General features: G+C 70.7%; 48 protein-coding genes and 1 pseudogene (1 of these 49 only partly in view). 29 read left to right on the plus strand and 20 right to left on the minus strand.

The annotated features are described in order from the left end of the window. Positions 1 to 35 precede the first annotated feature (35 nt). Entirely contained in the window at positions 36 to 1565 is a 1530-nt protein-coding gene (locus tag ACFWXC_RS45150) for an MFS transporter (RefSeq protein WP_384488717.1), read from the minus strand. Positions 1566 to 1663: 98 nt separating this feature from the next. Here ACFWXC_RS45150 and ACFWXC_RS45155 point away from each other — a divergent pair, with 98 nt between their 5' ends. Further along, complete coding sequence (locus ACFWXC_RS45155) at positions 1664 to 2239, plus strand: TetR/AcrR family transcriptional regulator (RefSeq protein ID WP_384488719.1); 576 nt, start codon at positions 1664 to 1666, stop codon at positions 2237 to 2239. 7 nt (positions 2240 to 2246) lie between these two features. Here the strand turns inward: ACFWXC_RS45155 and ACFWXC_RS45160 are convergent, their stop codons facing one another. Then, on the minus strand, positions 2247 to 2762 hold the full coding sequence (locus tag ACFWXC_RS45160) for a hypothetical protein (protein WP_384488721.1): 516 nt from the start codon (positions 2760 to 2762) through the stop codon (positions 2247 to 2249). 134 nt (positions 2763 to 2896) lie between these two features. On the opposite strand from ACFWXC_RS45160, the gene ACFWXC_RS45165 reads away from it, so the two are divergent. After that, positions 2897 to 4084, plus strand: a complete 1188-nt coding sequence (locus ACFWXC_RS45165; RefSeq protein ID WP_384488723.1) for a hypothetical protein — start codon at positions 2897 to 2899, stop codon at positions 4082 to 4084. An 8-nt stretch (positions 4085 to 4092) separates the two neighbouring features. Here ACFWXC_RS45165 and ACFWXC_RS45170 read toward each other — a convergent pair whose 3' ends face one another. Next, positions 4093 to 5358: a PucR family transcriptional regulator gene (locus tag ACFWXC_RS45170; protein ID WP_384488725.1), complete on the minus strand. Its 1266-nt coding sequence runs from the start codon at positions 5356 to 5358 to the stop codon at positions 4093 to 4095. Positions 5359 to 5539: 181 nt separating this feature from the next. On the opposite strand from ACFWXC_RS45170, the gene ACFWXC_RS45175 reads away from it, so the two are divergent. After that, positions 5540 to 6466, plus strand: a complete 927-nt coding sequence (locus ACFWXC_RS45175) for a proline dehydrogenase family protein (protein WP_384488727.1) — start codon at positions 5540 to 5542, stop codon at positions 6464 to 6466. A 63-nt stretch (positions 6467 to 6529) separates the two neighbouring features. Further along, on the plus strand, positions 6530 to 8161 hold the full coding sequence (gene pruA / locus ACFWXC_RS45180; protein ID WP_384488729.1) for an L-glutamate gamma-semialdehyde dehydrogenase: 1632 nt from the start codon (positions 6530 to 6532) through the stop codon (positions 8159 to 8161). Positions 8162 to 8276: 115 nt separating this feature from the next. Here the strand turns inward: pruA and ACFWXC_RS45185 are convergent, their stop codons facing one another. Continuing rightward, positions 8277 to 9161, minus strand: a complete 885-nt coding sequence (locus tag ACFWXC_RS45185; protein WP_384488731.1) for a helix-turn-helix transcriptional regulator — start codon at positions 9159 to 9161, stop codon at positions 8277 to 8279. Between the two features lie 86 nt (positions 9162 to 9247). On the opposite strand from ACFWXC_RS45185, the gene ACFWXC_RS45190 reads away from it, so the two are divergent. From ACFWXC_RS45190 to ACFWXC_RS45200, 3 genes are all read left to right on the plus strand, one after another. Further along, positions 9248 to 9943 carry an SDR family NAD(P)-dependent oxidoreductase gene (locus tag ACFWXC_RS45190; RefSeq protein WP_384488733.1) on the plus strand — a complete coding sequence of 232 codons (696 nt, stop codon included), beginning with the start codon at positions 9248 to 9250 and terminating at the stop codon, positions 9941 to 9943. Positions 9944 to 9963: 20 nt separating this feature from the next. After that, complete coding sequence (locus tag ACFWXC_RS45195) at positions 9964 to 10503, plus strand: GNAT family N-acetyltransferase (RefSeq protein WP_384488735.1); 540 nt, start codon at positions 9964 to 9966, stop codon at positions 10501 to 10503. A gap of 303 nt (positions 10504 to 10806) precedes the next feature. Next, positions 10807 to 10938 carry a hypothetical protein gene (locus tag ACFWXC_RS45200; protein WP_089098576.1) on the plus strand — a complete coding sequence of 44 codons (132 nt, stop codon included), beginning with the start codon at positions 10807 to 10809 and terminating at the stop codon, positions 10936 to 10938. A 100-nt stretch (positions 10939 to 11038) separates the two neighbouring features. Here the strand turns inward: ACFWXC_RS45200 and ACFWXC_RS45205 are convergent, their stop codons facing one another. Continuing rightward, on the minus strand, positions 11039 to 12640 hold the full coding sequence (locus tag ACFWXC_RS45205; RefSeq protein ID WP_384488737.1) for a purple acid phosphatase family protein: 1602 nt from the start codon (positions 12638 to 12640) through the stop codon (positions 11039 to 11041). 131 nt (positions 12641 to 12771) lie between these two features. On the opposite strand from ACFWXC_RS45205, the pseudogene ACFWXC_RS45210 reads away from it, so the two are divergent. From ACFWXC_RS45210 to ACFWXC_RS45225, 4 genes and pseudogenes are all read left to right on the plus strand, one after another. Next, a pseudogene (locus ACFWXC_RS45210) lies at positions 12772 to 13812 on the plus strand (3-isopropylmalate dehydrogenase); the annotation flags it as partial. A gap of 254 nt (positions 13813 to 14066) precedes the next feature. Next, entirely contained in the window at positions 14067 to 15155 is a 1089-nt protein-coding gene (locus tag ACFWXC_RS45215; RefSeq protein ID WP_384488739.1) for a branched-chain amino acid aminotransferase, read from the plus strand. A gap of 81 nt (positions 15156 to 15236) precedes the next feature. Beyond that, complete coding sequence (locus tag ACFWXC_RS45220) at positions 15237 to 16310, plus strand: hypothetical protein (protein ID WP_384488741.1); 1074 nt, start codon at positions 15237 to 15239, stop codon at positions 16308 to 16310. A 15-nt stretch (positions 16311 to 16325) separates the two neighbouring features. Further along, the gene (locus ACFWXC_RS45225) at positions 16326 to 17627 is read left to right on the plus strand and encodes a KamA family radical SAM protein (protein ID WP_384488743.1); all 1302 of its coding nucleotides are present in this window, start codon (positions 16326 to 16328) and stop codon (positions 17625 to 17627) included. Here the strand turns inward: ACFWXC_RS45225 and ACFWXC_RS45230 are convergent. Further along, positions 17575 to 19017, minus strand: a complete 1443-nt coding sequence (locus ACFWXC_RS45230) for a cytosine permease (protein WP_384488745.1) — start codon at positions 19015 to 19017, stop codon at positions 17575 to 17577. The genes ACFWXC_RS45225 and ACFWXC_RS45230 overlap by 53 nt on opposite strands. A 156-nt stretch (positions 19018 to 19173) precedes the next feature. Here ACFWXC_RS45230 and ureA point away from each other — a divergent pair, with 156 nt between their 5' ends. From ureA to cimA, 8 genes are all read left to right on the plus strand, one after another. Further along, on the plus strand, positions 19174 to 19881 hold the full coding sequence (gene ureA, locus ACFWXC_RS45235; protein ID WP_384488747.1) for an urease subunit gamma: 708 nt from the start codon (positions 19174 to 19176) through the stop codon (positions 19879 to 19881). Then, positions 19878 to 21590, plus strand: a complete 1713-nt coding sequence (locus ACFWXC_RS45240; protein WP_384488750.1) for an urease subunit alpha — start codon at positions 19878 to 19880, stop codon at positions 21588 to 21590. Before ureA ends, ACFWXC_RS45240 begins: the two co-directional genes overlap by 4 nt. A gap of 24 nt (positions 21591 to 21614) precedes the next feature. Beyond that, positions 21615 to 22649, plus strand: coding sequence for an agmatine/peptidylarginine deiminase (locus ACFWXC_RS45245; protein ID WP_384488752.1), 1035 nt, complete (start codon positions 21615 to 21617; stop codon positions 22647 to 22649). 26 nt (positions 22650 to 22675) lie between these two features. Then, complete coding sequence (locus ACFWXC_RS45250) at positions 22676 to 23275, plus strand: TetR/AcrR family transcriptional regulator (RefSeq protein ID WP_384488754.1); 600 nt, start codon at positions 22676 to 22678, stop codon at positions 23273 to 23275. A 122-nt stretch (positions 23276 to 23397) separates the two neighbouring features. After that, positions 23398 to 24687 (plus strand): TolB family protein, encoded by a 1290-nt coding sequence (locus ACFWXC_RS45255; RefSeq protein WP_384488756.1) that lies wholly within the window; start codon positions 23398 to 23400, stop codon positions 24685 to 24687. Positions 24688 to 24799: 112 nt separating this feature from the next. Continuing rightward, a complete protein-coding gene (locus ACFWXC_RS45260) occupies positions 24800 to 25930 on the plus strand; it encodes a TolB family protein (RefSeq protein ID WP_384488758.1) in 1131 nt (376 codons plus the stop codon). A gap of 37 nt (positions 25931 to 25967) precedes the next feature. Then, on the plus strand, positions 25968 to 27269 hold the full coding sequence (locus tag ACFWXC_RS45265; protein ID WP_384488760.1) for an MFS transporter: 1302 nt from the start codon (positions 25968 to 25970) through the stop codon (positions 27267 to 27269). Positions 27270 to 27552: 283 nt separating this feature from the next. Then, positions 27553 to 29163 (plus strand): citramalate synthase, encoded by a 1611-nt coding sequence (gene cimA, locus ACFWXC_RS45270; protein WP_384488762.1) that lies wholly within the window; start codon positions 27553 to 27555, stop codon positions 29161 to 29163. Positions 29164 to 29244: 81 nt separating this feature from the next. On the opposite strand, the gene ACFWXC_RS45275 is transcribed toward cimA, so the two are convergent. Beyond that, positions 29245 to 31110, minus strand: coding sequence for a ricin-type beta-trefoil lectin domain protein (locus ACFWXC_RS45275; RefSeq protein WP_384488764.1), 1866 nt, complete (start codon positions 31108 to 31110; stop codon positions 29245 to 29247). Positions 31111 to 31236: 126 nt separating this feature from the next. Between ACFWXC_RS45275 and ACFWXC_RS45280 the strand changes: the two genes are divergently transcribed. Both ACFWXC_RS45280 and ACFWXC_RS45285 read left to right on the plus strand, forming a co-directional pair. Then, positions 31237 to 34251, plus strand: a complete 3015-nt coding sequence (locus ACFWXC_RS45280) for a glycoside hydrolase family 3 N-terminal domain-containing protein (RefSeq protein WP_384488766.1) — start codon at positions 31237 to 31239, stop codon at positions 34249 to 34251. 41 nt (positions 34252 to 34292) lie between these two features. Beyond that, positions 34293 to 35654 (plus strand): hypothetical protein, encoded by a 1362-nt coding sequence (locus ACFWXC_RS45285; protein WP_384488768.1) that lies wholly within the window; start codon positions 34293 to 34295, stop codon positions 35652 to 35654. Positions 35655 to 35759: 105 nt separating this feature from the next. Here ACFWXC_RS45285 and ACFWXC_RS45290 read toward each other — a convergent pair whose 3' ends face one another. Next, on the minus strand, positions 35760 to 36542 hold the full coding sequence (locus ACFWXC_RS45290) for a serine protease (protein WP_384488802.1): 783 nt from the start codon (positions 36540 to 36542) through the stop codon (positions 35760 to 35762). Positions 36543 to 37052: 510 nt separating this feature from the next. Then, entirely contained in the window at positions 37053 to 37907 is an 855-nt protein-coding gene (locus ACFWXC_RS45295) for a helix-turn-helix domain-containing protein (protein ID WP_384488770.1), read from the minus strand. Positions 37908 to 37984: 77 nt separating this feature from the next. Between ACFWXC_RS45295 and ACFWXC_RS45300 the strand changes: the two genes are divergently transcribed. Together ACFWXC_RS45300 and ACFWXC_RS45305 are read left to right on the plus strand one after the other, a co-directional pair. Further along, a complete protein-coding gene (locus tag ACFWXC_RS45300; RefSeq protein WP_384488772.1) occupies positions 37985 to 38842 on the plus strand; it encodes an alpha/beta fold hydrolase in 858 nt (285 codons plus the stop codon). Positions 38843 to 38860: 18 nt separating this feature from the next. Next, positions 38861 to 39814, plus strand: a complete 954-nt coding sequence (locus ACFWXC_RS45305; RefSeq protein ID WP_384488774.1) for an FAD-dependent monooxygenase — start codon at positions 38861 to 38863, stop codon at positions 39812 to 39814. 183 nt (positions 39815 to 39997) lie between these two features. On the opposite strand, the gene ACFWXC_RS45310 is transcribed toward ACFWXC_RS45305, so the two are convergent. Next, a complete protein-coding gene (locus ACFWXC_RS45310; protein ID WP_384488776.1) occupies positions 39998 to 40738 on the minus strand; it encodes a TetR/AcrR family transcriptional regulator in 741 nt (246 codons plus the stop codon). On the opposite strand from ACFWXC_RS45310, the gene ACFWXC_RS45315 reads away from it, so the two are divergent. From ACFWXC_RS45315 to ACFWXC_RS45330, 4 genes are all read left to right on the plus strand, one after another. Next, complete coding sequence (locus ACFWXC_RS45315; protein ID WP_384488804.1) at positions 40728 to 41162, plus strand: ester cyclase; 435 nt, start codon at positions 40728 to 40730, stop codon at positions 41160 to 41162. The genes ACFWXC_RS45310 and ACFWXC_RS45315 overlap by 11 nt on opposite strands. Before the next feature lie 94 nt (positions 41163 to 41256). Continuing rightward, complete coding sequence (locus ACFWXC_RS45320; RefSeq protein WP_384488778.1) at positions 41257 to 41988, plus strand: SDR family NAD(P)-dependent oxidoreductase; 732 nt, start codon at positions 41257 to 41259, stop codon at positions 41986 to 41988. Between the two features lie 48 nt (positions 41989 to 42036). Beyond that, positions 42037 to 43056 carry an LLM class flavin-dependent oxidoreductase gene (locus tag ACFWXC_RS45325; RefSeq protein ID WP_384488780.1) on the plus strand — a complete coding sequence of 340 codons (1020 nt, stop codon included), beginning with the start codon at positions 42037 to 42039 and terminating at the stop codon, positions 43054 to 43056. A gap of 130 nt (positions 43057 to 43186) precedes the next feature. After that, positions 43187 to 43870: a DUF899 family protein gene (locus ACFWXC_RS45330; protein WP_384488782.1), complete on the plus strand. Its 684-nt coding sequence runs from the start codon at positions 43187 to 43189 to the stop codon at positions 43868 to 43870. A 104-nt stretch (positions 43871 to 43974) separates the two neighbouring features. Here the strand turns inward: ACFWXC_RS45330 and ACFWXC_RS45335 are convergent, their stop codons facing one another. After that, positions 43975 to 44574 carry a YceI family protein gene (locus ACFWXC_RS45335; RefSeq protein WP_384488784.1) on the minus strand — a complete coding sequence of 200 codons (600 nt, stop codon included), beginning with the start codon at positions 44572 to 44574 and terminating at the stop codon, positions 43975 to 43977. A gap of 493 nt (positions 44575 to 45067) precedes the next feature. Here ACFWXC_RS45335 and ACFWXC_RS45340 point away from each other — a divergent pair, with 493 nt between their 5' ends. Beyond that, positions 45068 to 46663 carry an acyl-CoA carboxylase subunit beta gene (locus ACFWXC_RS45340; RefSeq protein WP_384488786.1) on the plus strand — a complete coding sequence of 532 codons (1596 nt, stop codon included), beginning with the start codon at positions 45068 to 45070 and terminating at the stop codon, positions 46661 to 46663. A gap of 34 nt (positions 46664 to 46697) precedes the next feature. After that, positions 46698 to 46895 carry an acyl-CoA carboxylase subunit epsilon gene (locus tag ACFWXC_RS45345; RefSeq protein WP_089098553.1) on the plus strand — a complete coding sequence of 66 codons (198 nt, stop codon included), beginning with the start codon at positions 46698 to 46700 and terminating at the stop codon, positions 46893 to 46895. A 62-nt stretch (positions 46896 to 46957) separates the two neighbouring features. On the opposite strand, the gene ACFWXC_RS45350 is transcribed toward ACFWXC_RS45345, so the two are convergent. The 9 genes from ACFWXC_RS45350 to ACFWXC_RS45390 all read right to left on the minus strand — a co-directional run. After that, the gene (locus ACFWXC_RS45350) at positions 46958 to 49978 is read right to left on the minus strand and encodes an NACHT domain-containing protein (RefSeq protein ID WP_384488789.1); all 3021 of its coding nucleotides are present in this window, start codon (positions 49976 to 49978) and stop codon (positions 46958 to 46960) included. Positions 49979 to 50070: 92 nt separating this feature from the next. After that, positions 50071 to 50652 carry an ATP/GTP-binding protein gene (locus tag ACFWXC_RS45355; RefSeq protein WP_123973912.1) on the minus strand — a complete coding sequence of 194 codons (582 nt, stop codon included), beginning with the start codon at positions 50650 to 50652 and terminating at the stop codon, positions 50071 to 50073. Next, entirely contained in the window at positions 50633 to 51202 is a 570-nt protein-coding gene (locus ACFWXC_RS45360; protein ID WP_384488791.1) for a DUF742 domain-containing protein, read from the minus strand. Before ACFWXC_RS45360 ends, ACFWXC_RS45355 begins: the two co-directional genes overlap by 20 nt. A gap of 96 nt (positions 51203 to 51298) precedes the next feature. Further along, positions 51299 to 51712, minus strand: coding sequence for a roadblock/LC7 domain-containing protein (locus tag ACFWXC_RS45365; protein WP_217455051.1), 414 nt, complete (start codon positions 51710 to 51712; stop codon positions 51299 to 51301). 10 nt (positions 51713 to 51722) lie between these two features. Then, on the minus strand, positions 51723 to 55004 hold the full coding sequence (locus tag ACFWXC_RS45370; protein WP_384488793.1) for a nitrate- and nitrite sensing domain-containing protein: 3282 nt from the start codon (positions 55002 to 55004) through the stop codon (positions 51723 to 51725). Positions 55005 to 55385: 381 nt separating this feature from the next. Next, on the minus strand, positions 55386 to 55961 hold the full coding sequence (locus tag ACFWXC_RS45375) for an ATP/GTP-binding protein (protein WP_046729249.1): 576 nt from the start codon (positions 55959 to 55961) through the stop codon (positions 55386 to 55388). Then, a complete protein-coding gene (locus tag ACFWXC_RS45380; protein WP_019058642.1) occupies positions 55942 to 56340 on the minus strand; it encodes a DUF742 domain-containing protein in 399 nt (132 codons plus the stop codon). Before ACFWXC_RS45380 ends, ACFWXC_RS45375 begins: the two co-directional genes overlap by 20 nt. A gap of 110 nt (positions 56341 to 56450) precedes the next feature. Continuing rightward, on the minus strand, positions 56451 to 56864 hold the full coding sequence (locus ACFWXC_RS45385) for a roadblock/LC7 domain-containing protein (protein ID WP_005479910.1): 414 nt from the start codon (positions 56862 to 56864) through the stop codon (positions 56451 to 56453). Positions 56865 to 56873: 9 nt separating this feature from the next. Further along, on the minus strand, positions 56874 to 57267 hold the end of the coding sequence (locus tag ACFWXC_RS45390; protein WP_384488796.1) for a nitrate- and nitrite sensing domain-containing protein. 3677 nt of this gene lie beyond the right edge of the window; 394 of the gene's 4071 nt are visible here — the last part of the coding sequence; its start codon lies off the right edge, out of view; it ends in the stop codon at positions 56874 to 56876.

Consider the following 57267-nt stretch of genomic DNA (forward strand, 5'->3'; position numbering starts at 1 on the left):
GGCTGAGTTGGTCAGCCCGTCCGGCGTTTGCATGGTCACTTCCTCCGCAGCGTCACCCCCGCCCCCACCGCCGCCAGCACCAGCAGCACCGCCCCCGCGATCGCCGCCCCCTGCATCCCGCTGGTGAACGCCTCCCGTGCGGTCCGCAGCAGGGTCTCTCCCGCGGGCCCCGGCAGCCGGCTCGCCGTGGCCAGCGCGCCGCCCAGCGTCCCGCGGGCCTCCGCCGGGGCCGTGACCGGCATCTGGTGGCGGTAGACGGCCGTGCCGATCGACCCCAGGACGGCCATGCCGAGCGCCCCGCCGAACTCCGTGCCGGTCTCCAGCAGTGCGGAGGCGGTGCCCGCCCGTTCCACCGGTGCGCCGGTCATCGCGAGGTCGGTCAGCTGGGACATGATCGCGACCATCCCGCAGGCGAGGACACCGGCCCCGGCCAGCACCAGCCACTGCGAGTCGGTGCCGACGAGGGCGAGCAGGACGAACCCGCCCGCCATGGCCGTGAAGCCGCCGGCGACGACATGGCCCCGGCCGACGCCCCGCTGGACCAGCTGTGCCGTGAGCGGACCGGCGGCCCCGATGAAGACCGAGGGCAGCAGGCTCCACAGCGCGGCCTCCAGGGGGCTCTTGCCGAGCACCGCCTGCAGATACTGCGTGGTGAAGATCGCCGAGCCCATCATGGCGAGCGAGGCGACCAGGCTCAGGACCAGCGCCGGGGTGAAGCCGTGCCCCTTCAGCAGGGCCGGCGGGATCAGCGGCGAGGTGCTGGTGCGCTGGCGGCGGACGAAGAGCGCGGCGAAGAGCAGGCCGACGGTGATCGAGACGACGTACAGCGGGTGCCAGCCCTCGGAGGGGATCTCCTTCACGCCGTAGATCACGGGGAGCACGGCGGCCATCGACAGCGGGACGCTCAGCCAGTCGAAGCGGCCGGGGGAGGGGTTCCTGGACTCGGGGAGCAGGACCGGGCCGAGCACCAGCAGCATCACCATCGCGGGCAGGTTGACCAGGAAGACCGAGCCCCACCAGAAGTGCTCCACGAGGATCCCGCTCATCACCGAGCCGAGTGCGATGCCGCCGGTCATGACGCCGGACCACAGGCCGATCGCCTTCGCGCGCTGGCCGGGGTCGGTGAACATCGTGCGCAGCAGGGCCATCGTGGACGGCATCAGGGTCGCGCCGCCGATGCCGAGGATCGCGCGGGCGGCGATCAGGGTTCCGGCGCTGTCGGCGTACGCGGCGAGCAGCGAGGCGCCGCCGAAGGCCGCGGCGCCGATCAGCAGCAGCCGTCGGCGGCCGATGCGGTCGCCCAGCGCGCCCATCGTCATCAGCAGACCGGCCAGGACGAAGCCGTAGATGTCCAGGATCCACAGCTGCTGGGTGCCGCTCGGGCGGAGGTCGGCGCCGATCGCCGGGAGGGCGAAGTACAGGACCGAGACGTCCATGGAAACCAGGAGCAGCGGCAGCATCAGCACGCCGAGTGCGGTCCTCCCCCAGAGGGGGGACCCCCAGCGGCGCCCCGCACGGGAGTTGGTCTCGGGTGTGCTCGTGGTCGTGCTCGTCGGGTTCGTCATGCCAAGGAATGTACGGGCGTCTTAAACGCCTGTCTAGAACGTTTGTATATGACATGCGTGTAGGACGGTTGTATGGATCCCGGGGTAGGCTGGCCGGCATGGGACACCGTGAGGATCTGCTGGAAGGCGCCAAGCGCTGCCTGCTGGAGAAGGGGTTCGCGCGGACGACGGCGCGCGACATCGTCAAGGAGTCGGGGACCAACCTCGCCTCGATCGGCTACCACTACGGCTCCAAGGACGCGCTGCTCGCGCAGGCCTACATCGCGCTGGTGGAGGAGATGTCCTTCGAGGGCGGCGACGAGGGGCTGACTGGAGCGCCCGGCTCCCTTGAACGGTTCCGCGAGGTGTGGTCGAACATCGCCGACAGCATGCGCGAGCCCGGTTCGATGTGGCGCCTCGGCATGGAGATCATGGCGATGGGCGACCAACTGCCGGAAGTCCGCGACCAGTTGTCCCGCGCCCAGCGCGAGGGCGGCCGGGGTCTCATCGCGCTGCTCATGGGCGTACCGGAGGAGGGCGTCTCCGACGAGACCGCCGACACCCTCGGCCGCTTCTACATGACCCTGATGTCGGGCCTCATCGCGCAGTGGACCTTCGACCCGAAGACCGCACCCGACGGCGACGCCCTCGCCGAGGGCCTGCGCCAGATCGTCGAGGCCGTGACGCGGAGCTGACCGGGCGTCAGTCGAAGGTGTACGTGACCACCGCGCGGGCCGGGAAGCGGAGATGGTCGCCGAACAGCGGCGAGCGCTCGACGGTCACGCTGACGCCGTCGACGGGGCCGTAGTACCAGACGGGGGTCCGCAGGCCGGGACCGCACAGGCCGTCCGGAAGCCGGTACGGCTCGCCGGCGACGCCGACACTGCCGTGGCTCTTGTCGAACAGGTCCGTGCCCTCCGGCACGATGCCCGCGCTGTGCAGGTAGTCCGACAGGCGCCCGCTCCGGAAGGACACCCCGGCGCTGCCGTTCCGGGTGAAGTAGCGGACGTCGGAGGCATCGGAAGGGAGTGGCGTGCCCCGGACGCCGATCGTCTCCGGCAGTCGCTGGTCGCTGCCCGCACAGGCCCGGTCGTCGCCGAACGGATGAAACAGCTCGCCCCGCAGCAGCCAGACGGCCCCGCCGGCCGGCACCGCGAGGGCGAGCAGTACGGCTGCGAGGCAACCCAGCCGACGGCGTGATCCGGGACGTCCGCTCATCTCCGCCATGCCCTCCATGTTCGCCGCGCTGCCTGATCGGGCACCCCGTGCTGCCCTGCGGGATCTGGTGTCCGCCCGCGCCGACGGCTATCGACGTAAGGAGAACCGTTTCTGATCCCGGCGGAAGGTACCCCATGCACGCTCACGGCGACACCGGTGCGCGAGAGATCCGGAAGGAGCGCTCGCCGGTCCGGCCGTCCGTCCGTCAGGACCGGTCGCCGTCACCCGGCCTGATGGACTTTCGGCACACGGCGGGCAACGCCGCCGTCGTGGAGATGCTCCGCCGCACCGGGCGGTCTCCCGGCCAGGACGGGCCGTCCGTGCAGCGCCAGACGGACGGGAAGCAACTGGTCATCCAGGGCGACGACGGTGCCACGACCCTCCGCTCCGCCTCCGATCTGCTGGTGTGGCTGATGAGTCACCCGACGCGTCCGGCGCCGAAGAACTACGCCGAACCCGACATCCTGCGCCGGGTGCTGGCCCGGCTGGAGACGTCCGGAGGGGCCGTCGACCACGGCACGGTCTGGGCCGCGGTCCGCGCGGTCGTCGCACGGACCGCGACGACCGCCAGCAGTAGCAGCAGCGACAGCGACAGCGACGGCGAAGGCGGGTTCTTCCGCTCCGGCCCGACCCGGCGGGACAGCGACAGCGACAGCGACAGCAGTGACGAGGAGTCGGAGACGGCGTCCCAGACGGGCGAGGACTGGGACGCGGGGCACTGGGACACGGACGAGTACGGCATGGCGGAGCCCGCGGAGTTCCGGCGCGAGATGCCCGGGGACGACGTCGCCGAGCAGCAGCGGGCGCTGAGCCGGACGCTGTCCGGCTACCGGCTGGTGGGTTTCCACGGCACCAACGCGGAGAACGTCGGCGGCCTGATCATCGACGGCCCCGACGTGGCCCGGATCGCCACCGGCCACGGCATCGGCAAGGGCCGCGGCTTCTACGTCGCCCCGGTCGTCGGGCCGCCCGGCGGGAAGTCCCCCGGCACCTCCGGAGCGAAGAAGGAGGCCAGGATGTGGGGGAAGTTCCTGCTCGCGGTCTATGTCGCCGACGATGTCTCGGTCGGGGAGCACCACGACGAATCGGAGGACGGGTTCGCCTTCGAGGGCGGTGGCTCGGCCGGCGGCGAGGCGGTGATGACCTTCCACGGTTCCGACGAACTCGTGGTCCCCGAGGAGCTGTTCGGCAAGATCAAGCTGGTCCGCAACGTGGACGACGTGGCGATGCCGACGGCCCCCCGGCAGGCCGGGGCGGTCGCCTACGCGGACGGTGTCAGCGGCTACAGCAAGGCCCCGGGCAAGGGCAAGGGCCGCAAGTAGGCGGGCGGTTACAGCCGCGCCCCCTTCAGCGCCATGTGCAGCAGCAGCCGGTCCTCCCCGTCGTCCAGGTCGAGGCCGGTGAGCTGCTCCACGCGGGACAGGCGGTAGTACAGGGTCTGCCGGTGGATGCCGAGGGCCGCCGCCGTGCGGCCCGCCTGGCCCGCGCAGTCCAGGTACGCCTCGGCGGTACGGGCCAGTTCCCGGTGGGCCGGGGTGAACAGCACGGCCACCGCCGGGTCGTGGGAGGCCTCCGGCGGCAGCGCGGTCAGCAGCCGGTACGGGCCGATCCGCGCCCACTCGGCGACCGGCCCGAACCGCGGCTCGGCCAGCGCGGCGCGGGTGGCCGCGGCGGCCTCCTGCCAGACCGTGCCCAGTTCGGCGAGGCCGGCCCGGGCCTCGCCCACCCCCGCGGCGCAGCCCTGTGCCGCCGCGGCCGCGCCGGTGAACCCCGCGGCTACGGCGGCGGCCGTGCGCGCCCCGGCCCCGCGCGCCGACGCCGACCTGGCCGACCTGGCCTCCTCCGCCTCCTTGAGCAGCCGCGCGGCCGCCGTCAGGGCGGGGGTGGCCGTGTCCGTGCTGCGCAGCCGGACCAGGACGGCCAGGCTGTGGCCGCTGGTCCCCCACGGCAGCGTGCACAGCGCGGTGGCGTGCGGGACCGTGCGCGGGGACGGGGCGTCGTCCGGGTCGGCGGACGGCCAGGGGGCGACGCAGACCATCGTGTGCGGACCGTCCGCACGGGCGCCGAGAGCGGTGCGGAACTCGGCCACCGCCATGTCCCGCTGCCAGCCGCGCTCCGCCACCAGCACCGCCCGCAGCTCCCGGCCCAGCCCCGCCCCCGCCTGCGCCTCGTCCGCGAGCAGTGCGCCGATCCGCCCCGCCACGCTCATGGCGGCGGCCAGCTGGGCGTCCGTCGGACCCGGATCGTCGTCGAGGAGCCAGACGTAGCCGAGGACGACACCCCGATGGCGTACCGGCAGACAGATCCTTCCCCGGTACACCCCCGCCTCCGGGGTCGGCGGGATACGGACCGGTCCGGTGGCCCGGGTGATGCCGAAGCCCTCGAACCAGGTGCGGACCGCCGCCGTGGAGCGCCGGGTCAGGATCGAGCGGGTCCGGACCGGGTCCAGCGCCGACGGATCGAGGTCGCCCTCACTGTCGTACGCCCCGAAGGCGAGCAGCTCGAAGTCGCGGTTCTCCAGGGTCGCCGGGACGCCCAGCAGCTCGGAGATCTCGTCGACCAGCTCCTGGTAGTCACCCTTGAATTCCGACGTCACCCGGGCATTCTCCCGCAATTCACGGACGCCTTCATACATCTGTCTGAGATCTGCGGCACGGATGCGTGACAGCTGTCGATGGCTCACGATCGGAGAGATCCCTAACTTTCACGGTGGTTCTCCGTGCCGTATCCACACCGTCGGATCGCGGCCGTTCTGGCATGTGTTGTGGAGGTGCCCCGTGCTGGGTCCCGTGATTCTCGCCGCGTCGCGCAGCGACCGGATGCGACGCCTTATCTCGGCGGCCCCGGTGACGAAGCAGGTCGTCGACCGCTTCATCCCCGGTGAGTCGGTCGACGACATCGTCCCGATCGTCGAGGAGCTCACCGGCCGCGGCCTGGAGCTGACCATGGACGTCGTCGGCGAGGACATCACCACCCCGGAGCAGGCCACCGCCGCCCGGGACGCCTACCTGGCGCTCATCGACCGCCTGCGCGGGCTGGGCCTCGGCGAGCGCGTCGAGATGTCGGTCAAACTGTCCATGTTCGGACAGGCGCTGGACGGCGGTCACGAACTGGCCCTCGCCAACGTCCGCCCGGTCGTCGAGGCCGCCGCCGCCATCGGTACGACCGTCACCCTCGACGCCGAGGACCACACCACCCTCGACTCGATGTTCGCCATCCACGAGGAGCTGCGGAAGGACTTCCCGGCGACCGGCTGCGTCATCCAGGCCTACCTCTTCCGCACCGAGGCCGACGCCCGGCGCCTCGCCGAGGCCGGCAGCCGGGTCCGGCTGGTCAAGGGCGCCTACAAGGAGCCCGCAGAGGTCGCCTACCAGCAGAAGCACGAGATCGACAAGGCGTACGTGCGGGTCCTCAGGACTCTCATGGAGGGCGAGGGGTACCCGATGGTCGGCTCCCACGACCCGCGCCTCATCTCCATAGCCCAGGAGCTCGCCCGGCGCGCCGGGCGCAAGCCCGACGAGTACGAGTTCCAGATGCTGTACGGCATCCGGAGCGACGAGCACCTGCGCCTTGCCGCCGAGGGCCACCGGATGCGGGTCTACACGGCCTACGGCACCGACTGGTACGGCTACTTCATGCGCCGTCTCGCGGAGAAGCCGGCGAACCTGCGCTTCTTCGTCCGCTCCATGCTCAGCAAGGGCTGAAGCGTCATCCCTCCCGCCCGCCTCCCCGCACCACCCGCTCACGTACAAGGAGTTACGGATCCCATGGACGCTGTGACCCAGGTCCCCACCCCCGTCAACGAGCCGGTGCACGGCTACGCCCCCGGTTCGCCCGAGCGCGCCCGCCTGGAGGCCAGGCTCAAGGAGCTGGCCGACAACCCCATCGAGCTGCCGATGACCATCGGCGGCGAGAAGCGGCTCGGCGGCGGCGAGCCCTTCCAGGTCGTCCAGCCGCACCACCACAAGTCCGTCATCGGCACCGGCCGGCACGCCACCCAGCAGGACGCCAAGGACGCCGTCGACGCGGCCCTCGCCGCCGCGCCCGCCTGGCGCGCGATGTCCTTCGATGACCGCGCGGCCATCATCCTGCGCGCCGCCGAGCTGCTCTCCGGCCCCTGGCGCGAGACCATCGCCGCCTCCACCATGCTCGGCCAGTCCAAGACCGCCCAGCAGGCCGAGATCGACAGCCCCTGCGAACTGGTCGACTTCTGGCGGTTCAACGTCCACTACGCGCGGCAGATCCTCGCCGAGCAGCCCCCGGCCAACTCCCCGGGCGTCTGGAACCGGATGGACCACCGCCCGCTGGAGGGCTTCGTCTACGCGATCACGCCGTTCAACTTCAGCGCGATCGCGGCCAACCTGCCCACCGCGCCGGCGCTGATGGGCAACGTGGTCGTGTGGAAGCCGTCGCCGACCCAGACCCACGCGGCCGTCCTGCTGATGCAGCTGCTGGAGGAGGCGGGGCTCCCCAAGGGCGTCATCAACCTCGTCACCGGTGACGGCATCGAGGTCTCCAAGGTCGCCCTCGAGCACCGCGACCTCGCCGGCATCCACTTCACCGGCTCCACCAAGACCTTCCAGCACCTGTGGAAGACGGTCGGCAACAACATCGAGAAGTACCGCACCTACCCGCGTCTGGTCGGCGAGACCGGCGGCAAGGACTTCGTGGTCGCCCACCCGTCGGCCGACCGCGCGGTGCTCAAGACCGCGCTGACCCGCGGCGCCTTCGAGTACCAGGGCCAGAAGTGCTCGGCGACCTCCCGCGCCTACGTCCCGGCGTCCATCTGGAACTCCGGCTTCAAGGAGGAGTTCGCCGCCGAGGTCGACCACCTCACCATGGGTGACGTCACCGACCTGTCGAACTTCATCGGCGCCGTGATCGACGACCGCGCGTTCGCCAAGAACAAGGCCGCGATCGACCGCGCCAAGGAGGACCCGACCTGCACGATCGTCGCGGGCGGCAGCTACGACGACTCGGTCGGCTACTTCGTCCGCCCGACCGTCGTCGAGTGCGCCGACCCGGAGAACGAGGTCTTCCGCACCGAGTACTTCGGCCCGTTCCTCGCCGTGCACGTCTACGAGGACGACCGGTACGACGAGATGCTGACCCAGATGGAGTCGGTGTCCGAGTACGCGCTCACCGGCTCGGTCATCGCCGGCGACCGCGCGGCGGCGGCGTACACGATGGAGAAGCTGCGGTACGCGGCCGGCAACTTCTACATCAACGACAAGTCGACCGGCGCCGTCGTCGGCCAGCAGCCCTTCGGCGGCGGCCGTGCCTCCGGCACCAACGACAAGGCCGGCGCCCCGCAGAACCTGCTGCGCTGGACGCTGACCCGCGCGATCAAGGAGACCCTGGTCGCGCCGACCGACTACTCCTACCCGCACATGGGCTGACCCACGGCCCACCCGAGCACGGGCCGGGAAGCCTGACCCACGAGCAGGCTTCCCGGCCCGTTCCCATGAGCCGGCGGGAACCCGGGGAAAGCCCGGAGAAACCTCGGGGAAGCGGTCACTCCCGCGGCGCGCCGCGGCTTTCGAGTTCCTCCACCGTCAGGGCCTCCCGGAACCTGGCCCCGGCCTCGGTACCGGGCGCCGCCGACAGGATCACGATCTTCAGCTCCGAGTCGCCGTCCGTCAGGACGTCGCAGTCGATCTCCACCGGCCCCACCCGCGGATGCTCGACCGTCTTGCGGTCCTCGCGGTGGGCCGCCACCGTGCCGCTCGCCCACAGCCGGGCGAACCGCGGGCTGCCCTCGGTCAGTTCGCGGACCAGCTCGGCCAGGCGGGCGTCGTGCGGGAAGCGGCCGGTGGCGCGGCGCAGGTCGGATGCGATGGCGAGGTCGGAGTCGTCGTGGTTCGCCACGAGCACCGGCCAGGACGAGACGCGTGCTCCCCCGGAGCCGACCGGGAACCTCGATCGGGCGAGGTTGCGCAGCTTCGGCGGTGTGGCCGCGGGATCGCCGAGCAGCGCGGCCCAGCCGGGGTTCCACCAGAGCAGCTGCCAGTGCGCGGTGAACACGGCGACCGCCACGTCCCCGAGCCGGTTCAGCACGCGGTGCACACCCGGCGGGAGGTGGTCGGGGACCGGACCGTCGTCCGGGGGCGCGAGCCCGGCCATCCGGTGGAGGTGTTCGCGCTCGGTGCCGGTCAGCCGCAGGGCCCGGGCGAGGGCGGCGACCACCTGTCCGGACGGTGCCGTCGCCCGCCCCTGCTCCAGGCGCACCACGTAGTCGACGGACACCCCGGCGCGCTCGGCGAGCTCCTCGCGGCGCAGTCCGGCGGCCCGGCGGGTCCGGCCGACCGGCAGCCCCACGTCCGACGGTGACAGCCGTTCCCGCCAGACCCGGATGGTCGTACCCAGGTCGGTCGCCTCTTTCCCGGTCATGCTCTCCATCCTCCCCCCTCGGCGATCGTGGTACCGCCCTTCCTACGGTCGAAGCGTCTCTGGAAGCGGACCGGCGCCGGACGGACGATCGACCCATGACCATCACCTTCATCACCGGCGCGAACAAGGGCCTCGGCCGAGAGACCGCCCGCCGCCTCGTCGAACTCGGCCACACCGTGATCGTCGGCGCCCGCGACCCGGAGCAGGGCGCCTCGGTCGCCGAGGCGCTCGGCGCGCGGTTCGTGCGGATCGACGTCACCGACGACGCCTCCGTCACCGCCGCGGCCGCCGACGTCGCCGCCCACGAGAGCAGGATCGACGTACTGATCAACAACGCCGGAATCTCCGGCCCGCACGACGACCCCGCCGGGCTGACGGCGGCCGGCGCCCGGGCCGTCTTCGACGTCAACCTCTTCGGCGTCATCCGCACGACCACCGCGTTCCTGCCCCTGCTGCGCAGGTCGGCGGAGCCCGTCATCGTCAACGTCAGCAGCGGAATGGGGTCCTTTGCGGTCACCCACGATCCCGCGCGCGTCGAGTCCTCCGTCGTCTCGCCCCTCTACACCGCCTCCAAGGCCGCCCTGACCATGCTCACCACCCAGTACGCCAAGGCCCTGAAGGACATCCGCGTCAACGCCGCCGATCCCGGCTATACCGCCACCGACCTCAACGCCCACAGCGGCCCGCAGACCGTCACCGAGGGCACCGACGCGATCGTCCGCCTCGCCACCGAGCCGTCCGACGCGGGAACGGGCCGCTTCATCGACCGCCACGGCCCCGTCGACTGGTGATCCCGTACGACACTTGGGTCATGTCTCTCCGTGTCGCCCACACCGCCGATCTCGCTCCCGCCGACCTCCGGGCCGCCCGCGGCCTGCTCCACGAGGCGTTCGGCGGGGACTTCGCCGACAGCGACTGGGAGCACGGTCTGGGCGGTCTGCACGCCCTCGTCCACGACGACGAGGGGCTCGCCGCCCACGGCTCGGTCGTCATGCGCCGGGCCAGGCACCGCGGCCGCTGGCTGCGGGTCGGCTATGTCGAGGCCGTCGGCGTCCGGCCCGACGCCCGCCGCCGGGGTCTGGGCGGGCAGGTGCTGGCGGCCCTTGAGGGGATCGTCGAGCGGGCGTACGACTTCGGTGCGCTGTCCGCCAGCGAGGACGGTGCCCGGCTCTACACCGTCCGGGGCTGGGAGCGTTGGGCCGGTCAGGTCTGCGCCGCCTCCCCGGAGGAGGGGATCGTGCGCCTGGCGGACGAGGAGGGGGACGTGTACGTGTGGCCCGGCCTCGCCGGGGACGTCCTCGACCCCGCCCACGAGCTGGTCTTCGACTGGCGGGACGGCGATGTCATGTAACCCGTCTGCCTCCGGGGTGACGTCCGTCCCGGCGGTCCCATCCGCCCCACCTGTCAAAAGCCCAGCTCACAGCCGTCTGCCCCGGTGCGCCGTCTCAGATAGTAGGAAGCCCAAGTAATTGTGCAGACAGAAGCGAGCCGCTCCCTTACTTTTGTAGGAGCCGAACGTCTCGCTCGATCAAGCGAATGGCGGTCGTGAGCCGGGCCCCGTGCAGGCAACCCCTGCGGCACCGCTCTCCGCCCCTTCCGGCGTCTCGTAACCCCCCATTGCCGTACTCCATGTATGTCGAAGGAGTCGATTCCCATGGCCGAGACGACCGTCCGCCGCCGCGTCCGCCACGTGTCCCGGACCAGCGAGTCCGAGCGCAAGAACGCCGCCGCCGCCCTCCAGCGTGCCCTCGACCGCCGTGACAACGGCGGCGAGACCGGCCACTGAGCCGAGCCCACCTTGACCGGGAGCCGCACCCGCACGGAGTACGGCGCGGCCGGGACAGCCGCGCCGTACTCCGGGACGTGCTCCGGGATGTGCTCCCGCCTCAGCCGCCCCGCCGTATCTCGAAGTGGTCGATCCGCGCCCCGCTCTGCGCCAGCGCCGACACCCTCAGCCTCGGGGTGGTACCCGCCTCCGCCTCGACCTTGAGGAAGGAGAAGCCGGTGTACCGCACCCGCGACCACTCCACCGTCTCCGCCACGTTGTGCTGCCCCTTTGTCCAGTGGAAGCTGCGCACCGCCCCGTGCCGGGTGACGTGCCCCTCGTAACTGTCCTTGACCCCGGACGGGAACGAGTAGAGGTCCCGCCCGCCGCCGCCCGCCGTGACGTACACGATCCCGTCCCGGGTCGGGTCGGTCGAGCCGCCGACCGGGACCGCGCGGCCGACCCTGCCGCCCTTCACCGCGTCCGTGCGCTCGTAGACGTGGTTGTGCCCGTTGACGACCAGGTCCACCTGGTACCTGGTGAACAGCGGCAGCCAGGCCGCCCGGATCCCGCCGTCGGAGGCGTGCGCGGACGTCGAGTACGCGCAGTGATGGAAGAAGACGACCACGAAGTCCACGCCCGGCGCCGCCCGCAGCTCCTTCAGCTTCTTCTCCAGCCACGTCGTCTGCCGGCCGCCGCTGTAGCCGAGGTTGGCGGGGATCTCGTACGACACGTCGTTGGCGTCCAGTGCCACGAAGCCGACGTTGCCGTAGGTGAACGCGTACACGCCCGGCGCGCCGTGCGGGTCGAAGCCGTTGTCGGGGAGGGCGAAGCGGGCGTACTGGCCGCCGTAGCCGTCGGGGCCGTCGGGGGAGTACCAGGCCTCCATGTCGTGGTTGCCGGTCGTCACCATCCACGGGATCGAGCGCGCCACCGGGTCGTTCTGGCGCAGGAACCGGTCCCACTCCCGTGCGTCGTAGCCGTCCGAGGTGCGGCCGGAGCCGTTGCCGTCCGCGTAGCAGATGTCGCCGGCGTGCAGGTGGAAGGCCGGGTTCTGCTTGAGCAGCGCGTTGTCGCCGGCCTTGCCCGCCTGGCTGACGCCCTGGTCGCCGAAGGCCGTGAACACGAACTTCTCCGGACTCGCGGGCGCGGTGCGGAAGGAGGTGATGGTCGCGCGGTGGTTGGGGGCGGCCGGGTCCCAGCCGTCGTGCCCGACGCCGTAGTAGTACGTCGTCCCGGGGGTGAGGCCGTCCAGGGCCGCGTGCACGTAGTACTGCTCGACCACCGGGCGCACCCCCTGCACCCCGGGCGTGTGCAGGTGCCGGATCTCCGCGGCGACCCGCCGGCCCAGGTCGTCCGGGCGCGTCCCGACCCGCACGAACGGCTTCTTCACCGCGAACGGCACCTGCCAGGAGATCCGCATCCGCGTCCTCGGGTCGGCGCCGAAGGCGAGATGGCGGCCGAACGGCACCACGGCCGCGCCGCGGACCGCGGAGGTCGCCGGCGCCGGACTCGCCGACTTCTTCGCACAGCCGGCGACCAGGCCGCTGCCCGCCATCGCGCCCGCCATCGCGCCCGCCGTCACCAGGGTGCGGCGGCTCACCAGCCGGCCGCGCAGGTACTCGTACTGCTCGGCCATGCTCATCCGGGCGGCGAGCCGTGGTGGAATGCCGAAGTCGGGGACGGGGGGTCCGGGGGGTACCCCCCTGGAAGGCGCAGTCATGGGGGAAACGTGCCCAGCGCAGGCCAACAGCGGCCCCACGTACGGGTGAACGCCGGTTGACGGAACCATCCGTGCTGTCCGCATGGCGGACAACGCGTGTCATCCCATGGGACGAGGAGTAGGGTGCCGACATGTCTCGCAGCATCGATCTCGCAGTGATCCCCGGTGACGGCATCGGGCAGGAAGTCGTGGCCGAAGGCCTCAAGGTCCTCTCCGCCGTCCTCCCGGAGGACGTGAAGCTGGAGACCAAGGAGTACGACTTCGGCGCCCAGCGTTACCACGCCACCGGTGAGACCCTCACCGAGGCCGACCTCGACGCGCTGAAGAACCACGACGTCATCCTGCTGGGTGCGATCGGCGACCCCAGCGTCCCCTCCGGGGTCCTGGAGCGCGGCTTCCTGCTGAAGCTCCGCTTCGCCTTCGACCACCACGTCAACCTGCGTCCGTCGAAGCTCCTCCCGGGGGTCGCCACCCCGCTGGCCGGCGAGCCGCACATCGACTTCGTCGTGGTCCGCGAGGGCACCGAGGGCCCGTACACCGGCAACGGCGGCAGCATCCGCAAGGGCACCGAGCACGAGGTCGCCACCGAGGTGTCCGTCAACACGGCCTACGGCGTGGAGCGTGTCGTCCGGGACGCCTTCGCCCGCGCCCAGGCCCGCCCGCGCAAGAAGCTCACGCTGGTCCACAAGAACAACGTGCTGACCTTCGCCGGGCACCTGTGGACGAACGTCTTCAACCAGGTGGCCGAGGAGTTCCCCGAGGTCACCACGGACTACATCCACGTGGACGCGGCCACCATCTACCTGGTGACCGACCCCGGCCGGTTCGATGTCATCGTCACCGACAACCTCTTCGGTGACATCATCACCGACCTCGCCGCGGCCATCTCCGGAGGCATCGGCGTCGCGGCGAGCGGCAACATCAACCCCTCCCGTGACTTCCCCTCGATGTTCGAGCCGGTCCACGGTTCCGCGCCTGACATCGCCGGCCAGGGCAAGGCCGACCCCACCGCCACGGTCCTGTCCGTCGCCCTGCTCCTGCGCCACCTCGGCTACGAGGCGGAGGCCGCCCGGATCGAGGAGGCCGTCACCGCGGACCTCGCCGAGCGCCAGGGCAAGCCCGCCCGCTCCACCTCGACGCTCGGCGACGCCATCGCCGGCCGAGTCCCCGGCAGCCCCGCCGCCCACCCGATCGACTTCGAAGCCGCCGGGTCGCACACGCGCCCGGCGGCTTCCCCATGCCTGCCGCCGGGTGCCACCATCAACCCCGGGTCAGCATTCACCCCGATTCCGTTCATCCCGGCCCCCGCGCGATAATCGAACGCGGAGCCGCGCTATGAGGGAATGCTCGGACGTCCTACCAGGGGACACCGGCGTACGGGCGTGAGCGCGGCCCATCACTACAACCGGTGAAGGACTAACCACTCATGACGACGCCCACGATCGAGCTCAAGCCGTCCGCACACCCGCTCGCCGCCGCCGAGCGCGAGGCGATCCTGGCCAGCCCCGGATTCGGCCGCCACTTCACCGACCACATGGTGACGATCAAGTGGACCGAAGGCCGCGGCTGGCACGACGGCCAGCTCGTTCCGTACGCGCCGATCCCCCTCGACCCGGCGACCAACGTCCTGCACTACGCCCAGGAGATCTTCGAGGGCCTGAAGGCCTACCGCCGCCCCGACGGCTCGGTCGCCACCTTCCGCCCCGACCAGAACGCCAAGCGCTTCCAGCGCTCCGCCCGCCGGCTCGCCATGCCGGAGCTGCCGGTGGAGACCTTCATCGAGGCCTGTGACCTGCTCGTCCAGCAGGACAGGGACTGGGTCCCGGCCCACGGCGGCGAGGAATCCCTCTACCTGCGCCCCTTCATGATCGCCACCGAGGTCGGCCTGGGCGTCAAGCCGGCCAACGAGTACCTCTTCCTGGTCATCGCCTCCCCGGCCGGCGCCTACTTCCCCGGCGGGGTCAAGCCGGTCTCCATCTGGGCCTCCGAGGACCGGGTCCGCGCCGTCCCCGGCGGCATGGGCGACGCCAAGACCGGCGGCAACTACGCGGCCTCCCTGCTCGCCCAGGCCGAGGCCGCCGCCCAGGGCTGCGACCAGGTCTGCTACCTCGACGCGGTCGAGCACAAGTGGGTCGAGGAACTCGGCGGCATGAACCTGTACTTCGTGTACGGCGACAAGATCGTCACGCCGACCCTCAGCGGCTCGATCCTCGAAGGCGTCACGCGTGACTCCCTCCTCACCGTCGCCCGTGACCTCGGCTACGAGTCCGAGGAGGCCCGGGTCTCCATCGAGCAGTGGCAGCGCGACTCCGAGAACGGCACCCTCACCGAGGTCTTCGCCTGCGGCACGGCGGCCGTGATCACCCCGGTCGGCACGGTCAAGCGGACCGGCGCCGAGTGGCGGCAGTCGGACGGCGAGCCGGGCGAGGTGACCATGAAGCTCCGCGAGGCGCTCCTCGACATCCAGCGCGGCAAGGTCGCGGACAAGCACGGCTGGATGCACGAGCTCGGCTGACCGGTCTCCGGCCGTCCGTTCGACGCGTATCGCCTCCCCCGTACGGGTATCACCTCAGTCCACCCGGGGGAGGGAACACGCGTGAGCGGACGGTCGCCGATGCCACGGCTGCGCTGGCTGATGCGGACCCTACGGACACCCCGCCGCCCGCAGAGCCTCACCGTGCTCGGACTGCTCACCGCCGTCGCGGCCGTGCTGCTGTGGCGGGCCTCGACGATGGACAACTACGGGCAGAACTTCGCCCTCAACCTCGGCACCGACATCGTCGGCGTGGTCGTCACCGTGTTCGTCATCGGCCCGCTGATATCCCGGGCCCAGGAGGGCCGCGTCCGCGAGCACACCCGGCTCGACTACGAGTGGTTCGCCGCCCAGGTGTACGGCTCGACGTCCAACGTGAAGGTCCTCGACACCTTCTCCAACCTGTTCGGCCCGCAGTTCTCCGAGCGTCTCTTCCGCGGCGTCAGATCCGCCACCGCGAGCGGCGCCCGGGTGCAGATCCTGCTGCTCGACCCCGACTCCCTCGCCGTCATCCTGCGCGGCCGCGAACTGGGCGAGCAGAGCGCCGACATCCGCCGCGACATCATGCGCAACCTGCGCACCCTGGACGGGTTCGCCCGCCGCCTGGACACCGCCTCCCGGCATCTGCTGGAGGTACGGCTGTGCTCGACCTCCCCCGGTGTCACCCTCTACCGCTGGGACGAGCGCTGCCTGGTCTCCTTCCTGACCGTCGGCCGGCTCTCCGGCGAGGGCGTCCAGCTGGAGGTCGCGGTCCGCTCCCCGCTCGGCACCTTCGTGGAGCAGCGCTTCGACGAACTGTGGCAGCAGGGCAAGCCGATGGAACGGTTCACCCGGCTCCCCGTCACCCTGGTCGACGCCACCGACGGGAGACGGGAGTTCGTCTGCCGCTTCGTCTTCCTCGACGACCGCCTGTACGTCGCCGCGCCCGACCTCGTCACCTATCTGGCCCGCCGCCGGCTGGACCAGCTCAGCGCGTACAGCGAGGCGCTGACCGGGGCCGGGGCGCACGAGGTGATCGTCGTGGACGACGAGAGCGAGCTGCACCGGCGGCTCATCCACCACTTCGGGGAGAAGTACGATGCGCACGCGGCCGCCTTCGTGGAGTTGCGGCCGTCCACGGTCCTGGTCACGGAATAGAGGGCCCCGCCACACATGTGTTCAGCGCACCACCCCCGTTTCCGCGCCTTCACGCCCCGCGACCTGGACGGTCTGCTGCGGCGGGTCTCCCTGACGGACGATCAGCGGCTGGCGCTGCGGGCGGTCTCCTCGGTCCTGCCGTTCCGCACCAACGCCTATGTCGTCGACGAGCTGATCGACTGGTCGGCGGTGCCCGAGGACCCGGTCTTCCGGCTGACCTTCCCGCAGTCCGGGATGCTGCCCGGGGCCGACGTCCGCCGGATGGCCGGCCTGCTGGCCCGTGAGGCGCCCCGGGCCGAGGTCCAGCGTGCCGCCCACGAGATCCGGATGCGGCTCAACCCGCACCCCTCGGGCCAGCTCGACGCCAACGTCCCCGTGCACGAGGGCCGCCGCCTCACCGGCCTCCAGCACAAGTACCCGGAGACCGTGCTGGTCTTCCCGCGCCAGGGACAGACCTGCCACGCCTACTGCACCTACTGCTTCCGCTGGCCCCAGTTCGTCGGCGAGGCCGACCTGCGCATCGCCACCGACGACATCGGGGCCACGACCGCCTATCTGCGCGCCCACCCCGAGGTGAGCAGCGCCCTGATCACGGGCGGCGACCCCCTGGTCATGAGCACCGACGTGCTGCGCCGCTACGTCGAACCCCTGCTGGAGACCGACACGGTCCGCTCGGTGCGCATCGGCACCAAGTCGCTCGCCTTCTGGCCGTACCGCTTCACCACCGACCGCGACGCCGACGACCTGCTCCGCCTCTTCGAGCAGGTGGTGGCGAGCGGCCGGCACCTCGCGCTGATGGCCCACTTCACGCATCCGCAGGAGCTGCGCCCGACCGTCGTACGGGAGGCCATGCGCCGGGTCCGGGACACCGGCGCCGTGATCCGCTGCCAGGGGCCGCTGGTGGCCGGGATCAACGACAGCGCCGAGGCCTGGGCCGAGCTGTGGGAGGAGACGACCACGCTGGGCGCGGTCCCGTACTACCAGTTCGTGGAGCGGGACACCGGCCCCCAGGGCTACTTCGCCGTCCCCCTGGCCCGCGGCCACGCGGTCTTCCGGGACGCCTACGCCCGCGTCTCCGGTCTCGCCCGTACCGTCCGCGGCCCGGTCATGTCGGCGATGCCCGGCAAGGTCTGCGTGGACGGGGTCGCCGAGGTGGCCGGCGAGAAGGTCTTCGTCCTGCACCTGATCCAGGCCCGCGACCCCGCGCTGGTGAACCGGCCGTTCTTCGCCGCCTACGACGAGGGCGCCACCTGGTTCACCGACCTCAAACCGGCGTTCGGGGCGAGTGAGTTCCTGCCGGGGCTGGGGCCGGGCTGACCGGCACGACCGGCCGGCCGGGTGCGAGCGCCAGGTAGACCAGGCCGCCCACCAGGCCCGACAGCAGGAAGGAACAGTCCACCCCGCCCGTCAGCGACAGCAGCGGTCCCTCGTACGACGGGAGTGAGACCGCCAGCAGGCCCACTCCGGCGCCCAGGGTCCAGGAGACCACGGCCCGGATGTTCCAGCCGGCCCGGTACCAGTAGATCCCGCCGTGCGAGCGGCGGTTGAAGACCTGGAGGGCGTCCGCGTCGTACCTGCCCCGGCAGCGGACGAAGCCGATGAGCGTGATGACCGCCCAGGGGGTGCCGATCGCCGTCAGCAGGAGCACGAAGGACGTCATCGCGGACTGCGCGTTCCAGGTGTAGTGGCCGACGAAGACGCAGGCCGTGGCGACGATCGCGACCGTGTAGGTGGCGCGGGCGCGGGACGCGCGGGGCAGGATCGCGTCCAGGTCCAGGCCCATCGAGTACAGCATCAGGCCCGCGTTGCCGACCGAGCCAGCGGAGGCGGAGAGCAGCAGCGGGACCAGGTACCAGGCGGGGGAGGCCGACACCAGCGGGCCCGCGTAGTCCGTCGCCGCCCGCGCCGCGTACGCGGTGAACGTGCCGAACAGCTGCGGCACCAGCAGGCCCAGGATCAGGCCCAGCCAGGTCGCGTGCAGGACCCGGCGGGAGGAGTGGCGGGCGGGGGAGATGTAGCGCGTGTAGTCGCCGAGGAGGGTGATGAAGGCGACCGGGCCCGACAGCCCCGCCGCGACCGCCGCCAGACACCAGGTCGGCCAGAAGCCGCCCAGCAGATAGCCGCCCGCCGCCGGCAGGGGAGAGGTGGTGAAGTGCGGGGCGTAGGCGAAGATCCCGAGGACCAGCAGGGCGGTCATGCCGACGGCGAGCACCCGGGACATGGCGAGCAGGACGCGGTAGCCGTAGACCGCGCCCGCCACCGTCGCCGCCGCGAGCACCCCGTAGACCACGGCGTACGACACCCCGTCCGCGGGCAGTCCGAACAGCCGGTTCAGCACGCCCACCATCACGTCGCCGCCGATCCACACGGTCAGCGCGGTGTAGCCGAGGGCAAGGAGCAGGCCCACCACCGAGCCGACCAGCCGCCCGCGCACCCCGAACTGCGCGCCGGAGGAGGTGGAGAGGTTGGTGCCGGTGCGCAGCGAGACCAGGGCCAGCGGGGCCGTGAACACCGTGCCGACCAGCGTGCCCGCGACGATCGCGCTCACCGACGCCCACCAGCCGAGCCCGAAGGACGGCGGCAGCCAGCCGAAGATGATCACGCCGAGGCAGAGGTTGGAGCCGAGCAGGATCGAGACCAGGTCCTTGGGCCCGCTGGTGCGTTCCTCGTCCGGGATGGTGTCGACTCCGCGCTGTTCTATCGGCATGGCTGGTCCCCTTCGACGGCCATCTGAGACGTATGGCTGAGAGTTAGAGCGACGTTCAATGTGGGTGACCAGGCGGTTGATGTCAATGGTTCCCTTCTCGTAATCCGGCATTTAGAGTGGTGCTCTAAGTGCAGGAAGCGAAGGAGGTACCGGGACGTGCGACTGACCCCCACGGAACGTGACCGGCTGCTGCTCTTCGGAGCCGCCGAGCTGGCCCGCGCCCGCCGCGCCCGGGGCCTCAGGCTCAACGTGCCGGAGGCCACCGCACTGATCGCGGACACCGTCTGCGAGGCCGCCCGGGACGGCAGGCGGCTCGCCGAGGCCGTCGAGGCGGCCCGCTCCGTCCTCGGCCCGGCCGACGTGCTGCCCGGTGTCGCCGACATCGTCACCGAGGTGCATGTCGAGGCCGTCTTCGACGACGGCTCACGGCTCGCGGTGGTCACCGACCCGATCGGGGGCGGCGGGCTGGGCGAGAAGGGGCCGGGCGCGCTGCTGCCCGGACCCGAGCACGCCGACCCGGAGGCGGTCGTACGGCTGCCCGTGACCAACACCGCGACCGTCCCCGTCTCCGTCACCTCCCATTTCCACTTCTTCGAGGCCAACCCGCGCCTCGACTTCGACCGCGCCGCCGCCTACGGCCTGCGGCTCGCCGTGCCCGCCGGGTCCTCCGTGCGGTTCGGGCCGGGGGAGTCGCTCGAGGTCGGCCTGGTGCCGATCGGCGGCGCCCGGGTCGCCATCGGCTTCGCCGGCCTTGTCGACGGGCCGCTGGACGCGCCCGGGGCCCGCGAGGAGGCGCTGCGCCGCGCGGCCGCCTGCGGCTACCTGGGCGTTCACGACATCCGCGACCAGGAGGCAGACCGATGAGCCGTCCCGGAGGCCACCCGGCCGAGGCCCGCCGCCTCACCCCGTACGAGTACGCGGCCGCCCACGGCCCCCGGGCCGGCGACCGGGTCCGCCTCGGGGACTCGGGGCTGGTGATCCGCGTCGAGGACGACGCGCAGCGCTATGGCGACGAGTTCCTGGCCGGCTTCGGCAAGACCGCCCGCGACGGACTGCACCTGAAGGCCGCCGCCGTCCGGGACACCTGTGACGTCGTGATCAGCAACGTCGTCGTGATCGACGCGGTGCTGGGCATCCGGAAGGTGTCCATCGGCATCCGCGAGGGGCGGATCTGCGCGATCGGGCGGGCCGGGAACCCCGACACCCTGGACGGTGTCGACGTCGTGGTCGGCACCGGTACCTCGATCGTGTCCGGCGAGGGGCTGATCGCCACCGCCGGGGCCGTCGACACCCACGTGCATCTGCTGTCGCCGCGCATCATGGAGGCCTCGCTGGCCTCCGGCGTCACCACGATCATCGGGCAGGAGTTCGGCCCGGTGTGGGGCGTCGGCGTGAACTCGCCCTGGGCGCTCAAGCACGCGTTCAACGCCTTCGACGCCTGGCCGGTCAACATCGGCTTCCTCGGGCGCGGTTCGTCCTCGCACGCGGCTCCGCTCGTCGAGGCCCTCGCCGAGGGCGGCGCCTCCGGCTTCAAGGTGCACGAGGACATGGGCGCCCACACCCGGGCGCTGGACACGGCCCTGCGGGTCGCCGAGGAACACGACGTCCAGGTCGCCCTGCACAGCGACGGGCTGAACGAGTGCCTGTCGGTCGAGGACACCCTCAGGGTGCTGGAGGGCCGCACCATCCACGCCTTCCACATCGAGGGCTGCGGCGGCGGACACGTACCCAACGTCCTGAAGATGGCCGGTGTCCCCAACGTCATCGGCTCCTCCACCAACCCCACCCTGCCGTTCGGCCGGGACGCGGTCGCCGAGCACTACGGGATGATCGTCTCCGTCCACGACCTGAAGACCGACCTGCCCGGCGACGCGGCGATGGCCCGGGACCGCATCCGCGCCGGGACCATGGGCGCCGAGGACGTGCTGCACGACCTGGGCGCGATCGGCATCACCTCGTCCGACGCACAGGGCATGGGCCGGGCCGGGGAGACCGTCCGCCGTACCTTCGCCATGGCCGGCAAGATGAAGGCCGAGCTCGGCGCCCCGGACGACGGCCACGACAACGAGCGCGTGCTGCGGTACATGGCCAAGCTGACCATCAACCCGGCGATCGCCCACGGGCTCGCGCACGAGGTCGGCTCGATCGAGGTCGGCAAGCTGGCCGACATCGTGCTGTGGTCGCCCGAGTACTTCGGGGCCAAGCCGCAGCTCGTCCTCAAGTCCGGCTTCCCGGCGTACGGCGTGACCGGCGACCCGAACGCGGCCACCGACACCTGCGAACCCCTGGTCCTCGGACCGCAGTTCGGGGCGCACGGGGCGACTCCCGCCGACATCTCGGTGGCCTTCGTCGCCCAGGCCGCGCTGGACCAGGGCAACGACACGATGCCCACCCGGCGCCGCCGGGTGGCGGTCCGCGGCACTCGCGGCATCGGCCCCGCCGACCTGCGGCTCAACTCCCGTACCGGAGCGGTCGACGTGGATGGGCGAACCGGCCTGGTCACTCTCGACGGCGAGCCGCTGCGCTCGGAGCCCGCCGACTCCGTCTCCCTCAACCGCCTGTATTTCCTCTGAATGCCACAGCTGTAAGGATCACCGATGTCTGCTGCCTCCGACGGCTTCCGGATGCCCGCCGAGTGGACCCCGCACGAGCGCACCTGGATGGCGTGGCCGGGTCCCAACCCCACCTTCGACGACCCGGACGACCTCCTCGCCTCCCGGATGGCCTGGGCCTCGGTGGCCCGCGCGATCCTGCGCTTCGAACCGGTGACGGTGGTCTGCGGTCCCGGTCAGTCGGCGGACGCCCAGGCGCTGCTCGGCCCGGGCGTCGACACCGTCGAGCGCGAACTGGACGACGCCTGGATGCGGGACATCGGGCCCACGTTCCTCACCGACGGACGTGAACTGGCCGCCGTGGACTGGACGTTCAACGGCTGGGGCGCCCAGCACTGGGCCCGCTGGGAGCACGACGCGAAGGTCGCCGGGTATGTCGCGGACCTCGCGGGCGCGAAGACGTACGCCTCGAAGCTGGTGAACGAGGGCGGTGCGATCCACGTCGACGGTGAGGGGACCGTCCTACTGACCGAGACCGTGCAGCTCGGGCCCGAGCGCAACCCCGGGTGGAGCCGTGCGGAGGTCGAGGCGGAGATCCACGGGATGCTCGGCACCCGCAAGGCCGTCTGGCTGCCCCGCGGCCTCACCGGCGACTACCCTCCGTACGGATTCGGGACCCTCGGGCACGTCGACATCGTCGCCGCCTTCGCCCGCCCGGGAGTGGTGGTCGCGCACTCCCAGCCCGACCCCGCGCACCCGGACCACGAGGTGACCCGGGAGGTCATCGGCCTCCTGCGGTCCCAGACGGACGCGCGCGGCCGCACCCTGGAGGTCGTCGAGGTCCCGGCCCCGACCGTCCTGGAGGCCGACGGCCACTGGGCCGACTACTCCTACATCAACCACTACCTCTGCAACGGCGGGGTCGTGCTCTGCGGCTTCGACGACCCGCGCGACGAGACGGCCGCCGGGATCTTCCGCCGTCTCTTCCCCGAGCGGACGGTGACGCTGGTGGACGCCCGTACGATCTTCTCCGGCGGTGGCGGCATCCACTGCATCACGCAGCAGCAGCCGAAGATCTAGCGGTACGAGGATATGGGGAGCAGCACATGGCCGGTGGGCGCAGACAGGCCCCGCCCCGCGAGGACGTGCTCGCCGCCGCCATGGACATGATCGCCGACCGCGGTCTGGAGAAACTGACCATGGCCGCGCTCGGCCACGAGGTCGGCATGAGCAGCGGCCACCTCCTCTACTACTTCCGCTCCAAGGACGAACTGCTGCTGCGGACCCTGGAGTGGAGCGAGGGCCGGCTGGGCGCCGAGCGCGGCCGGCTGCTCACCCACCGCGGCACCGCCCGCGAGCGCCTCGACGCCTATGTCGACCTGTACGTCCCCGTCGGTCACCGTGACCCGCACTGGACGCTCTGGCTGGAGGTCTGGAACCGCTCGCAGAACGCCGACGAGGCGGCCCGCGACCGCCAGGCCGCCATCGAGGGCGCCTGGCACCGCGACCTGGTGGCCCTGCTCGCGGAGGGCATCTCGCAGGGCGAGTTCCGGCCCGTCGACGCCGACCGCTTCGCCGCGCGGCTGCGCGCCCTGCTCGACGGCTTCTCCATCCATGTGGCGATCGGACTGCGCGGCACGGACCGGGCACAGGTTCTCGGCCACGTACGCGAGTTCCTGGAAGCGGATCTTCTCGCGGACGCGTGACCTTCCGGCCCGGTTGTACGCCATATGGGCGATTGACCCGGGTTGTGTGGTGCGGTTGCATCCCGTTGAGCCCTCGGCACAGGGCCGGGGGCACGGGGAACGACACGATTCCGGGGGTAATCATGTCCACAGTCACACGCGGACACTTAGTCACCGCCACCGCGCTGGGCGGTGCCGCACTGCTCGTGCTCACGGGAGCCGCGGTCCCGACCGCCGCCGCGGCCGCCCACGCGCCGCGCACCGAACGGGTCAGCGAGGCCACCGACGGCACCCAGGCCGACGCCGCCTCCGCCGCACCCGCGCTCAGCGCCGACGGCCGCTACGTGGCCTTCGCCTCGGCCGCCGGCAACCTGGTCCGCGGCGACCGCAACGGCGTGGCCGACGTCTTCGTACGCGACCTGCGCACCGGCCGCACCGAGCGGATCGCGAAGGGCCCGGCGAGCGCCCCGGCCCTCAGCGGCGACGGCCGCTATGTCGTCTTCGCGACCTCGGCCGCGCTCGCCAAGGGCGACGACAACGGTGTCGCCGACATCTACCTCTACGACCGCCGCACCCACCGCACGGAACGCATCAGCAAGGGCCACCCCACCGACTGGCTGGCCAACTCCTACCCTGCGATCAGCGCGAACGGCCGGGTCGTCGCCTATGCCACCTCGGCCCCGGACGCCGCGCCCGGCGACACCAACGAACGCGCCGACGTGATCGTCCACGACCGCCGCACGGGCCGCAACCAGCTGGTGCAGTACACCACTTCGGGCGTGCTCGCCGACGCCGACGCGATCTTCCCGTCCCTCAGCGCCGACGGCCGCTACGTCACCTTCGACACCCCGGCCCAGCTGGACCCGACCCAGGTACAGACCTCCAAGACCAGGACGGTCTACGTCCGGGACCTGCGTACGCAGACCACCGAGCAGATCAGCCGCCCCACCCGGTACGCCTACAAGAACTACGCCGACGACTCCTCGATCAGCGGGAACGGCCGCCTGGTCGCCTTCGAGTCCAGCCTCTACTACCTGGTCCCCGAAGACACCAACAGGCAGCCCGACATCTTCGTCTACGACCGGACCCGGGAGGCCACCGTCCGCGTCAGCACCGCCGCCGACGGCACCGAGGCCAACGGCCCCAGCTGGGACCCGAGCCTGAGCGCCGACGGCCGCCACGTGGCGTTCACCTCGACCGCCACCAACCTGGTCCCTGGCGACACGAACGGCGTCGCCGACATCTTCGTCAAGGACCTGAGGACCGGCGCGATCACCCGCGTCAGCCTCGGCGCCGGACAGGCCGACGGCGCCTCGTCCGCCGCCGCCCTGAGCGCCGACGGCAAGGCGGCCGCCTACGCCTCGACGGCCACGAACCTCGTCCGGGGCGACACGAACGGTGTCGCCGACGTCTTCGTACGCAAGACGAGGTGACAGGACGGCGAGCCGGCGCCGGGCCGTGTCCGCCGGCCCCGCCGGCCCGTTCGTCCTGCCGAGGACAGCTCCTCGTCCACCACCGACCAGCACACCACGGGGGATCACTGCTTTGAACGTCCGTACCCGCACCGCCCTCGCCGCCGCCCTGGCCGCCGCCGTCCTGGCCGCGACCGGGGCGGCGGCCACCGCCGCACCTACCGCGGCCCCGCGCACCGAACCGGTCAGTGTCACGCCCTCCGGGGCGGCGGGCGACGGCCGGTCGACCGGTGCCGTGATCAGCCGGAACGGCCGCTACGTCGCCTTCTCCTCGACCGCCACCGACCTGCTCCCCGGCGCCCCGCACGGCGGGGTCTTCGTCCGTGACCTGACGACCGGCAGGCTCACGCACGCGGCCGACGGCACCGACCCGTCGCTCAGCGCCGACGGCCGCCGCCTCGCCTACACCACGGGCACCGGCCTGCGCCTCCTCGACCGCCGCACCGGCCGCACCGAGCGCCTGGACTCAGGCCTCCCGGCGGGCTTCGGCCCGGGCTCCCACGCCCGTCTGAGCGGCACCGCCCGCTATGCCGTCTTCACCGCCACCAGCGACGCCGACGGCCCGGTCGTCTTCCTTCGCGACCGCGACCAGCACACCACCGAGCGGATCAGCCCGCCGAAGCCGACCTGGGAGCCGCGCAGCGCCGGCGCCCCGGCCGTCAGCGACGACGGCCGCCGGATCGTGTACCAGTACACGTACTCCAACGGCCCGCGCGGCGACGACTGGAGCGACATCTGGCTCCACGACCGCGCCACCGGCAGGCGCACCCAGATCGACCGCTCCACCGACGGCTCGCCCACCACCCGGGAGTCCCTGAACCCGGCCCTCAGCGCGGACGGCCGTACCGTCGTCTTCGAATCGGCCGACACCCATCTGGTTCCGGCCGACACCGACAACAGCTGGAACGTGTTCGTCCACCACATCGCCACGGGCGTCAACGACCGTATCCAGGGCTACGGACGGGAAGCGGCGGTCAGCGCGGACGGCCGCTACGTCACCCTCACCACCCACGAGGGTTCCGCATACCCGCTGTATGTGAGCGACTTGAGGAACCACAGCCGCACCCTGGTCGCCCAGGAAGGGCAGGCGGGTCCCGGCGGGGTCACGGGCGGCCGGGTCGCCTTCACGTCCTACGACGGCGCCCTCAACCCGCACGGGGACACCAACAACGAACAGGACGTCTTCGTCCGGCATTTGCAGTAAAGGAATCTCATGTTCCCCCGCCGGGCAGGAACGGCCCATGGGACGACAACACTGGAAGAAGATCTGGGTCGGTTCGGCGGGCAACATGGTCGAGTGGTTCGACTGGTTCGTGTACGCGAGCTTCGCCACCTACTTCGCCGGGGCGTTCTTCCCGAGCGGAAATCCCACCGCGCAGCTGATGAACACCGCCGGCATCTTCGCCGTCGGGTTCTTCATGCGCCCGGTGGGCGGCTGGCTGCTCGGCCGGGTCGGTGACCGCAAGGGCCGCAAAGCCGCCCTGACCCTCACCGTCACCCTCATGTCGGTGTCCGCGCTCCTCATCGCCGTCGCCCCGACCTACGACGTGGCCGGCTACGGCGGAGCCTTCGTGCTGCTCGTCGCCCGCCTGCTGCAAGGGCTGTCGGTGGGCGGCGAGTACGCGGCCAGCGCCACCTACCTCACCGAGGCCTCCGACCCGCGCCGGCGCGGCTTCGCCTCCAGCTTCCAGTACGTGTCGATGACCGCGGGCCAGATCGCCGGCCTCGGCCTGCTGATCGTCCTCCAGCACACCCTCTCCGACACCGCGCTGCACGACTACGGCTGGCGCATCCCGTTCGTCGTCGGCGCGCTCGGTGCCGCCGTGGTCTTCTATCTGCGCCGGACGATGCTGGAGACCGAGGTCTACGCGGAGGACACCTCGGACGCCGCAGACCGCGGCACCCTGCGCGCCCTGTGGCAGCACCGGCGGGCGGCGTTCCTGGTCGTCGCGCTGACGATGGGCGGCACGGTCGCCTACTACACGTACACGACGTACCTCACGAAGTACCTCTCCAACTCCGCGGGCCTGTCCAAGGAGACCGCGACCCTGGTCTCCTTCACCGCGCTCACCGTCTTCGCCTGCCTCCAGCCGCTCGCCGGCGCCCTCTCCGACCGCATCGGCCGCCGCCCGCTGCTGATCACCTTCGCGGTCGGCTGTTCCGTCCTCACCGTGCCGATCCTGACCCTCCTCAAACACGTGAACGGTTACTGGCCCGCCCTCGGCCTCTCCCTGCTCGCCCTCGTCGTGGTCACCGGCTACACCTCGATCAACGCCTGCGTGAAGGCCGAGCTCTTCCCGACCGGCGTCCGCGCCCTGGGCGTGGCCCTGCCCTACGCCCTCGCCAACGCCCTGTTCGGCGGGACGGCGGAGTACATCGCCCTGTGGTTCAAGAACGCCGGGATCGAGTCCGGCTTCTACTGGTACGTGGCGGGCTGTGCCGCCGTCTCGCTTGTGGTGTACGTCACCATGCGGGAGACGAAGGACCTGGATCTGGCGCGGATGAGGTCTCAGGATCCATCCACCGTGACGACCGCATCCTGAGACGGTCGGTGAGCCGGGGGCGGATTGTGCCAGACTTCCCCCGTGCTCTCGTTCGCCATGATTATTGGCAGCAGGCGCGCCGGTCCGCAGTGACCACCACGTACGACCAGGTACGGGTGGCCATCGTCGTCCTCGACCCGCGCGCAGACCTCTCGCACCCGCGAGGGGTTTTTTCGTTTTCCGGCCCACCTTCAGCCGGAAGGCCAGCGCGAGGGACCATGGAGGGACGGTGGAGCCGGTCATTCCGGTACGACCGAGATTCGACATCAGGAGCCTAGTGACCATGACCGAGACGGCAACCAACGAGCTGGACGACTCGTTCCACGTCTTCGACACCACGCTGCGCGACGGTGCGCAGCGCGAGGGCATCAACCTCACCGTCGCGGACAAGCTGGCCATCGCACGGCACCTGGACGACTTCGGCGTGGGCTTCATCGAGGGCGGCTGGCCGGGCGCCAACCCCCGGGACACCGAGTTCTTCGCCCGCGCCCAGCAGGAGATCGACTTCAGCCACGCCCAGCTGGTCGCCTTCGGCGCCACCCGCCGGGCCGGTGCCAAGGCGGCGGAGGACCCGCAGGTCAAGGCACTGCTGGAGTCCGGCGCCCCGGTGATCACCCTGGTCGCCAAGTCCCACGACCGCCATGTCGAACTGGCGCTGCGCACCACCCTCGACGAGAACCTGGAGATGGTCCGCGACACGGTGTCCTTCCTGAAGGACCAGGGCCGCCGCGTCTTCGTCGACTGCGAGCACTTCTTCGACGGCTACCGCGCCAACCCCGAGTACGCGAAGGCGGTCGTCCGGGCCGCCTCGGAGGCGGGCGCCGACGTGGTCATCCTCTGCGACACGAACGGCGGCATGCTCCCCGCCCAGGTCAACGCCGTGGTCTCCACCGTCCTCGCCGACACGGGCGCCCGGCTCGGCATCCACGCCCAGGACGACACCGGCTGCGCGGTCGCCAACACCCTGGCCGCCGTCGACGCCGGCGCCACCCACGTCCAGTGCACGGCCAACGGCTACGGCGAGCGCGTCGGCAACGCCAACCTCTTCCCGGTGGTCGCCGCGCTGGAGCTGAAGTACGGCAAGAAGGTCCTCCCCGACGGCCGGCTGCGCGAGATGACCCGCATCTCCCACGCCATCGCCGAGGTCGTCAACCTCACGCCCTCCACCCACCAGCCCTACGTCGGCGTCTCCGCCTTCGCCCACAAGGCCGGCCTGCACGCCTCCGCGATCAAGGTCGACCCGGACCTCTACCAGCACATCGCCCCCGAACTGGTCGGCAACACCATGCGCATGCTGGTCTCCGACATGGCCGGCCGCGCCTCGGTCGAGCTCAAGGGCAAGGAACTCGGCATCGACCTCGGCGGCGACCGCGAACTGGTCGGCCGGGTGGTGGAGCGGGTGAAGGAGTACGAGCTCAAGGGCTACACCTTCGAGGCCGCCGACGCCTCCTTCGAACTCCTCCTGCGCGCCGAGGTGGAGGGCAAGCGGCGCAGCTACTTCCGCGTCGAGTCCTGGCGGGCCATCGTCGAGGACCGCCCCGACGGTATCCACGCCAACGAGGCCACGGTCAAGCTCTGGGCCAAGAGCGAGCGCATCGTCGCCACGGCGGAGGGCAACGGCCCGGTCAACGCCCTCGACCGGGCCCTGCGCGTCGCCCTCGAAAAGATCTACCCCCAGCTGGCCAAGCTCGACCTGGTCGACTACAAGGTCCGCATCCTGGAGGGCAAGCACGGCACCGAGTCCATCACCCGCGTGCTGATCTCCACGTCCGACGGCAGCGGCGAATGGTCCACGGTCGGCGTCGGGGAGAACGTGATCGCCGCCTCCTGGCAGGCCCTGGAGGACGCGTACACGTACGGCCTGCTGCGGGCGGGCGTGGAGCCGGCGGAGTAGGCAGCGGTGAAGCCGGGGGCTGGGCTCACAGCCCCCGGCTCGTTCCGCCTTGTCGCTTTACCGACTGTTGTGCCGACTGCTCTATTGCAGGTGCCACTTCTGGTTGGCGGATCCCGTGCATGTCCAGATCTGGCCGCGCGCTCCGTTCGCCGACGAGTTGTCCGTGACGTCGAGGCACTTGTTCGCCGCCGCGTTCACCACGTCACCCGTAGACGCGTTGTACGACCACTGCTGCGCCCCGGTGCCGTTGCAGTCGTACAACTGCACCTTCGCCCCGTTCGCCGTGGAGGCCGACGTCACGTCGAGGCACTTGCCGAGCGCGCGGACCGTGCCGTCGGACTGCACGGTCCACTGCTGGGCGGTGGAGCCGTTGCAGTCGTAGAGCTGCACGGCCGTACCGTTCGTGGTGGAACCGCCCGCCACGTCGAGGCACTTGCTCGCGAGTCCGACGAAGGCGCCCGTCTGGCTGCCGCCGCCCGACTGGGTGCCGGACCAGGTGAAGGTCGCCGAGGTCTTGCCGGGGAGCGAGTAAGTGGCGTGCTGGCCGCCCCAGTTGATGGTGACGGTCTTCGCGGCGGACGAGTCGTTGTAGGCGATCAGTGCCTTGGACCCGTCCGGGTTGCGCCAGGCCACGTTCGGTACGGCGGTGGACGCGGTGGAGGCGATCCGCTGCGCGCCGGGCCGTACGAACTTGGTCAGGTGCCCCATCGTGTAGTACTCGACCGTGTAGTCGACGGTCCCGCTCGCGCCGTCCCCGTTGTGCACGGTGATCAGCCCGGTGCAGGTGCCGCAACCGCCGTTGTGCGGGCCCATGTTCTGGTCCACGGCCAGCGACCACTTCGTCACCGACTTCGCCCAGTTGCGGGTGTAGTCGATGATGTTGTTCATGTCCTCGCGCTGCTGGTTGGCGATCCAGGTGCCCCCGGAGTGCTCGGTGCCGAAGGCGTCCAGCGTGGGGTACTGGTTGTGCACGGTGGTCTGCTTGGCGATGTCACCGCCGTAGCCGTGCCAGGCGATCCCGCCGAAGTTGGGGTGGTTGCGGATCGCCGAGTCGTCGACGCTCGCGGCCGCGTAGGAGTCGTATACGTCCCAGTTCCAGTCGTGCGCCAGGACCTTGGTGGAGAGCCCGGCGGCCTGGAGCTTCGGCAGCAGTTCGCTCTTGAGGAAGTACTGCAGGCCCGAGGCGTTCCAGCTCATCGAGGGGTAACCGGAGCAGCAGGTCGGCTCGTTCTGCGGGGTGACGTACGAGACGTTGACGCCCTGGGCCTGGTACGCCTGGAGGTACTTCACGAAGTACGAGGCGTAGGCCCCGTAGTCCTCCGACTTCAGCCAGCCCCCGTTGAGCGAGCCGCTGTCCTTCATCCAGGCCGGCGCGGTCCACGGCGAGGCCATCACCGTCAGGGACGGGTTCAGCTGGAGCGCCTGCTTGGTGAGCGGGACGACGTCCGCGAGGTCGTGGGAGATGGTGAAGCTGTTGAGGTTCGGGTCGGTCTGTCCGGCGGGTATGTCGTCGTACGTGTACCCGTACCGTGCCAGGTCCGAGGCGCCCATCGGATTGCGCAGGAACGACAGTCCGATGCCGTCCGTCGGCGAGAACAGCTTCTGCATGGTCGCGTTCCGGGTCGCCGTCGACAGCGCCCCGCTGCTGTTCATCAGCCAGGCCGCGGTGTCGGTGAAGGACGCGCCGCCGCCGGTGAAGGTCTGGTAGCGGGTGTTCTCGTCGACGGTGATGTTCTCGCCGCTGCCGCCGCTCCCGGACTGGAAGGCGAACGGCGTCTGCGCCTGGAGCCCGCGGGTGACATGGCGCCCGCCGGAGTCGTCGGTGGTGGTGAGGTATGCGGTGACCTGCTCGCCGGCCGCGTGCGCGGACGGCACGACCGCGCTGAGGCCGGCCACGGTGAGCAGTCCGGCCAAGAACAGCCGGACCGTGTGGGGGGTGGATCTCATGGACACATCGCCCTTCCTGACGGATGTCTTGACGGGGGTGCGAGCCGTTAGTTAACTCACGTCGTGATCTAAGCCATGAGTGAACTGTGAGAGCCCTGAGTGAACCAGAGAGTCGAGGGAAGGTCCATGCCAAGAGCCGCCCTGCTCGTGTCCACCGCCCTACTCGCAGCCCTGATGCCCCTGTCCGCGGCCCGCGCGGCCGACGACCCCGCACCGACTCCCGTCGACCGCTTCGAGGGTGAGGTCCCCTTCGCCTCCCAGCCCGCCGAGGGCATCTTCACCTGGGGAGGCGACAGCGACGACCCGCCCACCCTCCAGCTCGCCGACCGGGCGGACGCCCCCGAGGGCGCCAAGGTCCTCTCCGGGACCTACGACATCAGCGGCTACGGCGGCTTCACCCACGACTTCGCCGCCACCGAACCCGCCCACGACTGGTCCGCCCACAAGGGCATCCGCTTCTGGTGGGACGGCCAGGACAACGGCAAGAAGATCGCCTTCGAGATCAAGGACGGCGGCGCGGGCGGCGAGGCCTCCGAGCTGTGGACCACCTCCTTCACCGACGACTTCACCGGCTGGAAGCAGATCGAGATCCCCTTCGCCGACTTCGTCTACCGCACGGACTACCAGCCCGTCGGCGGCATCGACCACGTCCTCGGCCTGACCCAGATGTGGGGCTACGCACTCACCCTCCCGGTCGGTGTCCAGGGGCATTTCGCCGTGGACGACGTCGAGTTGTACGGCAAGGCGGACCAGGCCCTGCGCGCTTCCGTCACCACGGACGCGGCCGTCTACCCCGTCCAGGAGGGCCGCACGGCCGCCGTGAAGGTCTCCGTGGGCACCACCGGCTCCGCCCCCCTCGACGAGCCCGTGACCGTCGCCTACGAGACGGCCACGACCGGGACCGCCGCCTCCGGCGAGGACTACACCCCGGTCTCCGGCACCCTCACCTTCCCGGCCGGTACGGTCTCCGGGGCCACGCAGACCATCAAGGTGCGCACGCTGAAGGACCGGTCCGGCGAGTCGGCCGAGACCATCCCGCTGAAGCTCACCGTCACCGGCGCCAAGGCCCCCGCCGAGACCCCGCAGGTCGTCGTCGACGCGCACGGGCTGCCGTACCTGGACAGCGGGCTGCCCGTGAAGAAGCGGGTCGCCGACCTCCTCTCCCGGCTGTCCCTGGCGGAGAAGGTGGGTCAGATGACCCAGGCTGAGCGCGGTGCCGTGGGCAACGGCGGTGACGTCGCCGCCTACGACCTCGGCTCGCTGCTCTCCGGCGGCGGCTCGACGCCCACGCCCAACACGGCCGCGGCCTGGGCGAAGATGATCGACGGCTTCCAGCTCCGGGCGCAGGCCACGCGGTTCCAGATCCCGCTGATCTACGGCGTCGACGCGGTGCACGGCCACAACAACCTGGCCGGCGCCACGATCATGCCGCACAACATCGGCATCGGCGCGACCCGGGACCCCGGGCTCGCCGAGGAGACCGGCGCGGTGACGGCCGCCGAGGTCCGCGCCACCGGCATCCCGTGGGACTTCGCCCCCTGCCTCTGCGTCACCCGTGACGAACGCTGGGGCCGCTCCTACGAGTCCTTCGGCGAGGACCCCGCCCTGGTCAAGTCCATGGAGACCATGATCCAGGGCCTCCAGGGCCGGGCCGACGGGCGTGACCTCAAGGACGACGACAAGGTCCTGGCCACCGCCAAGCACTTCGTCGGCGACGGCGGCACCGAGTACGGCTCCTCCACGACCGGGTCGTACACGATCGACCAGGGCGTCACCAAGGTCACCCGGCAGCAGTTGGAGGCGGTCCACCTGGCGCCGTACCAGACCGCGGTCGACCGGGGCATCGGCACGGTCATGCCCTCGTACTCCTCGCTCGACATCCTCGGCGACGGCCAGGGCCCGGTGAAGATGCACGCCCGCGCCGACATGATCAACGGGGTGCTCAAGGGCCGGATGGGCTTCGACGGCTTCGTGATCAGCGACTGGAACGCCATCGACCAGCTCCCCGGCGACTACGCGGCCCACGTCAGCACGTCGGTCAACGCGGGCGTCGACATGATGATGGTCCCCTACAGCTACCAGGACTTCACCAAGACCCTGACCGACGAGGTGAACGCCGGCCGGGTCAGCGAGCAGCGCATCGACGACGCGGTCTCCCGCGTCCTCACCCAGAAGTTCAGGCTGGGCCTGTTCGAGCACCCGTACGCCGACACCTCGGGCGCCTCGAAGATCGGCTCCGCCAAGCACCGGGCGGTGGCCCGCCAGGCGGCCGCCGAGTCGCAGGTCCTGCTGAAGAACTCCGACAGCGTCCTGCCCCTGAAGAAGTCGCAGAAGGTGTACGTCGCCGGGTCCAACGCCGACGACCTCGGCAACCAGACCGGCGGCTGGACCATCACCTGGCAGGGCCAGTCCGGCACCCACACCACCGGCACCACCATCCTCCAGGGCATGAAGAACGCCGGGGGAGACGTCACCTACTCCAAGGACGCCTCGGCGCCGACGAGCGGCTACGACGTGGGTGTGGTCGTCGTCGGCGAGACCCCGTACGCCGAGGGCATCGGAGACGTCGGCAACGGCAACGACCTGGCGCTGACCCCCGCCGACCAGGCCGCCGTGGACAAGGTGTGCGCGGCCATGAAGTGCGCGGTGCTGATCGTCTCCGGACGCCCGCAGCTGATCGGCGACCGGCTCGGCGAGATCGACGCCCTGGTGGCGTCCTGGCTGCCGGGCACGGAGGGCGACGGCGTGGCCGATGTGCTCTACGGCAGGGAGGCCTTCACCGGCCAGCTCCCGGTCACCTGGCCGAAGTCCGAGGCCCAGCTGCCGATCAACGTGGGCGACGCCTCGTACGACCCGCAGTACCCGTACGGCTGGGGTCTGACGACCCTGACCAAGTCCTCCAAGGGCGGTGAGGCCACCCTGCGGGCGCTCGGCGTCGCGGCGAAGGCCGCGGAGCGGGCGGGTGCCGCCTCGGCAGGCCGGAAACTGGTGACCAAGGCGCGGTTGCTGGTGCAGGCTGAGATCGGACAGTCGATCACGGCAGCCGTGTCGAAGCCCTTCGCCGACGCCGACCATCTGCTGCTGACCGGCGAGTACGCGGCGGCGGTGGAGAAGCTGACGGAGGCGTACAAAGCAGCATAAGAAATGACTGGTTATGGGAGGCTTCGGGTAAATTGCGAAATATGAAGGCCGTGCTACGGACCCGGACCCGAAGCCTCCCAGGCCTGCTGCTGGCCCTGCTGGTGATCGCCCTCACGGCGTTCGCTCCGCAGGCCACGGCGGCCACCGGTGTCTCGACGATCGCCGACGCCCTGCGCAAGAGCCCGGTGTACGTCGACCCGGCGGCCGCCGCCCAGCTGTCCACGGCCGAGGCCGACACCCTGGCCCGGGGGATCAAAGACGCGAACAAGCCCTTGTTCATCGCGGTCCTGCCGGCCGGCTACCCCACCAAGGACCTCTTCACGGACCTGCGCACCGCCACCGGCATCACCGGCCTGTACGCCGTCCGGCTCGGCGACCGCTTCGACGCCCGCGCCGACGCCTCGGTGCTGCCCCGGACGGCCGTGCAGAACCTGGTCACCAGCGTGCAGGGCGAGACCGCGAACACCCAGCTGACCGACTTCACCGACCGCGCGCTGGCCAACCTGGGCGGCAAGGCGCCCTCGAGCTGGGGCGGCGGCAGTGCGGACGGCTCCGGCGTCTCCAGTGCGGCGCTGATCACGATCGGCGCGGTGGTCGTGGTCGGCGGAGCCGGCGCCTACGCCCTGGTCCGCCGCAACCGCCGGCGCCACCAGGAGGAGCAGCGGGCCGCCCTCGACCGGCTCCGGGTGGTCGTGGACGAGGACATCACCGCCTTCGGCGAGGAACTGGACCGGCTCGACTTCCACCCGGCCGAGCCGGGCGCCGACGACGCCATGCGCGCGGACTACGAGCGCGCGCTGAACGCCTACGACCAGGCGAAGCAGTACATGGCCGACGCCCGGGGACCGGAGGACGTGCGCGGGGTCACCCAGGCCCTGGAGGACGGCCGTTTCTCGCTGGCCCAGCTGGCCGCCCGCCGCGAGAGCCGCCCGCTCCCGGAACGCCGGCCGCCGTGCTTCTTCGACCCCCGGCACGGTCCCTCGGTCACGGACGCCACCTGGACCCCGGCCGGCGGCTCGCCCCGCGAGGTCCCGGTCTGCGCGGCCGACGCCGCCCGGCTGGCCGACGGCCGCGACCCGGCGATCCGCGAGGTCGACACCGAGTACGGCCGCCGCCCCTACTGGGACGCGGGCCCGGCCTACGGCCCCTGGGCGGGCGGCTACTTCGGCGGCGGCATCCTCCCCGGCCTCCTCATCGGCACGGCCCTGGGCGGCTGGATGTCCGCCCCCGCCTACGCGGCCGACTACGGCAGCGGTTACGGCGACTTCACCACCGGCGGCTACCAGGGCGGCGACCTGTCGGGCGCGGACTTCGACCCGGGCGACTTCGGGGACTTCGGCGGGGGAGGGGACTTCGGCGGCGGCGGCGGCGGGGACAGCGGCGACTTCGGCGGCGGTTTCTGACGTACGGGGCACGGGCCCGGCGCGCGGCGGCGCCGGACCCGTGCCCGCGGCTGTTCTACAAGGCGTACGAGGTGTACGAGGCGTACGAGGTGTACGAGCCGTGCTTCAGAGCGTTGCCGCCGCCGCGGCGATCGCGGAGGCGAAGGTCGAGACCTCGGAGTAGACACCGGGGGCGTTGGCCCGGGCGCAGCCGATGCCCCAGCTGACTATGCCGACCTGGATCCACGCGCCGGCGCTGTCCCTGCGGAACATGGGTCCGCCGGAGTCGCCCTGGCAGGTGTCGACGCCGCCTGACGCGTAGCCGGCGCAGATCTCGTCGCTCGCGACCAGGCCGCTGTAGCCGCTGTAGGAGCGGCAGGTGGCGTCGCTGACGAACGGCACGGTCGCCTTGAGGAGGTAGCGCTGCTGGGCGCCGCCCTCGCTGGCCGAGCCCCAGCCGGCGATGTTGAAGGTGCCGGTGTTGTACGTCGTGGTGGTGGCGATGGGCAGCGTCGTCAGGTTGATGGGCGAGGCGAGCTTGATGAGCGCCCAGTCCTTGCCGTTGCCGTTGTAGCCGGGGGCCCGGTAGACGTAGGTGGACCTGACCTGGACCCGGCCGGTGGTCGACTGGAGGTCCACGACACCGGCGGTGGCCGTGATGCTGGTGTTGGCGCCGGTGCCGCTCACACAGTGCGCGGCGGTGAGCACGATCTGCGGGGTGTAGAGCGCGCCGCCGCAGCCCATGGAGAGCCGGACCATGAACGGGAACTCGCCCTGCGTGGCCCGGGTTCCGCCGACGACGGGCTGCGGGGCGGCCTGCGCGGAGGAGACGGGCTGAAGGCTGACGACCGCGAGGGCGGCCGCACCGGCGACCGCGCATCTCTTGAGCGCCTTGAGGAGCTTCTTCAACGTGATGCCTTCCGTGGGGGGTGTGTATGACATGCGCATGCCAATGAAGGGGTTCACGAGGGCCGTAAAGGAATAGCCATGTGATGGCATGGGCTCGTCAAATTCTGTTGCTGGATTATGGGAACGCTGTGAGCGGTCACACAAGGGGTGCGATCCGGCCATACCTACGAGGACGGCGCCCCGAGCCGCGTGAGCGGCCACCGAACCTCCCCCACCAGTGCCCCCAACACCCCCACACCTGCGAGGCGTTCCGCCGCCGGGACCGCAGATCCGTCGGCGTGGCCCGCGACTTCACCCGCACGGCACTGACTGACCGGGAGGTCGGGCCGCGCGCGGGCGACGTACTGCTCTGCGTGAGCGAACTGACCACCAACGCCGTGCTCCACGGCGTACGGCCGGGCCGCGGCTTCCGCCTCCGGCCGGCCTCACCGGAGCCGGAACACGGCCGGGGCCCGCACCACTGTGGGCGTTCCGCGCGCGACTGGCCTGAATCGTCGCGGTCTTCTCGGCTCAGAGGTGAGGCTTGGCGGGTGTTCCGCGGCTCGGCCATGCGATGTCGTCAACGGCGAGAAACGGCTCGCCGGCCACGGTCGCGGGGGTCGCCCCGGTGAACGCCTTGACCTCCCGGTGCAGGTGGGACTGGTCGGCGTAGCCGGTTTCGGCCGCGACGCGGGCCGCGCCCTCACCCGCGACCAGGCGGTGGGCGGCGTGATCGAAGCGGACCAGCTTCACGGCGCGCTTGGGCGGCAGGCCGAGCTGCGACCGGAACCGCGACCACAGCCTCTTACGGCTCCATCCGACCTCGGCGGCGAGTCCGTCGACCCGGACCAGACCACGGCTGCTGACGATCCGGCGCCAGGCCCAGGCCACCTCCGGGTCCACCGGCGGGCCCGCCTCATACCGGCGGGCGAGCAGCGCGTCCGCCAACGCGAAGCGATCCTGCCACGACGGGAGATCGCCGAGTCGCTCGCGGATCCGGGACGCCTCCCGGCCCCACAGGTCACCCAAGGGCACGACGCCGCCGTCGAGGTCGGCGGGGGAGGCACCCAGGACAGCGCGTGCGATCACCGGGGACAGACGTACCTGCACACACTCGACGTTCTCGCCTCGCGCCCGGACCGCGCCACCGGACCCGAGCCCGGGCCCGGCGACGATGCTTCCCCGCTGCTGCTGCCCGGAGGCACAGTCGACGACGGGCGAGCCGGCGCCGAACTCCAGGAGCAGGGTCACGGCCGGGTGCGGGACCATCCGGAGCGCGTCCAGGTCACGGACACGGAACCCGGCCATGGTGAGACCGGCCACCCGGCTGGGCCGCCGCGGGCATGCGACATCCCACACAGCCGCACCGTGCACGAAAGTCCGCACGATCCCATGCTAGTTGAGCCGACCGAGGGGAACATTTGTCCAATCCGTCGGCGGGCACCCGCGGCGACAGTGGGCTCATGACTGTTTCTGACGGCGAGCCGCACATGAAGGGCGGCGCCGAGGCCACCGAGAGTTCGACCCTGTCGCTGGACGACGGCGACATCCACGTGTGCCAGGACGGCCCCCGCGACGCCCCCGCACTCCTCCTCGTCCACGGGTCCGCATCCTCGACCCGCTCGTGGAACCCGATGGTTCCGCTGCTGACCGGATCTCACCGCGTCATCCGGATCGACCTGCTCGGGCACGGCCGGTCGGCCAAACCGGCCGACCGCAGCTACGCCCTCCCGGACCAGGCACGCCGGGCCGGCGTGGCACTGGACCGGCTCGGCGTCGAGCACGCCGTGGTCATAGGTCATTCCAGCGGCGGCGTCGTCGCCACCGCCCTCGCCGAACGGCGACCCGACCTGGTGACCGCGCTCGCGCTCATCAACACCGGCCCCAGCCTGGACGCCTTCATCGCACCGCCGTCCGCCGCAACCGGACTCGCGCAGTGGCCGCCGACCGACGAGCAGCTCCGTCTGTTCGCGAGCACCGGTTTCAGCCGCGCGGGCTACCGGATCCCACCCGAACTCCTGGACGACGTGCGCCGCATGACCCATCACACGCTCACCGCAACGATGCAGGCCACCCGCGAATACCTGGTGCAGCAGGCGCTCCCGGACCGGCTCATGGCCCTCGGCAAGCCGCTGCTGGTGATCTTCGGCGAGGACGACCGCAGGTGGCGATCCTCGTCCGCCGCCGACTACCGGGCCGTTCCGGGCGCGAAAGTCGAGTTGCTGCCCGGTCTCGGACACTCACCCATCCTCGAGGATCCCCCGCGGACCGCCACCCCCCTGCTGGCCTTCACCACGATCCACTCCGTACGGGTGGACTGAATGACAAAGAGGGGTGCCATGCGGATTCTCGTCTCCGGCGCCGGCGTCGCCGGTCCCGTGCTGGCGTACTGGCTCACCCGGCACGGCTTCTCTGTCACCGTCGTCGAGCGCGCGCCGACTCCACGCAAGACCGGCGGCCACGCGGTCGACCTGTTCCGGCCGGCGATGAACATCTCGGAGAAGATGGGCGTGCTCCCGCGCGTCGAGGAGCGGGCCACCGGCACCAACCGGATGACTGTCCACCAGGAGGGCGCGCGGCGTCCCGTCCGGGTGGACCTCTCCAAGATCTTCAGTGCCACCTCCGACCGGCACGTGGAGATCATGCGCGACGACCTGAGCGAGATCTACTACGACGCCGCGCGCGACGACGTCGAGTATCTCTTCGGCGATTCGATCACCGCGATCTCGCCCGACGGCGGGGTGCGGTTCGAAAACGCCGCGCCGCGCCGCTTCGACCTGGTCGTCGGCGCGGACGGGTTGCACTCCACCGTGCGCCGACTCGTCTTCGGCGACGAGTCCCGCTTCAGCGCCTTCATCGGGGCCCATCTCGCGGTGCTGACCCTGCCGAACGTCTCCGCGCTCGACGGCGAGCTCCTCATCCACGTCGGCGTCGGCCGCACTGCCGGCATGTACGGCGCGCGGCACCTCGCAGACGCGCGGGTGTTGTTCCTGTTCCGGAGCGAGCGCGAACTCGACCACCACCGCGACGTGCCCCGGCAGAAGGAGCTGCTGCGCGGTGCGTTCGACGACCTGATCCCCACCTCACGCCTCGCTGTGCGTGGACTGGCCCAGGGCGCCCGCCTGATCTCCACCCTGCCCGCGGGGCCCAGCCGCGCTCTCCTCCGCCTCACCACCAAGAGCGCACGTCTCCACAACTCCATGACCGTCGACGATTACTCGCCGTCGCCCACCGCATCACGTGGCCGGGTCGGCCTCGCGGGCGACCCCGGAGGCGGGCTCGGGGCGGAGTGAACGCCACACCGTTGTTCCCCGGGCCCCGACGAAGCTCCACTGAGGCCGGCTCGACCGGGGCGCCCTAGGGCATCAACCGCGGTCCCGAAACACCGGGCGGTGGAAACGCCGACGGATTCCTGACGTCCACACCCATCGCACCTGCACGGATGGAACACCGCGCGAGGACCGCCTGTCGCGGCCTCACGCAGTACTGGTGCGGCCGCGCAGGTCGGTGCGTGCGCTGTCGAGGATTTCGTCGGCGAGGGCGGGGTCGGCATCGGCGACGGCGCGTGACAGAAGCAGGGCCCCGGCCATCTCGCTGAACAGTGCGATGGCGCGTGCTCGCCGCTCGCCTTCGTCGAGTCCGGGCGCCTGGACGATCTGCGTGAAACGGTCGAGGTTGGCCGCCAGGCCCTTCGCGTAGTGCGCCCGGGCGGCCGGCTCCAGTCGGCGGGCGTCGCCGGCGAAGCCCGTGTTGGGGCAGCCGTGTTCGACGTCGGCACGGTGTTCAGGCGACAGGTACCAGTCGATCCGTTCTGCGAGCGGGTCGCTGCCGCGGGCCTCGGATGCCGTGACGGCTTCGTCGAGGTTGCCGAACCCGTCCGCCATCGCCTTGGTGACGACCGCGTCGACGAGCGCGTCCTTCGAGGCGAAGTGGTTGTAGAAGCCACCGCGCGTCATTCCGGCCGCGCCCATCAGCTCGACGAGGCCGACGGCATCGACGCCGCGCTCACGGAACAGGCCGTCCGCGGCGGCGATGATCGCCTCTCGGTTCTCTGCCGCCTGCTGCTTCGAGACGCCCACTGTCTCCTCCCAATCCCAGCTCTTCGGAGGACTGTAGCGAGCCGGACCCAAGATCTCAATGTCGATCGTCATTGACATCGCCGTGCGGCAGGCGTAAAAACAATGTCGATCGACATTGTGATGCGTGATGGAGCCCATCGGCTATCTCCTGGAGGCCGGCATGACGACACCCGAACAGAACAAGAAACTGGTCCTGAACGCGTTCGAGACGCTGTTCAACCACCGTGACTACGACGCCGCCGAAGACTTCTGGTCGGAGCGCTACATCCAGCACAGCGCGCACATCGCACCGGGGCGCGCGGGGCTGTTCGACCTGATCCGCTCCCTGCCCGACACGCTGCGCTACGAACACCAGCTCGTGCTCGCCGAAGGCGACCACGTCATGCTCTACGGCCGCTTCACCGGCACCGGCAGCCCCGCCGCCTCGGTGGCGGCCGACGTGGTGCGCATCGAGAACGGCAGGCTCGCCGAGCACTGGGACGTCCTGCAGGACGAGGCGACCCGCACCGAGTCCGTCAGCGGTCTGCCGATGTTCGGCGACCGCTTCCCGCCCGGCAGCTGACCGGACTGCCGCATACCGGCAGCCCGTCCACGGCATCCGGAGCGGACCTCTGCCGTTGAGACAGCCATGTTTTCCAATATCGGGAGCAGTGACCATGGGCAAGTTGCAGGGAAAAGTAGCGGTCGTCACCGGCGGCACGACGGGGATCGGACTGGCCACCGCGAAGCTCTTCGCCGAAGAAGGCGCCTATGTCTTCATCACGGGCCGCCGCCGGAAAGAACTCGATGAAGCCGTGAAGGCGATCGGGGGCAACGTGTCCGGCGTTCAGGGAGACGTCACCGACATGGCCGACCTTGACCGCCTCTACGAGAGCGTCAAGGCGAAGGGGCGCATCGATGTCGTGTTCGCCAATGCCGGCCTGGGCGAGCTGGTTTCACTGGAAGATGTCACGGAAGACAATTTCGACAAAATTTTCAACATAAACGTGAAGGGGGCGCTCTTTACGGTACAAAAGGCCCTGCCGCTCTTGAATGACGGCGCCTCCATCATCCTCACGGGCTCCGTCGCGAGCATCAAGGGAACACCCGCGTTCTGGATCTACGGAGCAAGCAAGGCCGCCATCCGGAATTTCGTTCGAGGATGGACGGTGGAGCTGCAACATCGCCGCATCCGGTCCAACGTCCTCAGTCCTGGACCGATCGAGACACCCCTGCTTGCGGCGACTCGGTCTCACGACGCCATCGCGCAGATTACGTCCACCATTCCCATGGGCCGCCTGGGCGAGCCCGACGAAGTCGCCAAGGCGGCACTTTTTCTGGCCTCGGACGATTCCAGCTTCGTCACGGGAATCGAGCTGTTCGTCGATGGCGGCCGAGCGCAGATCTGATGCCGCGACGCCGCGTCTGCCCTCCGTCCTGCCCTAGGAGCCCGACCGATGGACATCTCCTGCCAGTTCGCCACATCCCTGCACTCGCCCGAGCACATCGCCGTCGCCGAGCAGTTGGGCTACCACCGCGCCTGGCTCCATGACACCCCCGCCCAGAGCCCCGACGTCTGGGCGATGCTGGCGCTGGCCGCCGCACGCACCCACCGCATCGGCCTCGCGCCCGGCGTCCTCGTCCCGACACTGCGCCATCCGATGGTCAACGCCTCCGGTGCCGCCACGCTCGCCGCCCTCGCACCCGGCCGTGTGGCCCTCGCCTTCGGCACCGGGTTCAACGGCACGCGGGCCCTCGGAGCATCCCCGGCCACCTGGTCCTACCTCGGAGCGTACGTCCGAACCGTACGAGGCCTGCTGCGCGGTGACACCGTGGAATGGGACGGCGCCCCCATCCGCATGATGCATCCCGGTACGAACGCACCCCGGCGCCCCGTCGACATCCCGGTGCTGGTGTCCGCTCTCGGCCCCAAAGGTCTCGCCGTCACCCACGAGATCGCCGACGGTCTCTTCACCGTCAACGGCGAAACCGCCCACGCCCACGAGTTCATCTGGTCCGCCCTGGGCATCCACGGCACCGTCCTGAGCGAGGACGAACCACTCGACTCCCCTCGCGTCCGTGCCGCCGCCGGCCCCGGCAACGCTCTGGCCTACCACGCCGCCCACGAATTCGGCGGCGACCCCACCTCCCTGCCCGGCGGACAGGCCTGGCTCGACAGCATCACCGCGCACCCCCACCGCGAACGCCACCTCGCCGTCCACGATCAGCACCTCACCGACCTCAACGCGGCCGACAGCGCCGCCTGGAACGCCGGGAGCTGGCAGGCGGTCACCTCCACCACCGTCACCGGAACCCCCGACCGCATCCGCGACCAGCTCGGCACCTACGCCCGGGACGGCATCACCGAAATCGTCTACCAGCCCACCGGCCCCGACATCCCCGGCGAACTCGAACGCTTCATCGCCGTCGCCGGCGACGTACATCCTGATGTGCGCCATGCCCGGCGCACGAGCTGAGGCAGCGGGCGATTCCGTCGCCGACGGCGTGCGCTCCGTCATCGTCCGTGCGGTCTCCGAGGGGAGCGATCGAGGGCGCCGTCCTAGACTCGAAGGACCGCCACGGGGGACCCCACCCCAGGAGGACGCGATGGTGCGGCAGACGAGGCTGGTCGGGGAGTCCGGGGAGTATCTCGGCGCCCGAGAGGAGCTGAGGCTGGCCGAGATCGAGCTGATGCGGCGCCGGGAGGAGGTCGCGGCGCTGCGCCGGGCGCTCCCGCCGGGGCCGGCCGTCGACGACTACGTCTTCCTCGAAGGGCCCGGCGACCTCGGCGCCGGTGACACCCCGGTCCGTGAGGTCGGGCTGAGCGAGCTGTTCTCCGGCCCCGAACGCCCGCTGATCGTCTATCACTTCATGTACGGCAAGCTCCAGACCAGCGCCTGCCCGATGTGCACGATGTGGATCGACGGCTACGACGGCATCGCCCACCACGTGGCCCGGAACGCGGACTTCGTCATCGCCGCGGCCGCCGACCCGCCCACCCTCCGCCAGTACGCCCGCGACCGCGGCTGGCACCGGCTGCGGCTGCTCAGCTGTGGTGACAGCACGTTCAAGTACGACCTCGGCAGTGAGGACAAGGACGGCGCGCAGGACTCCACGGTCACCGTCTTCACCCGCGACGGCGACGGCACCGTCCGGCACACCTACTCCGCCCATCCGCGCATGGCCGACGACATCCAGGAGCGCGGCATCGACCTGCTGACGCCCGTCTGGCACCTCCTCGACCTCACCCCGCGAGGGCGTGGCGACTGGTACCCGGCCATCGACTACTAGGACACCCGCGGGACGTCCGGACACGGCCGAGCGCCCGCCCTCAGGGGAGTCGAGGGCGGGCGCTCAGCGGGCGTGATCGGGGCCGGTGGTCCGGCGCCGCGGGCTCACGCGTTCTTGATGGCGGAGATGTCGAAGTTCAGCTTGATCTTGTCGGAGACGAGCACGCCACCGGTCTCCAGCGAGGCATTCCAGGTCACGCCCCAGTCGGAGCGCTTGATCTCGGCCTTGCCCTCGAAACCGACGCGCTCGTTGCCGAACGGGTCCTTGGCCACGCCGTTGAACTCCAGGTCGATGGTGACCGGCTTGGTGACACCGAGGATCGTGAGGTCGCCGGTGATGCGGTAGTCGTCGCCGCCGACGGCCTCGGCCTTGGTGGAACGGAAGGTCATGGTCGGGAACTCGTCCGTCTTGAAGAAGTCCGCCGACTTCAGGTGACCGTCACGGTCCGGGCTGCCCGTGGTGATGCTCTCCATCTTGATGTCGAGCGAGGCCGTGGACTTCGCCGGGTCCGCGCCGTCCAGGTGCAGCGAGCCCTCGAACTCCTGGAAGCTGCCCTTGACGTTGGTGACCATCGCGTGCCGGGCCACGAAGCCGAGCGTGGTGTGCGCCGGGTCGATCGTGTAGTCGCCGGTCAGCGTGGCCGTGTCGGCGCCGGGGACGGCGGCGGTGGCGGTGTCGTCGTTCTTGCGGCCGAAGATGCCCATGACGTGCTCCTTGAGGGGACGGGTCGCGGCCTGGGAGCGGTGGATGCCGAAGGCGCGGACCGTTGATGTTTAACGTTCAACGAACTGAACGGCGCCTACCGTAGCCCTATTCCGTACAACCTTCAACATCATGCGTTCCCGTGTCGCGCTTATTACGCAGCGTAACGTCGTGTGTGCTGGATCGCGACGTGACGGGAGGGTGTGGCGGGCGTGCGGGTTAGGCTCGGTGGAGAGTGGGCCGCGCCGCGGACGGAGCGGGCGGCGGACCCGCCGTCCGGGGGCCCCTTCACTCCGGGGGTGGTATGGGCCACCCACGAATGTGAGGCGCGTCTCAGGCGTCGCCTTTGTGGCACCCCTACAACGCCACAGCCCTCTGAGCAGTCGGAACGGCTGCATGTCGTTCTGGTTCTGTTCAGTGGTTCCAGGAAAACGGGTCGGAGACTGTACGGAGTCGACGTCTCGTAATCCTTGGTGTCCTTCGTAAGGTCGCTACATGACCGTTTTGGAAGAGACGACGGGTGAGCCCACCGGCGAGCCGACGGACGCGCGCGGGCGGGTCGCCGAGCTGCACGAGATCCGTGCGGTGGCCGTGGCGGGGCCCAGCGAGAAGGCGACCGAGGCGCAGCATGCCAAGGGCAAGCTGACGGCCCGGGAGCGTATCGAGCTGCTCCTGGACCCGGACTCCTTCCAGGAGGTCGAGCAGCTGCGCCGGCACCGCGCGGTCGGCTTCGGCCTGGAGGCCAAGAAGCCCTACACCGACGGCGTCATCACCGGCTGGGGCACGGTCGAGGGCCGTACGGTCTTCGTGTACGCCCATGACTTCCGGATCTTCGGCGGCGCGCTGGGTGAGGCCCACGCCACCAAGATCCACAAAATCATGGACATGGCCATCGCGGCCGGCGCCCCGCTGGTGTCCCTGAACGACGGCGCCGGCGCCCGTATCCAGGAGGGCGTCTCCGCCCTCGCCGGCTACGGCGGCATCTTCCAGCGCAACACCAAGGCGTCCGGTGTCATCCCGCAGATCTCCGTGATGCTCGGCCCCTGCGCCGGCGGCGCGGCCTACAGCCCCGCCCTGACCGACTTCGTCTTCATGGTCCGCGAGACCTCGCAGATGTTCATCACCGGCCCGGACGTCGTCAAGGCGGTCACCGGCGAGGAGATCACCCAGAACGGCCTCGGCGGCGCCGACGTGCACGCCGAGACCTCCGGCGTCTGCCACTTCGCGTACGACGACGAGGAGACCTGCATCGCGGAGGTCCGCTACCTCCTCTCGCTGCTCCCGCAGAACAACCGCGAGAACCCCCCGCGCGTCGAGTCCACGGACCCCGTCGACCGCCGCAGCGACGTCCTCCTCGACCTCGTCCCGGCCGACGGCAACCGGCCGTACGACATGACCAAGGTCATCGAGGAGATCGTCGACGACGGCGAGTACCTGGAGGTCCACGAGCGCTGGGCGCGGAACATCATCTGCGCGCTCGCCCGCATCGACGGCCAGGTGGTCGGCATCATCGCCAACCAGCCGCAGGTCCTCGCGGGCGTCCTGGACATCGAGGCGAGTGAAAAAGCTGCGCGCTTTGTTCAGATGTGTGACGCTTTCAATGTTCCGATCGTCACATTCCTGGACGTACCGGGCTTCCTCCCCGGTGTCGACCAGGAGCACGGCGGGATCATCCGTCACGGCGCGAAGCTCCTCTACGCCTACTGCAACGCGACCGTGCCCCGGATCTCCCTGATCCTGCGCAAGGCGTACGGAGGTGCCTACATCGTCATGGACTCCCAGTCGATCGGTGCCGACCTGACGTACGCCTGGCCGACGAACGAGATCGCGGTCATGGGCGCCGAGGGTGCGGCCAACGTGATCTTCCGCCGGCAGATCGCCTCCGCCGAGGACCCCGAGGCCATGCGGCAGAAGATGGTCAAGGAGTACAAGGCCGAGCTCATGCACCCCTACTACGCGGCCGAGCGCGGCCTGGTCGACGACGTCATCGACCCGGCCGAGACCCGCGAGGTGCTCGCCAAGTCGCTGGCGATGCTGCACACCAAGCACGCCGACCTGCCGTCGCGTAAGCACGGCAACCCCCCGCAGTAATCCTGCGGAAACCTCTCTCACGGAGACTGAATCCATGAACGTCCCTGACATTCGCGTGGAGAAGGGCAACGCAGACCCGGAGGAAGTCGCCGCCATAACGGCGGTCCTCCTGGCCCGCGCGGCCGCCCGGCCGACCGCCGACACCGAGCAGACCCACCGAGGCCGCGCGAAGGCGGGCTGGCGCCGCCTGGAACGCGAAAACGGCTTCCGAGCACCGCACAGCTGGCACTGAGCTTCAGCGCGACGTGACTGCGACCCCGCTTTCCCTTCGGGAGGGCGGGGTCGCGGCGTTCCTCAGGTGACAACGACAGTGACACCGGGGAAGTCGAGGGCGCCCGGGTCGTCGGGGAGGACGCAGTTGTGGAGAGTGAGATGCTCCACCGTCGGGGGGACGAAATCCGGGGCCCGCAACCATGAGGTGACGTCGATGTTGTGGAGGCCCAGATTCAGCAGCCCCGTCCGGGTCGAGATCGTCGACAGCCCTTTGGGAATGCCGTATGAGCTGCCGTAGACGTCCATAACCGTGATGTCGGGATGCCGCTTCACAACGGACAGATCCGTCTCCGGACCCGCTGTCAGGAAGGCGAGGTGGCGCATTTTCGGCCCCAGGCGCAGCCTGCCCAGATCCGGCCCGCCCCGGACGTCGAGAGCCAGGTATGCCAGCCGTGTCAGTTCGTGCAGCGCATCCAGGTGGCTCAGCGAGATGTCTCCGTACAGGATGAGCCCGCCCAGGTTGGGGTGAGCCCGCAGCACCGACAGATCCACGCGGCCTTTCAGCGACCATGCGATGAGAGTGGCCAGCGGTGGAAGCTCGGCGACGGAGGTGAAGTCGTGGATCTGATGCTGGATGGTCACCGACTGCAGACCGGGGAGGCGGGGCAGGAGGCGCCACTGGTCGGAGCGGGTGAGTTCGACGTCGTGATGTTCCAGCGGCAGCCGCGACAGGACCCGTTCGGCGTAGGCCTCGGCGTCGAAGTAGGCCCAGCCGAGGATCAGTTCGTCGATTACCGGGTCGCGTTCCTCGCTGACGTAGCCCGCCAGCAGTGCAAGAGCATCCGGTCCGCCGATCAGTGTCACCGCCCGCACCGTGTGGACAGCCGCCTTCTCTGTCAATGAGCCGAGTGACGGAGGCAGCTTGCGCAGCAGGCTCGTCCCCACCGCCGCGAGCCCGATGGCCTCTGTCGCCCGGCGGGGCGGAAGCAAGGTGTCCACCGCCGTGTCCAGCCGCTCCGCGAGGCTTTCCGAAAGCTCCGGTACCGTCTCCTGGCAAGCCGCCGCCAGCAGCCGCAGCTTTCGCCCGTACCGGGGTTCGGAGTCGGCCCGGTCCAGAATGCCGCCCAGGAGTTCCTCGCGCTGGGGGCGGTTCGCGTGGCCCGCGGCCATGATGACCGTCTCCCGCCACAGGTCCTGGTGGGCCCGGCCCACCAGGTTGCCGATGCGGTCCTCCTCCGTGGCCTCCTCGGCGGCCAGGTACTCCTGGAACGTGCGGTGGACGAAGTCCAGCCGGCCCTCGGCGGGGGAGCGCAGCACCCCCGAGCGGCCCCGCAACTGCGCCAGCACCTTGTCGCCGTCCTGTTCCTCCAGGTGCCGCATGCCCGCGAGCTTCCGCCTGACGTACAGAGCAGCCTGATCAAGCGGAACGTCGCTGCGGTTGTTGTCCGACAGCCGCCACGCCAGGTCGCGCAGCAGCACCAGCTTGTCGCCGAGGCTCAGGCGGCTGTCCAGCGCACTGGGGACGTTCCGGTTGGCGTCCCGGTCGTGGACCAGGGTGTGGAGCGCGTTGCGGTACAGCTCCATCCGGTCGCGGGGGAGCTGGCTGCCCCGGTTCAGGTGCATCGCGCACAGCATCGCCGCCAGCAGGGGGGTGCCCGCCAGGGACTGGAGATGCGGCCGGTCCTTGAGGCTGGTGAGCAGCGACTGCTCGTAGCGCGGCAGTTCCTCCGCCGGACACGGCAACTCGTCGCCCAGCTCCTGTACCGCCCGGTGCCACTGCCGTACGAAGGCCGCCAGGTCGGGCGGTGTCATCCGGTCCAGGTGGAGGGCCGTGAACTCCTCTCGCCGCAGCCAGTCCGCCCCGGCCGCCGCCGGACGCGAGGTGACCACGACGCGTACCTCCCCGTACGCCGCCAGCAGCCTGCGCAGCCACTCCCGGACGCCCCGCCGCTCGGCGTCCAGCAGCTCGTCCACGCCGTCGATGAGCAGCAGCGCCTTCCCGTCCGCCAGCTGCCGCTCCACCCACGCCTTCGGCATGACCCCGGTGATCTGCCCGGCCACCGAGTCCAGCATCGCCTCCGGCACCGGCAGCGCCCGCCCGCTGAACTCCCGCAGTTTCACGAACACCGGAGTCAGGCCGTTCCAGTCGGCCAGCTCGCCGGTGAACGCCCCGCGGGCCGCCGTGACCGCCAGCCAGCGCAGCAGCGTCGTCTTGCCGGAGCCCGCCTCACCGCGCAGCAGCACCCGCCTGGAGCCGCCCAGAGCCGCCTCTACGCGCATCCCGGCCGCCTCGCCCCCGCCCTCCTCCCAGAGGCTCATGTCGGGCCGCAGGAGCGGCAGGGAGCGGCGGGCGAGCCGGGTCCCGCTCTCGTCGCCGGTGGCCCGCAGGCTCACGTACGCCACGGACAGCCGCACCTGGGCCGCCGCCCGGTCCGAGGCCCGCCGGAACAGCTCCACCTCGTCCAGGGTCGTGCTCACCAGCTCCAGGTACCGGCGCCGGAAGTCCCCGTCCCGGTTCGTGCCCTCGGGGGCGAACAGCGATCTGTCCGGCAGCTTCTCCAGGACCCGGGCGATCTCCGTGCCCAGGGACGTCGTGCGCGCCAGCAGCTCCGTCAGCGCCCGCTCCTCGTACACCGGCAGACCCCGCACGATCCGGACGTAGTACTCGACGCACTCCGCGAACAGCAGCTCGTACAGGCGGCCTTCCGCCTCGCCGAGGCCGACCGGTGGCCGTACCGACCGGGTGACCCGGCGGACCACCTCAGCCGGGTTCGCGTCCGTCGCCAGGATCGCCTCGTCGGACAGGTCGGCGGCGGCGAACGTGTCGCACACGCCGTTGACCACGGCCAGGCGGCCGGACTCCGTCAGGCCCGCGAACTCCCGGTCCAGGAACGGCGCGAGGCGGTCGAACACCGCGTCCGCCATCTCCCCGAACTGCCGCTCCACGCTGCGCTGCAGACGCAGGCCCGGCACCCGCAGCCGTATCAACTCGGCCATGTCCATGCGGCGTTCCTGCTCCCGCCGCTTCCCGCCCAGCCAGGTCTGGGCCGCCGAGCGGGCCACGGTCGTCCCCAGCCGTAACGCCGCTGCCTCAGCACTCATCCCGCAGTCCCCCTCCGTCCCGGCCAGTGTGCCAGCGGGGTATGACAAAGGGGCCCCTTCCGGTGGGAAAGAGCCCCTCGTGCGGCTGACCGCTAGCGCAGGCGGGCCATGAGTGCGTGTTCGACCAGGGTGATCAGGGCCGACTTGGCGTCCGCGCGGTGGCGGGCGTCCGTCGTGATGATCGGGGTGTCGGGGCCGATCTGGAGCGCCTCGCGGACCTCTTCGGGGTTGTACGGCTGGCTGCCGTCGAAGCCGTTGAGGGCGACGACGAACGGGAGACCCGAGTTCTCGAAGTAGTCGACCGCCGGGAAGCAGTCGGCCAGGCGCCGGGTGTCCACGAGGACGATCGCGCCGATCGCACCTCGCACCAGGTCGTCCCACATGAACCAGAAGCGGTCCTGACCCGGCGTACCGAAGAGGTACAGGATCAGGTCCTGGTCCAGGGTGATGCGGCCGAAGTCCATGGCGACCGTGGTGGTCGTCTTGTCCCCGGTGTGGGTGAGGTCGTCGATGCCGGCAGACGCGGACGTCATCACGGCCTCTGTGCGCAGCGGGTTGATCTCCGAGACGGCACCGACGAACGTGGTCTTGCCCACGCCGAAGCCGCCCGCCACCACGATCTTCGCGGACGTGGTGGAGCGGGAAGGCCCTCCGCTAGAGCTTGCGAAGTCCACTGAGCACCCTTTCGAGCAGTGTCACGTCTGGCTGGCCACCGGCGTTCTCGTCGCCGCCGGGCTGATGGATGGCGACCAGGCCCGCCTCCGCCAAGTCGGCGACGAGGATCCTGGCCACGCCGAGAGGGATCGACAGGAGGGCCGAGACTTCGGCCACCGACTTGATCTCCCGGCAGAGGTTGCAGATCCGCTGATGCTCGGGCAGCTGGCCCTGCATCTGGTGCGGCTGCGCGGTGGTGTGCACCAGTGCCTCGATGGCGAGCTGGTACCGCGGGCGGGTCCGGCCACCGGTCATGGCGTACGGACGCACCAAGGGGTTGTGCGACCCCGAGGCCGGCGCCGGCTCGGGACGGCGCTGCGGCTGCACCGGCTGGATGCGCGGCGCCGGCGGCTGGTCGTACGGCGAAGGGCCGGGGCCCTGCGGTGCGTACGGCTGCCGGTGGCTCGGCGCGGAGGGGAAGTTGTACCGGTTCGCGGAACCGTCGCCCTGGCCCTGCGCAGGACCGTACGACCAGTTGCCGTTATTCGAACCGTTTGGGGGTGTTGCCACTTTCTCTCCTCCTCCGACCGTGCCGGGCACCCATCACTGTGGAGCCGCGTCCCGAAACCTTACGGCCCCGGGACGCGAAAACGCACCGTCTGCTTGTTAGTTGAGAAGGCTTCCCTGGAGTTCCGCACGCAGATCCGGGGTAAGAACCGTGCCCGCTCGGTCCACCAAAAGGGCCATCTCGTACCCAACCAGGCCGATATCGGCCTCGGGGTGGGCCAGGACGGCCAAGGAGGACCCATCGGAAATGGACATGATGAACAGGAACCCCCGCTCCATCTCCACAACCGTCTGGTTCACGCTGCCGCCCTCGAAAATCCGGGACGCGCCCGCCGTCAGGGACGTCAGTCCGGAGGCGACGGCCGCGAGCTGGTCGGCGCGGTCGCGGGGGAAGCCGTCGGACATCGCCAGAAGGAGTCCGTCGGCGGAGACCACCACCGTGTGGGACACCCCCGGGGTGTTGTCCACGAAGTTGGTGATCAACCAGTTCAGGTTCTGTGCCGCCTGGCTCATCGGGCTCACACTAACGCTCCTGGTTGTAGGTGCTGTCAGGACCGAAGCCCTGGCCGTTCGTTTCACTGCCTGCGTTGCGTCCGCGCTGGACGCCCCTGCGCAGGTTGCTCAGCCTGCCCCGGACGTCCTCCGGGGCGCGGGAGACCTGTGGGCCGCCCTGAGGGGTGTTCTCGGCGGCTCCCTCGACCAGGTTGGCCTTGGGTACCCGCCTCGGCAGACCGGAGGAGGTGACCCCGCCCGCCTTGGGCTTGCGCAGCTGCGAGGCCTGCTGCCAGCGCTCGTCGTTCGCCGAACGCCAGCTGCTGTCACCGTTGGACTCCGGAGCCGAGGCCGCCGGAGCCGAAGCCGCGGCCGGAGCCTGCTGCGCGGGACCCGCGCCGTTCGGGCCGGCCGGACCGCCGGATCCCCGGCGGGGCAGCCCCGCGTTGGTCAGCTGGTGGCCGGCCGAGGGGGCCGCTCCCGGACGGTCGAAGCCTACGCGGTTCCGCTCGTCCACGTCACCGGCCTGCGCCGACTCCGCTTCCGGAGCGTACTGGGCCGGGTAACCGTTCTGGTAGCTGTCCTGCTGCTGCCCCTGCTGCGGCCAGTCGTCCTGGTAGGGCTGCTGGTCCCCGAACGCCGGGAACGGCTCGGGGGCGGCGGCCTGGGCGGCCGCGGGCTCCTCCTGGACCGGTTCCGGATACGTGGGCTCCGGGTAGCCGCCGTTGGTGGCGAAGGCGTCCGGCGAGAACGTGTCGTTCTGCGGCAGGCCGCCGTTCGGCGCGTAGTACTGCTCGTCGTACGCGCTCTGCGACCGCTCCTGGTACTGCTGCCCGGCGTCGAAGCCCGTGGGCTGCTCCTGGAAGCCCGTACCGCTGGTGTCGTAGCCCTGCCGGCCCTGGTCGAACTCGTCGGCGTAGGCCGGGATCTCCGCGGTCTCCTGCGGGCTCTGGGGGAGCTGTGGGGCCTGTCCGGGCTGCGCCTGGGCCTCCAGGGCCGCACGGCGCTCCTCGCGCATCAGAGAGCGGCCGACGGGGTCCAGATCGCGGATGTCGTCGGGGACCTCCACGTAGCGGCTGTCGTCGAAGCCCAGCTCGGCCGCCGTGCGCATCGGCTGGAGCTGCGGCTGCTGGCTGAAGTTCTCAGCGTGGAACTGCTGCTCCGGGATGATCTGCGAGACGGTGAACTCGTCGCGGTCCAGCTGCTGTTCGCCGCCACCACCGTGGGTGATGGCGTCCGGCAGCATGACCAGCGAGGTGGTGCCGGCCTGCTCGCCGGAGGGCCGCAGCTGGACCCGGATGCCGTGCCGGTCGGAGAGCCGGCCGACCACGAAGAGGCCCATGCGCTGGGAGATCGCGGCGTCCACGGTCGGCGGGTTGGCCAGCTTGTGGTTGATGTCCGCGAAGTCCTCGGCGGTGAGGCCGATGCCCTTGTCGTGGATCTCGATCATGATGCGGCCGTCGGGGAGACGGGTCGCGGTGACGCGGACCTTGGTCTGCGGGGAGGAGAACGTGGTGGCGTTCTCCAGGAGCTCGGCCAGCAGGTGCACGAGGTCGGTGACCGCGCGGCCGTGGATCTCGGCCTCCGGGACGCCGGAGAGCTCGACGCGCTCGTACTGCTCCACCTCGGAGGAGGCGGCGCGCAGCACGTCCACCAGCGGGACCGGCTGGTCCCAGCGGCGGCCGGGCTCCTCGCCGGCGAGGACCAGGAGGTTCTCGCCGTTGCGGCGCATACGGGTCGCGAGGTGGTCCAGACGGAAGAGGTTCTCCAGCTGGTCCGGGTCGGCCTCGTTGTTCTCCAGGTCGGTGATCAGGGTCAGCTGGCCCTCGATCAGCGACTGGTTGCGGCGCGACAGGTTGGTGAAGATCGCGTTGATGTTGCCCCGCAGCAGGGCCTGCTCGGCGGCGAGCCGGACGGCCTCGCGGTGGACCTGGTCGAAGGCGCGGGCGACTTCGCCGATCTCGTCGGTCGTGGTGATCGGGATCGGCGCCACCCGGGTGTCGACCCGGCCGGGGTCGGTGCGGGAGAGCTGGTCGACCAGCATCGGCAGGCGCTGCTCGGCGATGCCGAAGGCGGCGTTGCGCAGCTGGCGCATCGAGCGGGACATCTGGCGGGCCACCATGCCGGCCAGGATGAACGCCGCGAGCAGGGCGACCACGACCGCGGCACCGGTGATGAACGCGGAGGTCTTGGCGTCGTCGGCGATGCCGGAGGCCTCGCTCACCGCCTTGTCGGCCATGTCCGACTCGATCGTGCGGTAGGCGTTGTACTTGAGCGTGTTGACCGCCCACCAGTTGTCGGCGGTGACGCCCCCGGCCGCCAGCGTCTGGCGGGTGCCCGGGTCGGTGTCCTGCAGCGTCGCCAGCGCCGAGACCATCGCGTTGTCCTTGGACGGCGGGGCCACGTAGTTCGGGTCCTTGGCCTTCGCCTGCTGGACCAGCGCCGCGCCTTCGGTCTTCATCTTCGCCTGGAGGTCGGTCAGCTTCTGCGCGTCCGCCTCGGTGCCACCGCCGAGGTACTCCTCGACGGCGATGCCCTCGAGGTAGGCGTACGACGAGAGGGCGACCCGCTGGGTGGCCAGGTTGCCGGCGTCCGGGCCGGGCTTGATCAGCAGGTGCATGCCGATCGACCGCTCCAGCGACAGGGCCGCCTTGGTGAGCGAGATGGCGTAGACCGTACGGCCGTAGGAGGTGATGTTTCCGGTACCCAGACCGAGCTCGTTGGCGAACTCCATCAGCGGGTGGGCGACCTGGGTGTAGCCCTCTTCCGTCTTCACACCGCCGAGCCTGGTGGTGTACGCGGCGGCGCGCAGGTTCGTGAGGGCGGGCTCCGCCTCGCGGAACAGCTTCAGGCGGCGCTCCAGGCCCGACTTCTGCGGCATGTTCTGCGCGGCGGCGTCGAAGGCGTCGGCGGCCTTGTCGGTCGCGGCGCGCGCGTCGGTGACGGTCGCCTTGTCCTTGTTCAGGAGCAGCGGTGCCGCGGTGACGTCACGCTCGTTGTACAGGGCGTCGGCGTAGCTGAGGGAGGCGCGGACCAGGCGGGCGGTGTTCTCCGCGTCCCGGGCCTCCTGCCAGGTGTCGATGGAGCTCTTCACCTGGAAGCCGCCCATGACCAGGCCGACGACCACGGGTATGAGCAGGATCGCGTTCAGCCTGGTCGGCACTCGCCAGTTGCGCGGGGAGAAACGGCCGCCGCTCTTCGCGGGCGCGGCCGGTGGTTCCGCGGCTGGCACAGGGGTGGGCGCCGCAGCGCGCGGCGGCGGGGTGAAGTTGCCCCGTGCCGACGGCTCGGGACCGTTCTTGCTTCGCCTCACTCGACCAACAACCTCTCGGCGGCGGGCACCTATCGTCGTGCCGCAGTCTCTCAGAGCCCGGTGTGTCATCGACCACTACTCAGTACGTCTTTGACTATTGGGCAGTTCAGGCATTCCAGCACGGGGGCCTGCGCACTTCCAAACAGCGGAAAGCGGTGGAGTGCGGCCTTGTAAGCCCCAGATAAAACGGTCATAAAGAGCGAGCCCCGCCAAAAGGCGGGGCTGTTGTGAGCGCAGCGGTACCGCGCGACCGCGACGCGTGGCGATATCACCGGATTCCTCTGCCGAAACGTTATGAACACCGGAGCCGACCGTGTCAAAGGCCACAGTCGGCTCCGGTTTCCGTACGACAACTGCCGTATACGACGAACGACTTGGCTGCTACCGCAGCCGCGCCATGAGAGCGTGCTCCACCAGCGTGATCAGCGCGCTCTTGGCATCGGCGCGGTGCCGGGCGTCCGTGGTGATGATCGGCGCGTCCGGGCCGATCTGCAGCGCCTCGCGCACCTCCTCGGGCGTGTAGGGCTGGTGCCCGTCGAAGCCGTTGAGCGCTATGACGAACGGCAGACCGCTGTTCTCGAAATAGTCCACCGCCGGAAAACAGTCGGCGAGCCGGCGGGTGTCCACCAGGACGACGGCGCCGATCGCGCCTCGCACCAGGTCGTCCCACATGAACCAGAAGCGGTCCTGGCCCGGCGTACCGAACAGGTACAGGATCAGGTCCTGGTCGAGGGTGATACGTCCGAAGTCCATCGCCACCGTGGTGGTGGTCTTGTCCCCGGTGTGGGTCAGGTCGTCGATGCCCGCCGAGGCGGACGTCATCACGGCCTCCGTGCGCAGCGGGTTGATCTCGGAGACCGCTCCCACGAACGTGGTCTTGCCGACGCCGAAGCCGCCCGCCACCACGATCTTCGCGGAGGTGGTGGCCCGACCTCCGTCAGAGCTTGCGAAGTCCACTGAGCACCCTTTCGAGCAGCGTCACGTCAGGTGCGCCACCGTTGTTCTCGTCGCCGCCCGGCTGGTGGATGGCGACCAGGCCGGCCTCGGCGAGGTCGGCCACCAGGATCCGGGCCACACCGAGCGGCATGGCGAGCAGCGCCGAGACCTCGGCCACCGACTTCACCTCACGGCACAGGTGGCAGATGCGCTGGTGCTCCGGGAGCAGCCCCATGAGCGCTGCCGGGTCGGCCGTCGTGCTGATCAGCGCCTCGATGGCGAGCTGATAGCGCGGCCGTGTCCGGCCGCCGGTCATCGCGTAAGGACGTACCAGCGGCTGGTCGCCCTCGTCCCCGTACGGCTCCGCGTACGGATCATGAGAGGCGGTGGGCGGGGTCATCGTTCCTCCGGGCGGGACAGCAAGTCGGTCAGTCGTGCCGTCGGACGTGGCCGGTGGGGGGATTGTGGCGGCCGGACGGTGATTTGGTGAGGCGGGTTGGATCCGGGCTGTCAGTGGAGCAGACTGCCTTGCAGTTCGGCACGCAGGTCGGGCGTGAGCACCGCGCCCGCGCGGTCGACCAGGAGCGCCATCTCGTAGCCGACGAGGCCGATGTCGCACTCGGGGTGGGCCAGAACCGCGAGGGACGACCCGTCCGAGACGGACATCAGGAAAAGAAAGCCGCGTTCCATCTCGACGACCGTCTGTGCGACGTCGCCCCCCTCGAAGATCCGGGAAGCCCCGGCCGTCAGCGAGGTGAGTCCGGACGCGACGGCCGCCAACTGGTCGGCACGGTCACGGGGGAAGCCTTCGGACATCGCCAGAAGGAGACCGTCGGCGGATACGACGACGGTGTGGGACACACCGGGGGTGTTGTCCACGAAGTTGGTGATCAACCAGTTGAGGTTCTGTGCCGCCTGGCTCATCGGACTCAACTAACGCTCCTGCTGGTGAGTGGGGCTCGGGAAGCTGCCGGTCTGCGGGCCGGTACCGGCCTGCCGTCCCTGCGCGATACCCCGACGGAGATTGGTCAGCCGGCCGCGGACGTCATCAGGCGCTCGCGAGACCTGCGGACCGGTGTGGTGCTGTTGCTGCTGAGCCGTACCCGGGACGAGGTTCGCCCTGGGCACCCGGCGCGGCAGACCGGAGGTGGTGACACCGCCCGCCGCCGGCTGCCGTACACGCTCCGCCTGCCGGACGAGGTCGTCGTTCGGGGAGGTGCGCCAGGCTGCCTGGGCGGGACGCTGGGGGGCCGCGGCGGCCGGGGCCGGCGGCTGGGCAGGAACGGGCGGGACCGGCGCCGAGCCGTTTCCGTGGCCGTTGCTCTGC

This window comes from Streptomyces sp. NPDC058683, assembly GCF_042716195.1.
Classification (GTDB): Bacteria; Actinomycetota; Actinomycetes; order Streptomycetales; family Streptomycetaceae; genus Streptomyces.

What these genes read in the sequence shown, in the direction of transcription:
- ACFWXC_RS45150 (WP_384488717.1), bottom strand. Translation starts at nt 1,565, where the DNA reads ATGACGAACCCGACGAGCACGACCACGAGCACACCCGAGACCAACTCC.
- ACFWXC_RS45155 (WP_384488719.1), top strand. Translation starts at nt 1,664, where the DNA reads ATGGGACACCGTGAGGATCTGCTGGAAGGCGCCAAGCGCTGCCTGCTG.
- ACFWXC_RS45160 (WP_384488721.1), bottom strand. Translation starts at nt 2,762, where the DNA reads ATGAGCGGACGTCCCGGATCACGCCGTCGGCTGGGTTGCCTCGCAGCC.
- ACFWXC_RS45165 (WP_384488723.1), top strand. Translation starts at nt 2,897, where the DNA reads ATGCACGCTCACGGCGACACCGGTGCGCGAGAGATCCGGAAGGAGCGC.
- pruA (WP_384488729.1), top strand. Translation starts at nt 6,530, where the DNA reads ATGGACGCTGTGACCCAGGTCCCCACCCCCGTCAACGAGCCGGTGCAC.
- ACFWXC_RS45185 (WP_384488731.1), bottom strand. Translation starts at nt 9,161, where the DNA reads ATGGAGAGCATGACCGGGAAAGAGGCGACCGACCTGGGTACGACCATC.
- ACFWXC_RS45190 (WP_384488733.1), top strand. Translation starts at nt 9,248, where the DNA reads ATGACCATCACCTTCATCACCGGCGCGAACAAGGGCCTCGGCCGAGAG.
- ACFWXC_RS45195 (WP_384488735.1), top strand. Translation starts at nt 9,964, where the DNA reads ATGTCTCTCCGTGTCGCCCACACCGCCGATCTCGCTCCCGCCGACCTC.
- ACFWXC_RS45200 (WP_089098576.1), top strand. Translation starts at nt 10,807, where the DNA reads ATGGCCGAGACGACCGTCCGCCGCCGCGTCCGCCACGTGTCCCGGACC.
- ACFWXC_RS45205 (WP_384488737.1), bottom strand. Translation starts at nt 12,640, where the DNA reads ATGACTGCGCCTTCCAGGGGGGTACCCCCCGGACCCCCCGTCCCCGAC.
- ACFWXC_RS45215 (WP_384488739.1), top strand. Translation starts at nt 14,067, where the DNA reads ATGACGACGCCCACGATCGAGCTCAAGCCGTCCGCACACCCGCTCGCC.
- ACFWXC_RS45225 (WP_384488743.1), top strand. Translation starts at nt 16,326, where the DNA reads ATGTGTTCAGCGCACCACCCCCGTTTCCGCGCCTTCACGCCCCGCGAC.
- ACFWXC_RS45230 (WP_384488745.1), bottom strand. Translation starts at nt 19,017, where the DNA reads ATGCCGATAGAACAGCGCGGAGTCGACACCATCCCGGACGAGGAACGC.
- ACFWXC_RS45240 (WP_384488750.1), top strand. Translation starts at nt 19,878, where the DNA reads ATGAGCCGTCCCGGAGGCCACCCGGCCGAGGCCCGCCGCCTCACCCCG.
- ACFWXC_RS45245 (WP_384488752.1), top strand. Translation starts at nt 21,615, where the DNA reads ATGTCTGCTGCCTCCGACGGCTTCCGGATGCCCGCCGAGTGGACCCCG.
- ACFWXC_RS45250 (WP_384488754.1), top strand. Translation starts at nt 22,676, where the DNA reads ATGGCCGGTGGGCGCAGACAGGCCCCGCCCCGCGAGGACGTGCTCGCC.
- ACFWXC_RS45255 (WP_384488756.1), top strand. Translation starts at nt 23,398, where the DNA reads ATGTCCACAGTCACACGCGGACACTTAGTCACCGCCACCGCGCTGGGC.
- ACFWXC_RS45265 (WP_384488760.1), top strand. Translation starts at nt 25,968, where the DNA reads ATGGGACGACAACACTGGAAGAAGATCTGGGTCGGTTCGGCGGGCAAC.
- cimA (WP_384488762.1), top strand. Translation starts at nt 27,553, where the DNA reads ATGACCGAGACGGCAACCAACGAGCTGGACGACTCGTTCCACGTCTTC.
- ACFWXC_RS45275 (WP_384488764.1), bottom strand. Translation starts at nt 31,110, where the DNA reads ATGAGATCCACCCCCCACACGGTCCGGCTGTTCTTGGCCGGACTGCTC.
- ACFWXC_RS45280 (WP_384488766.1), top strand. Translation starts at nt 31,237, where the DNA reads ATGCCAAGAGCCGCCCTGCTCGTGTCCACCGCCCTACTCGCAGCCCTG.
- ACFWXC_RS45285 (WP_384488768.1), top strand. Translation starts at nt 34,293, where the DNA reads ATGAAGGCCGTGCTACGGACCCGGACCCGAAGCCTCCCAGGCCTGCTG.
- ACFWXC_RS45300 (WP_384488772.1), top strand. Translation starts at nt 37,985, where the DNA reads ATGACTGTTTCTGACGGCGAGCCGCACATGAAGGGCGGCGCCGAGGCC.
- ACFWXC_RS45305 (WP_384488774.1), top strand. Translation starts at nt 38,861, where the DNA reads ATGCGGATTCTCGTCTCCGGCGCCGGCGTCGCCGGTCCCGTGCTGGCG.
- ACFWXC_RS45315 (WP_384488804.1), top strand. Translation starts at nt 40,728, where the DNA reads ATGGAGCCCATCGGCTATCTCCTGGAGGCCGGCATGACGACACCCGAA.
- ACFWXC_RS45310 (WP_384488776.1), bottom strand. Translation starts at nt 40,738, where the DNA reads ATGGGCTCCATCACGCATCACAATGTCGATCGACATTGTTTTTACGCC.
- ACFWXC_RS45320 (WP_384488778.1), top strand. Translation starts at nt 41,257, where the DNA reads ATGGGCAAGTTGCAGGGAAAAGTAGCGGTCGTCACCGGCGGCACGACG.
- ACFWXC_RS45325 (WP_384488780.1), top strand. Translation starts at nt 42,037, where the DNA reads ATGGACATCTCCTGCCAGTTCGCCACATCCCTGCACTCGCCCGAGCAC.
- ACFWXC_RS45330 (WP_384488782.1), top strand. Translation starts at nt 43,187, where the DNA reads ATGGTGCGGCAGACGAGGCTGGTCGGGGAGTCCGGGGAGTATCTCGGC.
- ACFWXC_RS45335 (WP_384488784.1), bottom strand. Translation starts at nt 44,574, where the DNA reads ATGGGCATCTTCGGCCGCAAGAACGACGACACCGCCACCGCCGCCGTC.
- ACFWXC_RS45340 (WP_384488786.1), top strand. Translation starts at nt 45,068, where the DNA reads ATGACCGTTTTGGAAGAGACGACGGGTGAGCCCACCGGCGAGCCGACG.
- ACFWXC_RS45345 (WP_089098553.1), top strand. Translation starts at nt 46,698, where the DNA reads ATGAACGTCCCTGACATTCGCGTGGAGAAGGGCAACGCAGACCCGGAG.
- ACFWXC_RS45350 (WP_384488789.1), bottom strand. Translation starts at nt 49,978, where the DNA reads ATGAGTGCTGAGGCAGCGGCGTTACGGCTGGGGACGACCGTGGCCCGC.
- ACFWXC_RS45365 (WP_217455051.1), bottom strand. Translation starts at nt 51,712, where the DNA reads ATGAGCCAGGCGGCACAGAACCTGAACTGGTTGATCACCAACTTCGTG.
- ACFWXC_RS45380 (WP_019058642.1), bottom strand. Translation starts at nt 56,340, where the DNA reads ATGACCCCGCCCACCGCCTCTCATGATCCGTACGCGGAGCCGTACGGG.
- ACFWXC_RS45385 (WP_005479910.1), bottom strand. Translation starts at nt 56,864, where the DNA reads ATGAGCCAGGCGGCACAGAACCTCAACTGGTTGATCACCAACTTCGTG.